This window comes from Agrobacterium sp. K11 (assembly GCF_059429395.1).
The window spans coordinates 390574-446342 of the sequence record NZ_JCAHRB010000004.1 but is presented as its reverse complement, the minus strand read 5'-3'; the positions used below and the strand labels follow the sequence as shown (position 1 = coordinate 446342).

The following is a 55769-nucleotide window of genomic DNA, read 5'->3' as shown; positions in this document are numbered from 1 at the left end:
TGGTCGTCCATGTCCAACACGGAAGAGCGCGAGAAGGTCATCGATTTCACCAACAAATATTACAACACGCCGAGCAAGCTGATCGGCGCCAAGGATGGCAAGCCGGGTGCGGCGCCGGAAGACGTCAAGGGCAAGACCATCGGTATTCAGGTCGCGACCATCCAGTCCGAATATTACAAGAAATATTTCGCTGCTGTCGCAGACGAAAAGACCTATCAGACGCTGGACGAGGCGTTTCAGGATCTCGCAGCCGGCCGTATCGACTACGTGTTCGGCGACTCGCTCGTTCTCGATGCCTTCGTGAAGAGCGATGCCGGCAAGGATTGCTGCGCCGACATGGGCAACGTTGCGGATGACAAGGAAATCCTCGGCCTTGGCGTTTCCGGCGGCCTGCGCAAGGACGACACCGAACTCAAGAACAAGCTGAACGCTGCTCTCGCTGCCGTTCGCGCCAGCGGGAAGTATGACGAGATCACCAAGAAATACTTCAGCTTCGATATCTACGGTAAGTAATTTCTCCTGACCGGTCACATAAATGGCAAGCCTTGAAACCACGCTGCAACTGCTGTCACCCTATCCTCCGGGATGGGGCGGCACCCTTTTGAAGGGTGCGGCGTCGACCCTTGCCATTTCCGCCGGTGCCTATCTGATCGGCATCGTCATCGGGCTTGCCGGTGCACTCGGCAAGCTCTCCGGCAACAGGCCGCTTGGCCTTCTGCTCAATCTCTACACGACGGCAATCCGCGCCGTTCCCGAACTGATCCTTATCGTCGGGCTTTATTACGCCGGTACTGATGGCCTGAACCGGCTGCTACAACTGGCAGGCCTGCCGCCTTTGGAAGTCAACGGTTTCGTTGCCGCTGTTGCGGTTCTGGGTTTCGTGCAGGGTGCCTATATGACCGAGGTGCTGCGCGGTGCGATCCTTGCCATTCCGAACGGGCAGATCGAGGCGGCGCGCGCCTTCGGCATGTCGCCGGCCTTGCGTTTCCGCCGTGTGGTCTTGCCTGCACTGTTGCCGAACGCCCTGCCGGGCCTTGCCAATCTCTGGCTTGCGGTAACGAAGGATAGCGCGCTGGTGGCGGTTGTCGGTTATCAGGAACTGGCGCTTGCGACACGGCTGGCGGGGGCCAGCACCAAGCAATATTTCCTGTTCTTTCTTGCCGCAGCCCTGCTTTATCTTGCCATTACGCTGGTTTCCAACCTCGTCTTTTCGCTGCTGGAGCGCCGTGTGCGGCGCGGCCAGCCGGCGTTGGCATAAAGGGGACGCGGCATGGATTTTTCATGGATCGCCAAATATTGGCCGCTGCTTCTGTCCGGTGCCTGGCAAACGCTGGCGCTGCTCGTCATCTCCGTCAGCATTGGTTTTCTTCTCGCTATAGGGCTTGCCTTCGCGCAGGTCAGCGGCGGGCGGGTGACAAAAATTCTGGCGCGCGCCTATTGCACCTTCTTTCGCGGCACACCGCTTCTGATCCAGCTCTGGCTGCTCTATTATGGCGTCGGCTCGTTTCTGCCGATGATCCCCGGCTTACGTCAGAGTTTCATGTGGCCGGTGCTGCGCGAGGGCTTCTTTTTCGCCGCCGTCAGCTTCACACTGAATTACGCGGCCTATGAGGCCGAGGTTCTGCGCGGCGCGTTGCTGGCTGTGCCAAAGGGTGAGCTGGAGGCGGGCCGGGCTTTCGGCATGGGCCGTTTCACCCTTATTCGCCGCATCTGGCTGCCGCGCGCCATCCGCATCGCGCTGCCGACAATTGCGGGCGAGGTGGTGATGCAGCTCAAATCCACGCCGCTTGCCTTTACCGTGACGGTGATGGACCTCTACGCCGTCGCCTACAAGGTGCGGCAGGACACGCTGCTCGTCTATGAGCCGCTGATCGTCGTCACCGTCTTTTATCTCATTCTCACCGCCATCATCGCCCGCTGTTTCGGTCTTATCGAACAGCAGGTGCCGGTCCGGCGGTAAACCGTTCAAGGAGCATGAACATGGGCACTATCCGTATTCTCGACGGCGGCATGAGCCGCGAATTGCAGCGGCTCGGCGCCGAGCTGAAACAGCCGGAATGGTCGGCGCTGGCGCTCATCAATTCACCTGATATCGTGCGGCAGGTGCATCAGGAATTCATCGAGGCCGGTGCCGATGTCGTCACCACCAATTCCTATGCGCTGGTGCCGTTCCATATCGGCGAGGAGCGTTTCCAGAAGGATGGCGCATCGCTGATCGCCCTTTCCGGCAGGCTGGCGCGCGAGGCTGCGGACGCCTCCGGCCGCGACGTGCTGGTGGCCGGTTCGCTGCCGCCGATCTTCGGCTCCTATGAGCCGCAGAATTTCGATGCAACGCGGGTACAGGACTATCTGAAGGTGCTGGTCGACAATCTCGGGCCCTTCGTCGATGTCTGGCTGGGTGAGACGCTGAGCCTGATCGCCGAAGGCGAAGCGGTGCGGGAAGCCGTGGCCGCAACCGGCAAACCGTTCTGGATTTCCTTCACGTTGAACGACGATGCGGCTGCGACAGGCGGCGGCGAGCCTGCGCTGCGCTCTGGTGAAACGGTAAAGGCGGCGGCCGAATGGGCCGCGCAATCTGGCGCTGCCGCCCTGCTGTTCAATTGCAGCAAGCCGGAAATCATGAAAGCCGCCGTGGAAACGGCATCCGCCGTCTTTGCGGAAAAGGGCGTTTCGCTTGAGATCGGCGTTTATGCCAATGCCTTCGAAGGTGAACAGGGCGATTCCGCCGCCAATGAAGGTCTGCATGGCACGCGCACCGACCTGACCGACGATGTCTATTCGCGGTTCGCCTGCTCCTGGGCGGATGCCGGCGCAACCATGATCGGCGGCTGCTGCGGCATTGGCGCTGCCCATATCCACACGGTTGCAACGGCACTGCGGCGCGCGGCCGCCTGAAGTCTTCGACAGGCTCCCAGCGACATTGAGTTGAAAGCGGCAGGCTCAACGCCTGCCGCTTTTTTTCGTTGCGGCCATTGACCTCAACTATAGTCGAGGAATTATCAGGGAGTGGAACATTACTGAAGGACGTTCCATGAGCGATAATACACTCTCCATCCGGATCATTTTTGGCAGTGCCCGCAATCCGCGGTTCTGCGATGTCATCGGCAAATGGCTGCAGGACCGGCTCGGCGCATTGCCGGGGATCGAGTTTGCGGTGCTCGACCCGCGCGAACTTGATCTGCCGCAGAGCCACACGCCCGACCGCGCCTCTGTGCGGCAACTTCGTGAAAGCCTTGATGCCGCCGATGCCTTCATCGTCGTCACACCGGAATATAATCGCAGCTACCCCGGCGCGCTGAAGGTCCTGATCGATTCCGCCTATGACGAATGGGGCGCCAAGCCGGTGGCCTTCGTTTCCTATGGCGGGATTTCCGGCGGCCTGCGCGCTGTCGAGCAGCTTCGCCCCGTGTTTGCGGAACTGCATGCCACGACGATCCGCGATGTCGTCAGCTTTGTAAATCCCTGGGACCGTGTCGATGCCGCCGGGCAGTTCGACCCCGGAGCGCCAGCGGCAAGCGCGCTGGAAACGATGATGGGCAAGCTGGGCTGGTGGGCGCATGCGTTGAATAAGGCGCGTTCCGCAACACCCTACAAAGGGGCTTGAGAATGACTGACAATTCCCCGTCGCTGAAACTCACGCTTCTGTTCGTCGCCACACTCACCATCATGGCCGGAACCACGGTTGCGCCCTCGCTGCCCGCCATCGAACAGAGCTTCCTGTCGACGCCGAATGTCGAGATCATGAGCCGCATGGTGCTGACGTTGCCATCGGTTTTCGTGGCTCTTTGCGCGCCGGTCGCCGGCGTGCTGGCGGATCGGTTCGGCCGCAAGCGGCTGCTGCTCGGCGCGATCCTGCTTTACAGCCTTTCCGGCATGTCCGGGCTTTTTGCCGATAGTCTTGCGGGCCTGCTCGTTGGCCGGGCCTTTCTGGGGTTTGCGATCGGCGGCATCATGACGATCGGCACGGCGCTGGTGGGCGAGTATTTCGAAGGCCCGGCGCGGGAGCGTTATCTCGGCCTGCAACAGGCCTTCACCCAGCTTGGCGGTGTCGTTTTCGTGGTGGCGGGCGGCTTGCTGGCGGATGTTCACTGGCGCGCGCCCTTCGCGGTCTATGCCGTGGCGCTGCTCATTCTGCCGGCGGCACTGTTGTTTTTGCAGGAGCCGGCAAGAAACAATAGCCACGTTAAAAACGGCGGCGAACAGGCTTTTGCGGTCAACTGGTTTCTGGTGGCCGTGCTGGCACTGGCGGTATTTCTCGTCAACGCCCTGTTTTACACCATCCCCTCGCAATTGCCGTTTTTCCTGCGGGAGCTTGGGCTGTTTTCCGGCAGCGTTGCCGGATACGCCATCGGCATCTTCAATCTGGCGGGCGCGCTGATGGCGCTCAACTTCGGTCGGTTGGGGGCGCGGATTGGCGTGACCGTTATTCTGGCGGTCGGGCTGGTGTTGATGGCAACGGGTTTTGCGCTGCTTGCCGCGGCAGACGGGTTGGTTTCCATGCTTTCGGCGCTTGCGGTGGTGGGCCTTGGCCTCGGTGCTGTGATGCCGGCTATTATGTCCACGACGATCATGCTTGCGCCGCTTCGGTTGCGCGGGCGTATTGCCGGCGTCGTTACGGCATCGATGTTTCTCGGGCATTTCATATCGCCGCTGGCAAGCCAGCCTTGGATCGCCCGGTTCGGTTTTGCCGTGACCTATCGCGATATTTCCACGGCGTTCACCGTCATGGCCGGTCTTGCCGTCATGGCTTCCATAATTCAGCGATGGGCGGCGGTGCGAAAGCCACGGTCTTTTGCCCGGGGTGGATGACACGCTCTCTTTGACGTTGTCACTGATCGATGGGGACGGGGGCAACAGCCCTCGTCAATGTTTTACCGACTGACATTTCCTGTAGCCGGCATGAATATTGTAAGAAAACCAACGAAGCGCGGCTGTGAGACGATCAGCCGTTTTCCGTTCTTTTCCCTCGAAATGTGGCCCGGGGCTTCCGCTTGCTGGCGGACGTGTGCCGCCCGCATAATGGTGACCTGTGTGCATTTGCGCGTTAAATGCGTAAAATGGCGCACCCGACAGGATTCGAACCTGTGACCTTTGGAATCGGAATCCAACACTCTATCCAGCTGAGCTACGGGTGCAGCGGTCACGCTTGAATCGCGTGCAGCGGTTGGTTCATACCCCAGCTTTCTTTCCGCATCAATGTCTAAAAATCAAAGATTTACGAAATGGGGCCTGTTTTCCGGTGTGGGGAGAGCGTGGGTTGCTGCGAGGGCTGCTGTCTGCATGTTCGCGATAGCAGGGCGGTATGTTGTTTGCGGTATTGCGTTTCTTCCTGATAAGACGTTTCCCTTTTAAGTAGTATTTTACGGCTGCATCCAGCGGCTGTCCTGGCACTTTTGTACACAGGCGGGTTGATTGTCGTATCGCCTTTCAAACAAGGTGGGGGAGGCGGTATTCGACCCTAAAAATCGGTGGGTAAATAATCATACTTTTCTTTTGCGCACGATGGTGATTACGAGACAGGGGTTGTCGCAATGGGTATTAACTGTCAAATTATTATACAATATTAGTATCATCTACATTTATTTGGGATACAGTTTAGTCCTGTTGTCGGTTATCATTCCGGCAGGGTTAAGGAACGAATCAGGCGGGGGATCGGATGGCTTTGCAATTGGCACATAGCAACGGGCCACGGGCGGAAAAGGCCGAAAGCGGCGGCACGCAGGCGGAACATTTAAACGCTATCGACTATGGATTGTTGACGACCGCGATCGGTTATCATTTGAGGCACTCGCAACTTGCCGTGGCAAACGGCTTTTCCGACGTGCTGGCGGAGATGGGATTGCGGCCGGCCGATTTTTCCGTTCTCGTCATCGTCGGCGGCAATCCGGGCCTCAAGCAGAGCGATGTGGCCGAGGCGCTTGGCATACAGCGCGCCAATTTCGTCGCGATCGTCGATAGCATGGAAGGCAAGGGATTGCTTGTCCGCCGCAGGTCGGAAGAGGACAGGCGCGTTCATTTCCTCGACATGACGGATGAGGGCAGCAGCCTTCTTGAGCGCCTTTCCGATGCATGGCGTGACCGCGAGGAAAAGCTGATCGACCGGATCGGCGGCAAAAAAGCCCGTGACCAGCTGCTGGCCCTGCTTGGACGCCTGCGGGACTGAGCGGTATCGGTCAAGCCGGTCGGCAATCCCCCTGCCTCTCCCTTTCACGAGGGTCTGATTGGTAGCGGGTGGATTTGCGTTGCAATTTTCCTGCGAAACGGCCAAGACGCCTTGGACGTGCCAACGCCTTTCGCGTCGCGTCATGCCGCAACTGCGCAATGTTCTGGAAAGGCTCGAAACGGGAACGCCATGCTAATTATCGATACGAGCCATCCGCTTTATCGCCGCTTGTGGGTCAGATTGCTCATCGTCGGCTTTTGCGCCGCCTGGTCCGTCATCGAATTCGTCAATCGCGAATTTTTCTGGGGAACGGTTGTCGGCGGCGTAGCGGTCTATGCGGCTTATGAGTTGTTGCTGAAGTTCAAGCCCGCCAGCGAGGAGAACGCTGGAGGCAAGGCTGACGCGGCCAGGGACGAATCAGACGAGCCAGTGGAAAGCGCACCCACGGATAGAAACGACGCCGGCTGAGGCGAGCTTTCCGGGCGTAAAACCGCTACCTGCCTCTACTGGAAATGTTCACGGGTTCGCAGCATCCGGATCGCCTGGTCAATCAGGAGATTTGCCGCTGTCATGCGCAGCGTCGCATTGTGCCGGAATTCCGGTCTCACTCCGTCGGGATGATTGAGCCTTGCGAAGGCGCGGCGCTTTTCCGCAAGCGTTGCGGCGGTGTCGGTTTCATGGATGGCCAGTTCTGCTGAAACATCCGCGAGCGAGGTCTTTTCGAGATGGGCCGGCATGGGTTCGGGTTGGGGTTCCGGCTGGGGCTCGGCAAGCGCAACGGGCTCCGGCAGAAAGGCCAGATAGGCGTCGAGACTGGCGTTTCCCGGTTGCGGTGCATCCGGATAGGTATCCACGACGAAGCCAGAGCTGAAACCCACAATACGATGACCGGTGGGCGGCGTCGGCTCCGCGCTCTCGTCTTCTTTTTCCTGTCTCAGTCTTTCAACGACCGACTCGAAGACGGATTGTCCGAAAAGCATGCGGCTATTCCCTGGGCAAGTCCCGATAAATCCGGCCTGTATATACAATGAAGTTGGCGTCTGGCTTGCCTTCCTCAAAAGCCCGTCAGTTTGCGGCTTTCATCCAGAACCAGATCGTAGAGAAGCCGGGCGCTGGGCGGCAAAACGCGGCCTTTGGTGGTGATGATGCTGTAGGGCTTGACGACAAGCTCGAAATCCGTGGGCAGGATGCGGGTGCGGCCGATATCGGCCTGCTGGCCGGCCACGAACTCGGCCATGTCCTGCGCGATTGGCGCAATTGCATCCGTGTTGCAGATAAGGGCAAGCGTCAGCACCACGGATGGCGTGTTGATAACGTTGCGCGGCATGGCGACGCCGTGAGTGAGGAACACGTCTTCCATCGTTCTGCGCAAAAGCGCGCCGGGCGGCTGGAAGACCCAGTCGTAACCGGACAGATCCTGCAATGTCACGGGCTCGCCGTGGAGCAGGGGGTGGCCCTCGCGAACCACCAGACAGGCGCGCTCGATGCCAATTTCATGGATGGAGAACAGGCCGGGATCGAAATCATCGGGGATGCGGCCGATGATGAAATCGTGACGTGCGGCCAGAAGTTCCCGCGCCAGCACGTTGCTACTTTCCACCTGCACGTTGATCTCGATACCGGGATAGGTGTCCATCGCCCGTCTTATGGCGGGCACGACCAGGCTGATGGCCGGCGCGGTGACGGCGCCGATATAAACCGATCCGCCGCTGCCGGATTTCATCTGGTTGAGTTCGCGGCTCGCCTCACGCAGCTCCAGCAATATGGTGCGGGCGCGCCGCGCCAGCGCCTCGCCGAACTTGGTCAGCACCACACCACGCGACGCTCTCTGACAGAGCGGGCTTTTGACGATTGCTTCCATTTCCGAGAGCATGCGCGATGCCGCCGGCTGCGTCATGTTCATGGCGGCGGCGGCGGCGCTGACCTGCCCGTGCTCCTCGATCATGACCAGCATGCGCAGGTGGCTCATCTTCAAGCCGGCGCGCAGCAAAGGGTTGTCTTCGAAGACGAAGAGCGCATCCGCTGTTTGCGTCTGCTCATACACTTTTTGGTTGCTCATTCGCCGGTTTATACCCCTCAATGGTTATTGTATCGATTTAATATATCATAATTGATATACGTAAACTGATTTATTCTATTTGACAGTTATATGGATTCAGAACAATTTGCGGAATGCCGGGGAGGAGCGGCATCTGTTCCATTTCGCAGTTGCGAGATCGGAACGGGCGCAATGCGGCTTCTTCCTCTGATGGCATGAATTTTATGGTGCAACGCAACAAGCGGGTACCAAAGAGGGTTCAAGGGAGAGAGTTAATGAAGTCCATTATTTCGCTGATGGCGGCTTGCGCCATCGGTGCTGCTTCCTTTGCAGCGCCGGCTTTCGCGCAGGACAAGGGTTCTGTCGGTATCGCCATGCCGACAAAGTCTTCCGCGCGCTGGATCGATGACGGCAACAATATCGTCAAGCAGCTGCAGGAAGCCGGTTACACGACCGATCTGCAATACGCCGACGACGATATTCCGAATCAGCTTTCCCAGATCGAAAACATGGTCACCAAGGGCGTTAAGGTCCTCGTGATTGCTTCGATCGACGGCACGACCCTGTCGGACGTTCTGAAGCAGGCTGGTCAGCAGGGCATCAAGGTCATCGCTTATGACCGTCTCATCCGCAACAGCGGCGACGTCAGCTACTACGCCACTTTCGACAACTTCCAGGTTGGCGTTCTGCAGGCAACTTCGATCGTCGACAAGCTTGGCCTGAAGGACGGCAAGGGCCCGTTCAACATCGAGCTGTTCGGCGGTTCTCCTGACGACAACAACGCCTTCTTCTTCTACGATGGCGCGATGTCGGTTCTGAAGCCTTACATCGACAGCGGCAAGCTGGTCGTAAAGTCGGGCCAGATGGGCATGGACAAGGTCGGTACGCTGCGTTGGGATCCGGCAACGGCCCAGGCTCGCATGGATAACCTCCTGTCGGCTTATTACACGGACGCAAAGGTTGACGCTGTTCTGTCGCCCTATGACGGTCTGTCCATCGGCATCATCTCCTCGCTGAAGGGCGTTGGTTATGGCACGAAGGACCAGCCGCTGCCGGTCGTTTCCGGTCAGGACGCTGAAGTTCCGTCGGTCAAGTCGATCATTGCTGGCGAACAGTATTCGACCATCTTCAAGGACACTCGCGAACTCGCGAAGGTTACTGTTGGCATGGTCAACGCCGTTCTGCAGGGCAAAGAGCCCGAGGTGAACGACACCAAGACCTATGAAAATGGCGTCAAGGTTGTTCCGTCCTACCTGCTCAAGCCGGTTGCCGTGACCAAGGACAACTACAAGCAGGTTCTCGTCGACGGTGGTTACTACACCGCAGACCAGCTGAAATAAGCCTGCAACACATGCGGGGATGGCTTGGCGCCGTCCCCGTTTTTCCATAAAAATAAAAACGCCTGAATTAATCGGGCGCTGGATTGCGATATGGCCAATACCATTCTCGAAATGCGGAACATCACCAAGACGTTTCCGGGCGTAAAAGCGCTTGAGAACGTCAACCTTAAGGTAAAGGAAGGTGAGATCCACGCGCTCGTTGGCGAGAACGGCGCTGGAAAGTCGACCTTGATGAAGGTCCTTTCCGGTGTTTATCCCGCTGGCACCTATGAGGGCGAGATCCACTATGAAGGTGCTGTGCGAAATTTTCGCGCCATCAACGACAGCGAAGATATTGGTATCATCATCATTCACCAGGAGCTTGCGCTTGTGCCGCTCCTGTCGATTGCCGAAAATATTTTCCTTGGCAACGAGGTCGCTTCGGGCGGCGTGATCAACTGGCAGCAGACCTTCAACCGTACCCGCGAACTTCTGAAGAAGGTGGGCCTGAAGGAATCGCCGGAGACGCTGATTACGGATATCGGCGTCGGCAAGCAGCAGCTGGTCGAAATCGCCAAGGCGTTGTCGAAGAGCGTGAAGCTTCTCATCCTTGATGAGCCGACCGCCTCGCTCAACGAGAGCGATTCCGAGGCTCTGCTCAACCTTTTGATCGAGTTCCGCAAGCAGGGCATGACGTCGATCATCATCACCCACAAGCTCAACGAAGTGCGCAAGGTGGCCGACCAGATCACCGTGCTGCGCGACGGCATGACAGTGAAGACGCTCGACTGTCATCAGGAAGAAATCAGCGAGGACGTCATCATTCGCAACATGGTGGGACGCGATCTAGAAGATCGTTATCCGCCGCGCGACGTGCCGATCGGCGAGACCATTCTCGAAGTGAAGAACTGGAACGCCTATCACCAGCAGCACCGCGACCGGAAGGTCCTGCACGACATCAACGTCACCGTGCGCAAGGGCGAAGTCGTCGGCATTGCCGGGCTGATGGGGGCAGGGCGCACGGAATTCGCCATGAGCGTGTTCGGCAAGTCCTACGGTCACAAGATCACCGGTGACGTTCTGATCGACGGCAAGCCCGTGGATGTCAGCACCGTGCGCAAGGCAATCGATGCCGGTCTTGCCTATGTGACCGAAGACCGCAAACATCTCGGTCTGGTGCTCAACGACAACATTCTGCACAACACCACGCTTGCCAATCTGGCCGGCGTGTCGAAGGCCAGCGTCATCGACGACATCAAGGAAATGAAGGTGGCGAGCGATTTCCGCACACGCCTTCGCATCCGCTCTTCGGGCATCTTTCAGGAAACGGTCAATCTTTCGGGCGGCAACCAGCAGAAGGTCGTGCTTTCCAAGTGGCTCTTCTCCAATCCTGATGTCCTGATCCTAGACGAGCCGACACGCGGTATCGACGTTGGCGCGAAATACGAAATCTACACCATCATCAACCAGCTCGCTGCCGACGGCAAAGGCGTTCTGATGATCTCATCGGAAATGCCTGAACTGCTCGGCAATTGCGACCGCATCTACGTCATGAACGAAGGCCGCATCGTCGCTGAATTGCCGAAGGGAGAGGCGAGCCAGGAAAGCATCATGCGCGCTATCATGCGCTCAGGGGAGAAGAACTCATGAGTTCGGCAAACACCACAAACGAAGAAAGCAACGTCATCTCGGTCGGGTCGTATATTCGCTCCAATATCCGCGAATACGGCATGCTGATCGCGCTCGTCGCTATCATGGTTTTCTTCCAGTTCTATACCGGCGGTATTCTGTTCCGGCCCGTTAACCTGACCAACCTCATCCTGCAGAACTCGTTCATCGTCATCATGGCGCTTGGCATGCTGCTGGTCATCGTGGCCGGACATATCGACCTTTCGGTCGGTTCCATCGTCGCCTTCGTCGGCGCGATTGCGGCCATATTGACCGTGCAGTGGGGCATGAACCCGTTTCTCGCGGCGCTGATTTGTCTTGTCATCGGCGGCATCATCGGTGCTGCCCAGGGTTACTGGATCGCCTATCACCGCATCCCGTCGTTCATCGTGACGCTGGCGGGCATGCTTGTGTTCCGCGGCCTCACGCTTTTTGTGCTCGGCGGCAAGAACATCGGCCCGTTCCCGACGGATTTCCAGATCATCAGCACCGGCTTCCTGCCTGATATCGGTGGCATCGAAGGTCTGAACACCACGTCGATGATCCTGACATTGGTGATTACGGTCGTGCTGTTCTATCTGGCGTGGCGCCGTCGCGTGGTGAACGTGAAGCACGGCATCGACGTGGAGCCGTTCGGTTTCTTCATTGTGCAGAACCTGCTCATCTCAGGCGCTATTCTGTTCCTTGGCTACCAGCTGTCCACCTATCGTGGCCTGCCGAACGTCCTGATCGTGATGCTGGTTCTGATTGCGCTTTACAGCTTCGTGACGCGTCGCACGACCATTGGCCGCCGCGTTTACGCCATGGGCGGCAACGAGAAGGCGACCAAGCTTTCCGGTATCAACACCGAACGCCTGAGCTTCCTAACCTTCGTCAACATGGGTGTACTGGCCGGTCTGGCCGGCATGATCATCGCGACACGCCTCAACTCGGCAACGCCGAAGGCAGGCGTTGGCTTCGAGCTTGATGTGATCGCGGCCTGCTTCATTGGCGGTGCTTCGGCCTCCGGCGGCGTTGGCAAGATCACCGGTGCTGTTATCGGTGCCTTCATCATGGGCGTCATGAACAACGGCATGTCGATCGTCGGCCTCGGCATCGACTTCCAGCAGATGGTCAAGGGCCTCGTGCTGCTCGCTGCCGTGTTCTTCGACGTCTACAACAAGAACAAGGGCTGATTGCCCAGCCAATATAGCAAGTCAAAAAAGTGGCCGGTTTCCGGCCACTTTCATAAGGTGAAGGCGCAACGCGCCGAAGAAGATAAGGCGCGTTGCGCCGCAGGAAGGAAATCCCGTGCTCATTTCACAGATCAAGGATGCCAGTGGCAAAATCACCGTCGCCGTTCGCGAAGAAGGCGGACAGGCGCACGCCGTCAACGGCGCTCAATCGGTTTACGCGCTGGCCATGGAAGCTGCCAATGGTGGCAAGAGCCTTGCCGATGTTGTGTCCGCCCATGGTCTCGGCGATGCCGTCGATCTTGAAAAGGCTTACGCTGAAGGTCGCTTTCTGCCGCCGATCACGCATCCCGATCCGGCGCATCTGCATCTGACAGGCACGGGCCTGACCCATCTCGGCTCTGCTGCTACCCGCGACAGCATGCACAAGAAGACCACGGAAGCCGCCGAGGAAAGCCTGACGGATTCTATGAAGATGTTCCGCATGGGTCTGGAAAATGGCAAGCCGAAGGCTGGCGAAAAGGGCGTTCAACCCGAGTGGTTCTACAAGGGCAACGGCTATGTCGCAGCGGCACCCGGTGCTGCTCTCACCTCTCCGTCCTTTGCGCTTGATGGCGGCGAAGAGCCGGAAATGGCCGGCATCTACGTGATCTCCGACAAGGGCGAACCCGTGCGCATCGGCTTTGCTGTGTCGAACGAATTTTCCGATCATGTCACCGAGCGGATCAACTATCTCTACCTCGCCCATTCGAAGTTGCGCCCGGCAAGCTTCGGCCCGGAAATCCGCGTCGGCGTTGCACCGTCGGATATTCGCGGCACCTCGCGCATCCGTCGTGGCGACAAGGTCATTTTCGAAAAGCCGTTTGTTTCGGGTGAGGACAACATGTCCCACACTTTCGCGAACCTCGAATATCACCACTTCAAATACGGCCTGTTCCGCGCACCTGGTGACGTCCATGTGCACATGTTCGGCACCGCGACGCTCTCTTTTGCGGAGGGCATCAAGCCGGAAGCGGGTGACGTGTTCGAGATCGAGGCCGCTGGTTTCGGCCTGCCGCTGAGGAACCCGCTTGCGGTTAATGCGGAAGAAGAAATCACGGTTCGGCAGATCTGATCTACCGGGGCTGCACGTTAAACGGTTGAGGGAGGGGGTCGCTCAGCGTCCCCCTCTCGACGTCATCCCCGGCTTGTCTTCAGGTGGGACACATCCGCCAAAGCGATAACGCCGCGGTTTTGCCAGTAATCGTCTTGTCTTAGGTGCGTAATGCTGCCGGAAGACGCGGGAAAGCTGACATAACCGACGCTGTCGATCGGCATTTTGATCCATGCCGCGATGACGAAGGTAAGAGCGAAGCCATGGGTAACGATGATCTGCGTGGGGCAAGGACGCGATATAATTGTGTCCACGGCGCGGTACACTCTTTCGGCCAACTCTCGTCTCGTTTCGCCATCAGCAATCCCGCCGCGATGATCCATCCGGTCGTGATGGGGGGCCGGTATCTGACGGGCGTCGAGCCATTCCTGCGGCATACCACCCGCCGAACCGTAGCTGATTTCCCGCAGGCCATCCGTGGTTTCAAAAGGGGACTCGAGGTGTTCAGCAATGATTGCCGCAGTCTGGGAGGCCCGCAGAAGATCGGAACTGAAGATTTCGACTGATGCGTTGCCGATCAAGGCCACAAGTTTCTCGGCCGTCGCCTGCGCATCGGCTCTTCCCTTGGGTGTCAGTTCGGTATCATACCAGCCACCAACCTTGTTCTCGACATGATGGACGGACTGGGTGTGTGTGACGACAAAAATGTTCTTCATGGCGTTCTTCCGGGTAGTTGGTGCTTACTCGAACCCCCACAGCCTGCCTTCGCCCACCTCCACGGAATTGTCGGCCGGGTCGCGGATGTAGACGGAATAGCTGTCATTCGGCCAGCGGTGATAGTGTTCGATGGGAATTCCAAGCTCCTCGAAGCGGGCTTTCCAGTCGTCCACTTCCGACTTGTCTTTCGCATAAAAACAGAAATGGCCTTGTCCGGTGGCGCCGTGGCGCGGGACCGGATTGTTGGAGGTGGCCGTGCGCGATTGTTGCGGATCGAAGACCAGCAGCATCTGCCGGCCACATTTGAAGAACACGAACTGGCCCGGCAGCCTGCGCACCACCTCCAGCCCGAAGACATCGCGATAAAAGGCCTCGGCGGCGTCGAGATCGTCGGCGTAGATCGCCGTTTCCATAAGGGCGGCTGGCGGTTTCATGGTTCCTCCCCGATGTCCGGCAACGGATATAGCGGACAGTCTATGTTTTCGTGCTGTAGGTCAGCACCGTCAGGTCGTGCTTACCAACACCACGTTCCAGAACGGTCCAGCCGCAGTTCGTATAATAGGTTTCGAGACGGCGCTGGCAGCACAGGTAGCTGATGTCGTGACCAAGTTCGGCGGCCCGTTGTGTTGCGGCCTGCATCAGCGCCCGGGCGACACCTGAGCGTCTGCTGTTTTCCTCCACCCAGAGTGCGGCAACCCATGGCAGATATTGTGGCCGCTCCTCCAGATCGCAGTGGATAAGGAAGGCGGAGCCGACGTAACCCTTGTCGTCATGGGCGACGAAGCCGGTCGGCAGGGCATGGGGGTTCACCATATCCTTCAGATGTTCAGCCACATCGCCGACCTGGAGGCCACTATCCTGCCACCATGCCGTCCAGACCCGTTCCGCAATGATGGGTCCATGGGACTGGCAATCGCGATAGTCGGAAATACTGTACAAAAAGCCCTCTCCCTGATCGGTTGCTGCGGCGATTTAACCGGTCACGGCGGGCTTTCGCAACCCACAGGTTGTTGAAAGCGGATCAGGGTTTCGTTGCCGTCACATGCAGCCAGTCGGTTGGCAGCTTGTCGTAACCGCTGCCGTGCCGTGCTTCTATTTCCACCCCTGCCCAGGCGAAATGCCCGTACAGGTCCTCAAGCCAGGTTTTCGAAGGATAGTTGTAATAGCGGCCGAACGTGTCGCGGCCTTCCGCTTCCCCGGCCTTGAAGCTGGCGTAAAAAACGCCGCCCTGTTTCAGCGCCGTATGGATGCGGCGGATGATGCCGGAAAGGGCAGGGCGCGGCACATGCAACAGGCAGGCATTTGCCCACACGCCGCCATAGGTCTCCACGTCGCCGATATCTTCGAACAGCAATGTCGCGACGGGAATGCCGAGCCGCGTTTCGGCCGCTTTGGCGATTTCGGGTGTGCCGTCCGTCGGGCGCACGTCGAAGCCTGCAGCGAGCATGAATTCACTGTCCTGCCCGCCACCGCACCCCAGTTCGAGGATGGTCGCGCCTTTGGGCAGGCGCGACAGGAATTTTTCCAGATGGGGAAGGTCCGCCGTCTGCCCTCTCGACGTATAGGACCCGGCATTATCCATATAAAAGCCGATCGTTTCGTCGTCTCTGCCGGCCATTGTCTCAGCTTTGCGATTGGCTCTGCGATTGCTGCACGGTCACCGAAACGTTCAGTGTTTCGCCGGCTGGGCCGATCCGCATGCCCGATATCGGCGCGCAGTCGCGGTAGCAGAGGCCAAGGGCAATGCGCACGTAGCGATCGTCAGGGCAGATATTGTTGGCGGCGTCAAAGCCAACCCAGCCGAGCCCCTGCAGATGCACCTCGGCCCAGGCATGGGTTGCCGTCTGCTCCGCCACGTCTTCCATCATCAGATAACCGGAAACATAGCGGGCGGGCAGGCCCATCAGCCGGGCGGCGGAAATGAGGATATGGGCATGGTCCTGGCAGACGCCCTTGCCGGCTTCGAGTGCCAGTTCGGCGGTGGTTTCGGTGTCGGTCGAACCCGGCACATATTCCACCTTGCTGTTGATCTTCTCCATCAGGTCGTGCAGGCGCTCTAGCTCGCTGTTGCCGGTGCTGGCCTTCGCCAGTTCGCGCACGAGTTTGCCAGGCTTCGTCAGCGGCGTCTCGCGCAGGAACAGCCATAGCGGCGCACTGCCGGTATGGGGGCCGACCATGCCGGCCCTGTCTTCGGTTATGACGAGGCCACCAGCCACGACCTTGACCCTGCGTTGCGGGCCTTCGGTCTCGACCAGTGCGACACGGTTGCCGAAATGGTCGTCATAGCTCACTTCGACGGTGGCGCCGTCGACCGATACATCCCAGTCCTCCACCGTCTGGCACGGGCCGGTCTGTGGCGTCAGGCGCAGCCGCTGCAATGCATAAGGCATCGGCTCGTCATAGACATATTCGGTCGTATGGGTGATTTTCAGACGCATAAGCTGTCCCCGTCCACGCGCTTACAGATAAAAGCGGTAGCCTTCCATGATTTCCTGCCCCAGCTGCCCGTTCCGGTTGACAAATCTCTCCAGAAACTCGTGCAGGCCTTCATCCATGACGCGATCGATCGTCGTCTTGCGCAGACTGTCGCGAATGCTTTCCGCCGTTTCATGCGCCTTGTGCTTTTCACCGTAATCCTCAGCTATGTAATTGAGGTTGCTGGTGATCTTCTCATAGCAATAGGCGAGCGAGCGCGGCATGCGGCCGTTGAGAATGAGGAAGTCGGCAATGTTGGCGGGCTTGTATTCCGCATCATAGACCCAACCATAGGAGCGGTGCGCCGAGACCGAGCGCAGGATGGATTCCCATTGGGCATTGTCCAGCGAGGAGCCGACATGCGCCACGGCCGGCAGCAGCACGTAATATTTTACGTCGAGAATGCGGGCGGTGTTGTCGGCGCGCTCGATGAAGGTGCCGATGCGGGAGAAATTATAGAGATCGTTGCGCAGCATCGAGCCGTGGAAGGCGCCGCGCACCAGACCGGCGCGATGCTTGATGACATCGATGGTCTGCGGCAGTTCGGCATGGCTGAGCTTGCGGCCGAGGATGTTCTTCAGCTCGATCCAGAATTCGTTGGTAGCTTCCCATGTCTCGCGCGTCAGCGCGGTGCGCACCATGCGGGCATTGTTGCGGCCTGCCTCGATGCAGGACATGACGCTCGAAGGGTTTGCCTTGTCCCGCAGGAGATAATCGATCGCGTTGGCCGCGGTCACCTTCTCGCGCGTTTCGAGAAAGGCTTCGTGCACGCCGGCACTCTGCAACACGCCGTCCCAGTCCTCATCGCCGCTGCCGCTGCGCGTCAGGGAAACGCGCAGGCCCGCATCGATAAGCCGGGCGATGTTTTCAGCGCGCTCAATATACCGGAACATCCAGTAGAGCCCGTTTGCCGTTCTGCCCAGCATGGCTTAGTCCTCCAGTACCCATGTATCCTTGGTGCCGCCGCCCTGGCTGGAATTCACCACCAGCGAGCCCTGCTTGAGGGCAACACGGGTCAGTCCGCCGGGAATGATCTTCACCTTGTCTGAAACCAGTACATAAGGACGCAGATCGACATGGCGCGGCGCTATGCCGTTTTTCACCATGATCGGCACGGTGGAAAGCGACAGCGTGGGCTGCGCGATGTAATTGGAGGGGCGGGCTTTCAGCTTTTCGGCAAAAAGCGCCCGTTCCTTTTTCGACGCGGTGGGACCGACCAGCATGCCGTAACCGCCCGAACCGTGAACTTCCTTGACGACCAGTTCGGCAAGGTTGTCGAGAACGTATTTCAGGCTGTCCGGCTCCGAACAGCGCCATGTCGGCACGTTTTCAAGAAGCGGCTTGCGGCCGGTGTAGAACTCGACGATCTCGGGCATGTAGGAATAGATTGCCTTGTCGTCGGAAATGCCGGTGCCCGGCGCATTGGCGATGGTGATGTTGCCGGCGCGGTAGACATCCATGATGCCGGGTACGCCGAGCGCCGAATCCGGCCGGAAGGTGAGCGGATCAAGGAAGTCGTCGTCGACGCGGCGGTAAAGCACGTCGATGGCCTCGTAGCCACGGGTAGTGCGCATCTTGACCTTGCCGTCCATGACGCGCAGGTCGGACCCTTCCACCAGCTCCACGCCCATCATGTCGGCCAGGAAGGAATGTTCGTAATAGGCGGAATTGTAGATGCCAGGGGTCAGCACCGCGACGCGCGGCTTGCCGGTGCAGCCGGGGGGTGCAAGCGAGGCGAGCGATTGGCGCAGCTGATAGGGGTAGTCCTCCACCCGCTGTACCCGGTTTTCATGGAAGAGTTCCGGGAACATCTGCATCATCGTTTCACGGTTTTCCAGCATGTAGCTGACACCTGAAGGCGTGCGGGCGTTGTCTTCCAGAACATAGAACTGGTCTTCGCCGGTGCGGACGATATCCGTGCCGACAATGTGGGTATAAACGCCGCCGGGTGGCGTGAAACCGATCATTTCCGGGAGGAATGCGACGTTCTTCTCAATGATTTCGCGTGGAATTCGCCCGGCGCGAATGATTTCCTGCTTGTGGTAGATATCGTCGAGGAAAGCGTTGAGAGCGAGAACGCGCTGTTCGATACCCTGGGCCAGTTTGCGCCACTCGCGCCCGGAAATGATGCGCGGAATGATATCGAAGGGGATCAGTTTTTCTGAACTGTCGGCGTGGCCGTAGACTGCGAAAGTAATGCCGGTTTTTCGAAAGATGTTTTCCGCGTCTTTAGACTTCTGGATCAGGTGTGCCCTGTCCTGCCGGCTGTACCACTCGTTATAGTTTTCATATGGGCTTCGCGGCGCGTTGTCCGCATTTATCATTTCGTCAAATGCCAACTTCGATGTCCCCTTTTTTGCCATATGAATACAACGACAAATGCAATGCAAGAACTATGCGGAGGCCTCCGTGAAGATTTTTTACCGCCCTAGAGTTTTAAAAAAGAAGCGTTTTTTTGCTTTCAGCCTATAAATGCGGCATTGGCAAATTGGTTGCAGGGCAAGGTGGGGCTGAACGGGGTGGCGGCACTGTGTGCGCCGTGGGCGAATGCACAAATTTTGTTCGTTCGCTTTCGGTTGATGGGTTTTGGGTGTGGCATCAGAAAATCTGAAAGATGCGATCACCAAAACACTTTTGACCTTTTGCGGGGATGGGGATACCGGCTAGCTTGGACGGCTGTGTTTCGCCAAGGGGTGCGCGCCGAGATCCGGCCGGGTAGTTCACCGGTTGCTTCAAGTCGTAAAAATGTCAATTCGCCGCATGCCTTATGTCCCGGGCCCATGTCCGGTTGCGGGGCATCACGCGGCACAGGGGAAGTTCCCATGTCGCTCGACCGTCTGGCTCCGGCCATCTTCGTCTTTCTCTGGTCGACCGGCTGGGTCACCGCGAAATATGCCGTTTATTATACCGGTCCGCTGACCTTCCTCTGTCTGCGTTACCTGTTGGCGGGTGCGATATTGTGGGCGATCTGCCGGTTTTCCTCCATTCAATGGCCTGAACGGCGCATCGATGTTTTCCGGGCAATCTTGTCCGGCGTGTTCCTGCACGGCCTTTACCTTGGCATGATCTGGTGGGCGATAGGGCAGGGCGTGCCGGCGGCGATCGGCGGCATTATTGCCGGTTTGCAGCCGTTGATGACGGCGGTTGCCGCCCGTTACATGATCGGCGAAAAGATCTCTCCGGTGCAGCGTGCCGGCTTGCTTCTCGGCTTTGTCGGCATTGCCATCGCCGTGCTGCCGAAGGTCATGGCGTCAGGCGCGCTCGGCCTTTCCGTGCCGTTTTATGCCGTGGCGGTGAATGTGCTGGGCATGACGTCCGTGACCTATGGCACCCTTTACCAGAAGAAATACGTCCATGGCGGAAACATCATGGCGGTCGCCACGCTGCAATATGTCGGCGCCCTCATCGTCACGGTTCCCTTCGCGCTGTTGCTGGAGGATGGTCATGTGGACTGGAGCCTCGGGCTTGCCGCTACGCTCGTCTGGTCGGTAGGCGCGATCTCCATCGGTGCGGTGGCTCTGCTGCTCTATCTCATCCGGCGCGGGCAGGTCTCGCGCGCTGCCTCGCTGATCTATCTCGTGCCGCCGCTTGCCGCCGTGGAAGCGGCCCTGCTTTTCGGGGAAACGCTGACGCCTGCCATGATTGCCGGCACGGTCCTGGCGGTAACGGGGGTGTATCTGGCCAACCGCCGGCCCGCAGCGCCGGTTGAGGCACGTTAATTCCTACAACCTCATATTAGAGATTTGTTAACCATAAAATTATACCTCTCGTTAATCTAGAGATTTGGCGGGGGTTACATGTCTATTTCACGTCGTGGTGTTCTGTTCGGATTGCCGCTGTTGCTGGCCGGCTGCGCAAGTTCCGGCATCGGGCAGCAAAGGCTTAATTATGCGGCGAAGCCGGACGAGAAGTTTCCGCTTCCGGAAATGCATCTCGACAAGGTGAAGCCCGAGTTGCGCCGGCAGGAAGTGGCATACGATACCGCGCATCCGGCTGGAACGGTGATTGTGGATACGCCCGCGCGGCGTCTTTACTACGTACTGGGCGATGGACGGGCAATGCGTTACGGCGTCGGCGTCGGTCGCCAGGGGCTTGCGCTGAAGGGTGACGCCTATATCGGCCGGAAGTCGGAATGGCCTTCCTGGACGCCGACCGCAAACATGATGCGCCGTGATCCGCGCAATCTGAAATACGCCGGCGGCATGGAGGGGGGGCCGAACAACCCGCTCGGCGCACGGGCGCTCTACCTCTATCGCGGCGGCAACGACACCATGTTCCGTCTGCACGGCACCAACCAGCCGCAATCCATCGGCCACGCCATGTCAAGCGGCTGTATCCGGATGCTGAACCACGACATCATCGATCTTTACAGCCGCGTGCCGGTTGGCTCCAGGGTCGTGGTGTTGCAGGCCTGACGGAGAGGCGGATTTTTCCGCCTTTGCCACTCGAAAAAATGCCTGTATCCTTGGGTTGATTTTTTCCACATGAGTCCAGTTTTATGGTGGAAAATCAACCATGTGTAGAATGACTCCCTTTATGTATTTAAGGGAGTTCTGCTATATCGGAAATGTGATTTTCGGTGTTCGAGACGTGTATCCATAAAGGCATGATTGCGCTGTATCGAGCGTCGCACCACTTCAACGGGGACACATGAACATGGCAATTTTCGACAATCTCTCCCGCTACCGCCCGCAGGCACTCGGGGCGCTGCGCATCATGACGGCGCTGCTTTTCATTTCGCATGGAACACAGAAGCTGTTCGGTTTTCCGGCATCGCAGATGGACGGCTCCCTGCCGACGATGCTGCTGGTGGCGGCGCTTCTGGAAGCCGTTGGCGGCATTCTCGTGCTGGTCGGCCTTTTCACGCGTCCGGTTGCCTTCATCCTGTCCGGCCAGATGGCTGTTGCCTATTTCATTGCGCACGGGCCTAAGAGCTTCTTCCCCGCTCTCAATGGGGGCGACGCCGCGATCCTGTTCTGCTTCATCTTCCTTTATCTCGTGTTTGCCGGTCCGGGTGCTTTCTCGGTGGATGAACGCCGGGCCTGATCGGCCGCTGCAATCACCGGTCTGTCATTGAAGCCCCGCATGGCTGGTACCGTGCGGGGCTTCATGCTTTTGAAGCGTTGGAAACTTCGGCCGTCACCGAAGCATAGATGCTTGTTTTCGGGTTAGGAACGGTTCATCCTGAACGCAGTTGGAAAATTGATCCGTGACCAGTCAAAACCCTATCGCCCGCGAATTGCTGCTGCTTGCCCTGTTGTCCACTCTGTGGGCCGCATCCTACACTTTCATCAAGATCGGGGTGGAAACCATACCACCGCTGACCTTCATTGCCGCAAGAACCCTGATTGCCGGTCTGTTGCTGCTGGCGGTCATTCGCCTGCGCGGGCTGCGGTTGCCGCGGGATTTCGCCACATGGCGGCTCTTCTTCGTTCAGGCCTGCATCAACAGCGTGTTGCCTTTCACGCTGATCGCGTGGGCGGAGCAGAGCATCGATGCCGGTCTCGCCGTCATCCTCAATGCGACGACGCCGATCTTCACCTTTCTTCTCACTGCGCTGATCATCCGGCATGAGCAGGTCAGCGGGCGCAAGCTGTTCGGCACTGTTGCGGGCATGACAGGTGTCTGTCTCATCATCGGTCTGGATGCGTTGAACGGGGCGGGTGAGGCGCTGTGGAGCCAGATTGCCGTGCTGACTGCAGCCTTTTCCTACGCCTGTGCCGCCATCTTCAGCAAAAACTTCAGGGGTCTCGATCCCGCTATGCCTGCCGCCGGCTCGCTGATCTGCGGCGCCGTGCTTCTGCTGCCGGTGAGCGTGATCGTTGACCGGCCCTGGACATTGTCGCCATCTCCGGCGTCGCTCACCGCACTTGTGTGCCTCAGCGTCTTTTCAACCGCGCTCGCCTTCATGGTCTATTTCCGGCTGATGCAGACGCTCGGTTCGGTCGGTACCACGTCGCAGGCGTATCTGCGGGTTCCGATCGGTGTCGCCATTGGCATGGTGTTTCTTGGAGAAGTGCCGACGCCTGCAATGTGGGTGGGTCTTGTCTGCGTGATTGCCGGGGTGCTGGCCATGACCCTGCCGTCGCGGCGCAGGTCTTTGGCGCAGGGCGGTTGAGAGCAAAAAGAAAACCCCGCAAGCCTGCGCTTGCGGGGTTTGAAGGTAAACACGCGATACCGGGGAATCGGCTCGCGCAGAGTTAAGTTACTTAGCGGTTACGGCCGCGATTGCCGTTTCCGTTGCCGGAAGCGCGCTTTTCCTGACCATTGCCGCCAGCAGGCGCGTGACGGTTGCCACCGCTGCCGCCGGGCTTGCGGGCAGGGCGGCGCTGCTTGCGAGGGCCGGCCGGGCGACCTGCGTCACCTTCCGCCGTCTTCACGCGCTTGAAGTCTGACGTGACTTCCAGATCGTTGTCCGCATCACGCGGGGCGTGGTGACGCGAGGGACGGGGCTCGCCATTGTGGCGTCCGCCTTCGCGGGGTCCACGCGGCTGGCCGCCATTGTTGTTGCGACCACGGTTGTTGTTGTTCGGGCGCGTCGGGCTGGCAAGACCGGCCGGACGTTCACCGGATGCAACCGGGATATCGATTTTCATCAGCTTTTCGATATCGTGCAGCAGACGTGTTTCGTCCGGTGCGCAGAACGCGATGGCAATGCCGTCGCGGCCGGCACGGGCGGTACGGCCGATGCGGTGGACATAGGCGTCGGGCACTTCCGGCAGGTCATAGTTGAAGACGTGCGTCACGGCCGGAATATCGATGCCGCGGGCAGCGACGTCGGTTGCGACCAGAACCTTGATCTCACCGTCTTTGAAGCCCTTCAGTGCCCGCTCGCGCTGGCCCTGGCTCTTGTTGCCGTGGATGGAAGCGACCTTGAAGCCGATATGTTCCAGATGCTTGTAGAGTTTTTCCGCGCCGTGCTTGGTGCGCAGGAAAACGATCGAGCGGCCATCCGGGTTTTCGTTGAGCGACTTCTTCAGAAGGTCGGTCTTGTCGTTCTTGCCGGCGACGAAATGCACGTACTGCTCGACCTTGTCGGCGGCCTTGCCCGGAGGTGTTACCTCGACCTTGATCGGGTCCGTCAGGAAGTTGCTGGCAAGCTCGGAAATCGCCTTCGGCATCGTTGCCGAAAACAGCAGGGTCTGGCGCTTGGCCGGAACCATCTTGGAAATCTTGCGCAGATCGTGAATGAAGCCCAGATCGAGCATCTGGTCGGCTTCATCAAGCACCAGATAGGTGACCTTGGAAAGCGAGATCGCGTTGCGGGCGATGAGGTCCAGCAGGCGGCCGGGTGTCGCCACCAGGACGTCCGTGCCTTTTTCGAGCTGAAGCTGCTGCTTGTTGATCGACGCGCCGCCGACAACCTGGTTGATGCGCAGCGGCGTCTTCTTCACGAAGGAGCGCAGGTTTTCGCCGATCTGGTTCACCAGTTCGCGGGTCGGTGCAAGGATAAGGGTGCGGGTGGTGCGGTTTGCCGGGCGGTCGGCTTGCTTCATCAGCATTTCGATGATGGGCAGGCCGAATGCTGCCGTCTTGCCCGTGCCGGTCTGTGCGAGGCCGATGAGATCACGGCCTTCAAGCAGCAGCGGAATGGCCTTTGCCTGAATGGGGGTGGGGGTTGTGTAGCCGAGCTGGGTAACGCTGGCCACAATCTTTTCAGAGAGGCCGAGTTCGCTAAAACTGGTCAATAGTAATGCCTTTCGGGGCGCCAAAAACCAATCGTCCGGAGCAGTTGCTGCTGTCCGGCGGTTTCGGCGTCAAGAACCCCGCGTGAATTGGGAACTTGTGGGTTGGAATAACTTTCTGCGCATCAGTGCGGCAAAACGCCGTCTTCTGTATTCGTTGCGCTTTTCCTTCATGCGGGCCAAGTCATCTTGGTCATGTGCTGCAGCTCACGCGGCTGCCGAAGGTGAAAGCTTGACCGGCATGTGGGCGTTTTATGGCGTAAAGTCAAGCAATAGTTTTGTAACGCTGCCGTCCCGCGGCGCATGGCTGCCATGCAGAAGGCAGGCTGGCGATTGCCGGCGAGGCGCGGAGGCTTGCGAATAATTATGGTTAAAAAAGGGTAAAGCGACCATTCCGCACATAGCAAATAGCGGTTTTCTCACATAACGTTTTTGCAACGACGTCTGGAAATATTTGATTCGACAAGGATGGAACTGCACGGTGTGGAGTATCGCTTGACCCAAGGATGCGGGTTGCTGGAAAAAGCTTACGGGGCCATCGCCGCCCTGGATTTGCCCGCGTGCATCAAGGACAGCGAGCTTCGCTACCTCATGGTCAATGCAGCCTATGGCCGGGTCATGGGGCGTCCGCCCGCCGCGTTCACGGGCCACACCAGCCTTGCCCTTTCCGCCGATATTCGCGATGCCGAGCGCGAGGACAGGGAGCGCCGCTCGCTGGTCTTTGCCACGGACGAAGTGATTTCATGCCATGGTGCAGCGTCTTCAGGGCCTTACAAGCTGCGTTGCGAACGTTTCACCGGCGATGACGGCAGTCTGTTCCTGTTTGAGGTGTTCGAAGAGGCGCCCTCTGTCGTGAAGGGTGTTTCGGACGGCGGCAGCGCCGACCTGCTGTTCGACAGCGGCGTTATCGACCTCATCGATGCCGGTATCGTAATTTATGACCGTGAAAACCGGCTCGTCTATTGCAATGCGCGTTTCGTGGAATTCTACAGTGATTTCAACCTCCAGCTAAAGCCCGGCACCCGGCTTGAGACGCTGATGGAGGCGGTCTATTTCTCGAGCGGCTACCGCAGCGTGAAATCGGACGATCCGGATTATCAGGCATGGCTGCAGAAGCAGTTGCGGGATTTTTCCCTGCCCTATCTCGAAAGGGTGGAGCAGTTTGCCGATGGCCGCTGGGTGCGTATGGTCAACAAGCGGCTGGAAAACGGCATGCTGGTGGGGCTTCGCGTCGATGTGACGGAGTTCAAGGCGCATGAGACCCTGCTTAGCAAGCAAATCCGCGAGACCTGGCTGCTGCGCGCCGCGCTTGAGCAATTGCCCGTGGGCGTGTTCCTGCGGGACCAGGACAGGCGGCTGACCTTTGCCAATGCGGCCTTTGAGAAATTCCGGGGCGGCAGCCTCGCCGACTATTTGGGCAAGACCGAATGCGAGATGTTTCCGCAGGAGGGCGCAGAGTTCCAGCGGGAAAACGAGCATATCCTGCAAACCGGAGAGGCGATTGAAAAGACGGGAACCATTCCGCTTTCGGATGGCGGCGCCGTTCCGGTCATAACCCGGCTCGGCCGGGTCACGACGCCCGATGACGAATATTATCTGGTGGGTTCAGTCACAGATGTCAGCCTGCTGAAGGAGCGGGAAAATGCGCTGATCGCGGCGCAGGCGCAGGCCGAAGCGCTGCATCGCCAGTTCGAAACGGTTCTTCATGCCCTGCCGGTTGGCGTACTGCTCCTCAACGCGGATCTCGTCATCGAATATGTCAATCCGTGCTTCGACACGTTATGGGGCGAAATCGGCGGCGAGAAGTCGCTTGTCGGTAAAAGCTATCGCGAATTCATGGAGGCGAATTTCGAAAGCGGCCTTTATGACTATGGCGATATACCCTTCGAGGAGCTCTACAACCAGCGCGCAGAACGGCTGCTCAACGACAAGGTCTTCACGCCGCGCGAGGTGCGCAGCAAAAGCGGCAAGGTCACCGTCATTTCCAAGACCCGCCTCGACGGCGGAAAAATCCTCAGCACCTATGCCGATGTGACCGACGTGCGCATGCGCGACGCCGAGATCAGTGAGGCAAAGGCCGAACTTGAGCGTGTCGGCGAATATATGCAGGGCGCCACGCGCGCCATGGCGCAGGGGCTGGTGCTGGTCGAGCAGGGAACCATCATCATGTCCAACGAGGCTGTGGCGCGAATGTTCGACGTGCCGCCGCAGCTGCTGGAAAAGGGCTGCAACTGGTCGGGGTTTTTTGCCCATTGTGCCGGGCGCGGAGATTTTGGCACCAAAGAGGAGGCGGCCGCGACGCTGACCGCCTGGAGAGAGCACATAGCCGCCAACAGGCCGTTCTCCTGGCTGATCCATATTGCCGGAAAGACGTGGCTTAATCTGGAAGCGACCAACAGTTCCGGCAATTACTGGCTCATCATCGTCACCGACGTCACCGAGATGAAGATGCGCGAGGAGGAGTTGCAGCGGCTGCTTTCCCGCGCGGAAGCGGCAGATCGCGCCAAATCTGAATTCCTTGCCAATATGAGCCATGAAATCCGCACGCCGATGAATGGCGTGCTCGGCATGGCGGAACTTCTGGCCAAATCCAATCTGGATACACGCCAGAAAACCTTCACCGATATCATCGTCAAATCCGGCAATGCGCTCCTGACGATCATCAACGACATTCTCGACTTCTCCAAGATCGAGGCCGGGCAGATGAAGCTGCGCAGCGTGCCTTTCGATCCGGCGGAAGCGGTGGAGGATGTCGTTTCCCTCCTGTCCTCAGCGGCGCTGGAAAAGAACATAGAACTTGTCGTCCGGATCGATCCATCGGTTTTCGGCAAGGTCATGGGGGACGCCGGGCGATTCCGCCAGGTCGTCACCAATCTTGTTGGAAACGCCGTCAAGTTCACGGAAATGGGGCATGTGCTGATCGAACTTTCGGCGCAGTCGGCGGAAGCGTCGGAGACCATTCTGTCGCTGCGCGTCGAAGATAGCGGCATCGGCATTCCTGCAGACAAGCTAGAAACCATCTTCGACAAATTCAGCCAGGTCGACGGTTCAGCGACGCGGCGGCACGAGGGAACGGGATTGGGACTGGCGATCACGGTCGGTCTTGTCGGTCTTTTCGACGGTACGATCAATGTGGTGAGCGAAGTCGGCAAGGGATCGACCTTCGAGGTCAATATTCCGTTTCACGTTACGGAAAAACGGCGCGACGCTCCGCTTCTTGCCATGGCGATCGAGGATATACGCGTACTCGTCATCGACGATAACGACGTCAATCGCCGCATATTGACGGAGCAACTGAAGACTTGGGGAATCGACGGCCATGCTGTGCAGGACGGGCCATCGGGCATTGCCGTGCTGCAGGAGGCTGCGTCCCTCGGTTTTGCCATCGACGCCATCATTCTCGATTATCACATGCCTGTCATGAACGGGCTGGATGTGGTCGAGCGGATCAGGGCGGATAGCCGTTTCGACGATATCGCCATCGTGTTCCTGACGTCTATGGATGTCGTGGGTGACGAGAGCCTGTTCACCGATCTCAGCGTGCAGGCACATCTGATGAAGCCGGCGCGGGCGCGTCTGTTGCGTTCCACCCTGTTCGATGTGGTGCGGGATGTGCGGCAGAAACGCGCCCGGCAGGATCCGCAGGGGCTGGGGTCAGGCGGCAGCGATGCGCCGGTGCGGCCAGACAATGGCCCGACGGACAAGAAGCGGCGGGTTGTGTCACCGCCGACGACGGTTCCAGACCGGCGCCGACCCTGCCTTGTGGATGTGCTGGTGGCCGAGGACAACGACGTCAACCAGATCGTCTTTACCCAGATCTTGCAGCAGGCGGGTTTGCGGTTCCTGATCGTCGGCAATGGCAAGAAGGCCGTTCAGGCGTGGGAGGAGCACAATCCCGCCGTCATCCTTATGGATGTGTCGATGCCGGTGATGAACGGGCATCAGGCGACAATGGCCATCCGCGCTGCCGAACAGGCGGCTGCCGACGGCCGGCATGTTCCGATCATCGGCGTTACCGCGCATACACAGGACGCGGACCGCGAGCTCTGCATCGCAGCAGGCATGGATGATTATCTGTCGAAGCCCATCAGCCCCGAAATTCTCGAGGACAAGATCGCGCAATGGCTGGGAGACGCGATGCCACGCCGCGACGTGCCGACCGCCTGACAGTGAAGGCCGGTTGCTGCTGTGGGAGCCGTCTCAGTGGGATGGCTTGGTGCCGCACAGCATCTCACGCTTTCCGGCAAACCCTTTGCGGCGCTCCAGTTCAAAACCGGCGGCGATGAGGTTGCGGCGGACGAAGCCAGCGGCGGCATAGGTGGCGAATGTGCCCCCCGGTACCGTTTTGCCGAACAGCGTCTGCATGATTTCCAGCGACCACATGTCGGGATTGCGGGCAGGGGCGAAACCGTCCAGAAACCAGGCGTCGAAGCCTTCGCTTCTGCCGGAAATGCCGGTGAGCGCTTCGCCGCACACCACTGTCAGGCGCGTCTGGTCGTCCAGTTCGATATCGACCTCGCCTTTCGGGTCCGCCGGCCAGCGGGCGACCAGTGCCTTGCGTTCGGTATCAACTTCCGGCCAGCGGGAAAGCGCCCGGTCAATCTCGTCCGCCTTCATCGGGTAGAGTTCGAAGGACATGAAATGCAGCTTGGAGTGGCCGTTGCGCACCTCTTTCCATTGACGCCAGGTCTCGCAGAGATTGAGACCGGTGCCGAAGCCAAGTTCGCCGATGCGGAAGATGCTCTCTCGCTCAAGCCAGCGCTGCGGCAGGCCGTTTCCGGACAAAAAGACATGGCCGCATTCCAGCCTGCCATCCGTCTGGCAATAAAAATGATCGTCAAAGGCTAGCGAATAGGGCATATCCCCCTCACGCCAGTCGAGCGCGGCGGGCGGATTGTCGGCTGCCGAACCGATATCTGCGGTGTTTTCCTTGGAATGTGTCATGACTAATGCCGATAGTCCCGCTTTCGAATCTGGTCAATCACCAAGATTGCGGGCACCAAGATTGCCTGGCTCGGTGCCGCTCCTCATCGTCGGTGGCGGCATTATGGGGCTGTGGGCTGCCGTCAAGGCAGAGAGGATGGGCATAAACGCCCTGCTGCTGGAAGCGGGCCGTCTTGGAGATGGTGCAAGCGGCGGGCTGTTGGGCGCACTGATGCCGCATATGCCGGACCGCTGGTCGGACAAGAAGCAATTCCAGTTCGACGCTCTCGTTGCGCTGGAAAAACAGATCGCGGAGTTGGAAGCCGAGACCGGGCTTTCCGCCGGTTATCGGCGCTGCGGCCGGATCATTCCCCTGCCGAAACCACATTTGCGCAGCATTGCCGAACGGCACGAGCGGGATGCCGGGGAAAACTGGGTTTCAGACGGGCGCCGGTTCCACTGGCATGTCGGTGACAGCCCTTCCGTTGCCGGATGGGTGGACGATGCGGCGGGACAAGCGGGCTTCGTGCTGGATACGCTGGCCGCACGGGTTTCTCCCCGGGCGATGATCGCCCTTCTGTCGGCTTTCCTCCGCAACGCCCGGCATGTGCGGGTGGCGGAACAGTGCCGCGTCGTCTCGCTCGATCCGGATAAGGGGCGTGCGGTGCTGTCGTCGGGCGACGAGGTCGCCTTCGATCATGTCATCGTCGCGAACGGCCATGGTTCCTTCGCGCTGATCCGCGATGCCATCGGTCTGAAACCCGGCATTGTGCTTGGACAGGCGGTGAAGGGGCAGGCCGCCCTTCTGGATGCTGCGGCCGATCCGGCCATGCCGGTCGTGTTTCTGAACGGCCTCTACATCGTGCCGCATGAGGATGGCACCGTCGCCATCGGCAGTACCAGCGAAGATTGTTTTTCCGATCCATTCAGCACCGACGAAAAGCTGGAAAAATTGCTCGCGGATGCATGCGCCGTGGTGCCGTCGCTTGGCCGTGCGCCGGTGATCGAACGCTGGGCCGGGTTGCGGCCGAAGGCGGTTGGACGGGACCCGATGGTTGGTGCACTTTCCGAATATCCGCGGCTCGTGGCGTTATCGGGCGGCTTCAAGGTCAGCTTCGGCCTTGCCCACTGTCTTGCAGATGCTGCGTTGCAGGCCGTGTGTGGCCACACGCCGGACGTGCCTTCCGGTTTTCGCCTTCAAGAACACGTGAGTATTGCCGTCCGGACTTTAGAAACTTCTGATTAGTTTGGTCCACGTCGTTAATCTGTCACGCAAATCGCTTACTTGCTGGCCTGCAAAGAGCCCCGTTTGGCCGCATTTGCGGCGAGGTGATAGCGCATGCGATACGCCATCCATTTCACGCCTTCCCCCAACGACCCGCTGACGCAGGCGGCTGCCGCGTGGCTGGGACGCGATGCCTATTCAGGCCATGCGGTGGAGCCGCCGGGCACGATCGATCTCGGCATGCAGGAGATTTCCTACCATACCGCCCTGCCGCGCCGTTATGGTTTCCACGGCACCATAAAAGCCCCGTTCCGTCTTGCCGAAGGTCATTCCGAGGCCGCGTTGTTGCGCGACCTGATGTATTTTTCCGGCAGGCAGGACCCCTTCACGCTGCCACAACTTATAGTAGCGCGGCATGACAATGTCTTCAGCCTCGTTCCCGAGCGCCCCTGCGAAGTGCTGAATTTTTTCGCAGCCCGTGTGGTGCAGGAATTCGACCGCTACCGCGCGCCGCTCTCCGAGGCGGAAATCGAGCGGGCGGATCCCGACCGGCTTTCGGCTTCGCAGCTGACCAATCTGCATCGCTGGGGCAGTCCGCATGTGATGGACGAGTTCCGTTTTCAGATGTCGCTGACGGGCGGTGTCGAGCCTTCCAGCAGCCAGAGGATCGAGCGTGCCGTGCGCAAGGTTTTCGAGCCGCTGCTCACCCGGCCTCTGTCATTTTCCAGCCTTGCGCTTTTCATCGAGGATGAACCCGGTGCGCCTTTCCGGGTGCACTCGCTGCACCCCATGGGTCGTGTTTCCGCCCGAAAGATCGCTTGAGAAGCGCCCCGCAGAAATCGTACACAAAAAAGCATCGGAATGTCGGCAAAATTGCTCTCGACATTCCGAATGCGGATGCTACCGTCCGTGCATCGCATGTCTGAAGCGTGTCGTGTTTACCCGTGTCGGGCAGACACCTTCGGATGGTTGTTTTGCTCATGTCTTCCAGAAGCGGGTTCCGCTTCGGGAGAGGTGTTTTGGGTGGCTGAATGATTTCCGAGAATTACTCCCGCAATCTGGTGGGCTACGGCCGCAATAGTCCCGATCCGAAATGGCCGGGCGGCGCACGCATCGCCGTGCAATTCGTCATCAATTACGAAGAGGGCGGCGAAAGCTGCATTCTCGACAATGACAAGGCGTCGGAATCGCTGCTGTCGGAAATCGTCGGCGCGCAGCCGTGGCCGGGCCAGCGCAACCTGAACATGGAATCGATCTACGAATATGGCTCACGCGCCGGTTTCTGGCGGCTGTGGCGCATGTTCACCGATCTCGGCGTCACCACAACTGTTTATGGCGTGACCGCTGCCATGGCGCGCAACCCGCAAGCCGTTGCGGCAATGAAGGAAGCGGGTTGGGAAATCGCCAGCCACGGTTATCGCTGGCTGGAATACAAGGATTTTTCCGAGGAGGAAGAGCGCAAGCATATTGCCGAAGCCGTGCGCCTGCATACCGAGCTGACGGGCGAGCGCCCCTTTGGCATGTATCAGGGCAAGCCTTCCGACAATACGTTGCGTCTCGTCATGGAAGAGGGTGGTTTTCTCTATTCGTCCGATTCCTATGCCGACGATCTGCCCTATTGGGTGAAGGGATTGCAGGATGAACCGTTCCTGATCATTCCCTACACGCTCGACACCAATGATATGCGTTTCGCCACGCCGCAGGGTTTCAATTCCGGCGACCAGTTCTTCGCCTATCTGAAAGACGCTTTCGACGTTCTTTATCAGGAAGGGCTTGAAGGCGCGCCGAAGATGATGAGCGTCGGCCTGCATTGCCGTCTCGTCGGCCGTCCCGGCCGCGCCGCAGCCCTTCGCCGTTTCATCGAATATGTGCTGGGCCATGAAAAGGTGTGGATCCCGCAGCGTATCGAGATCGCTCGTCACTGGCATGAAAACCACAAGCCGGGAACGCTCTGATGCTGACGCGGGATGAATTTGTCAGCCGTTTCGGCGGTGTGTTCGAACATTCGCCTTTTATTGCCGAACGGGCCTATGATGTCGGAGGCGCAGGTCTGGAGTTAACAGCGAAGGCGGTTCATGGCGCATTATGCGCGCAGTTTCGTGCCGCCTCCGAAGTGGAACGGCTGGGTGTTTTGCGCGCGCATCCTGATCTTGCCGGCAAGCTCGCAATAGCAGGTGAGTTGACCGCCGATAGCCGCAATGAACAGGCGGGCGCAGGGCTCGACCGGCTTTCGCCCGAGGAGCATGCGCGCTTCACCGAGCTGAACTCCGCCTATACGCAAAAATTCGGCTTTCCATTCATCATTGCAGTCAAGGGGCTGAACAGGCACGATATTCTCTCCGCCTTCGAGACGCGTATCGGCAATGATGCGGCGACAGAATTTGCGACGGCGACGGCGCAGGTGGAAAAGATCGCCTGGCTGCGCCTTTCCTCGATGCTGCCCGAGGGTTGAATTGGCGAGCGGCGGTCGTTCCGCTATACTCGTGCTATCTGGAGATTGAGGCCATGAGACCCTCCGAGGTGCTGGAAAAGAACAGGGAAGCGATCCGCGAAGCAACGAAGCGCTTCAACGCGGCAAACCCGCGCGTGTTCGGTTCCGTCGCCCGTGGCGAAGACAGGCCGGACAGTGATCTGGATATTCTGGTGGATGCGTTGCCGGGGACCACTCTGTTCGATCTTGGCGGATTGCTGGAGGAACTGAAGACTATCCTCGGTGTCGAGGTTGACGTCGTCACCTCAGGCGGCCTGCACTCGGATATCCGGGCGCGTGTTCTGATGGAAGCCAAAGCAGTATGAGTACGGATCGACTTCTGCTCTACCTGAAGGAGATGGATGTTGCCGCCTCCCGAATACGGGATTTCATTCAGGATATGGATGAGGCCACTTTTTCTTCCGATACGCGAACCCAGATGGCGGTGATGATGTGCCTTGCCCTGATTGGCGAGGCGGTCGCAAAACTGGACAAACATTACCCCGCGTTTTTACAGCAGCACCCGGAAATCCCCTGGATAAAGATGAAGGGTATGCGCAACTTGATAGTGCATGATTATTTCCGGGCGGAACTCTCGGTGGTCTGGAAAACGATAACGCAGAGCATTCCGGATTTGCAGGCGCGTCTCTCACTCCTCCGAAACTGGCATGCCCAAGGTGAATGACATTTGACTGATTTTCTCGAGATCAAGCCTCTCACCAAAGAGGCGTTCGCATCCTTCGGTGATGTGATCGAAATTACACCCTCTTCCATGCGCCACATCAATGGCGGCCAGACCGAGCGGCATCATGCGCTTGCGGCACCCGAGGCAGCGGGCGAGGGTGCGCGCATCATCCTCAATATTTTCCGCGGACAGCCGCGTACCTTTCCCCATACAATCGAGATGATGGAGCGGCATCCGCTCGGCAGCCAGAGTTTCTCGCCGCTGTCCGGCAGGCCTTTCCTTGTCGTCGTTGCCGAGGACGAGGGCGGCAAGCCTGGTCGGCCGCAGGTTTTTCTGGCGTGCGGGGATCAGGGCGTGAATTACCGCCGCAACGTATGGCATTACCCGTTGATGCCGTTGCAGGCGATTTCGGATTTTCTGGTTGCCGATCGCGAGGGGCCGGGCAACAATCTGGAAGAGCATTTTTTCGATGCGCCCTACATGATCGCGGAGCCCAGCCTATGACCGGTTTGACCACTCACGTCCTCGATGCCGCCCATGGCACGCCCGCCGAGGGGCTGACGATCGAGCTTTACCGGCTCTCGGGTGATCGTCGCGAGAAGATTAAGACGGTTAAGACCAATAGCGATGGCCGCGTTGATGGCGGGCCGCTACTTGTGGGCGACAGTTTCAAGGCCGGGGAATACGAGCTGGTTTTCCATGCGGGCGATTATCTGCGTGGCAAGGGCGTCACCCTGGCGGAACCCGCCTTTCTCGACATCATCCCCATCCGTTTCGGCATTGCCGACGAGAGCGGCCATTACCATGTGCCGCTTCTGCTTTCGCCCTATAGTTACTCCACCTATCGAGGAAGCTGACCGCCATGATCTTTGCCGCCATTGCCGATATTCATGGAAACTGCGCCGCACTGGAGGCCGTGCTTGAGGATATCGCGAGGCTGGGCATCAAGGACATCGTCAATCTCGGCGATTGCTTCAGTGGTCCGCTGGAAGCGGGTTTTACCGGCGATGTGCTGGTTGGCAACTGGATACCCAGCGTTCTCGGCAATCATGATCGCGAATTGATCGAGCGCGCGCCGGAAGAGATGGGCAGCTGGGAGAGGCCGGCGCATGCGCAGCTGACCGCCGCGCATCTGGACTGGCTGCACACCCTGCCGTTCAGCATGGTGTTCAAGGACGTCGCCTATTGCTGCCACGGCTCGCCGCGCGGTGATCTGGAGTACTGGCTGGAGACGCTTTCGACGGAAGGGGTGCTGAAATTGCGACCGCTTTCCGAAATCGAGGCCATGGCTGATGGCATCACCCAGCCGCTGATGCTTTGCGGCCACACACATATCGCCCGCACCGTGCAGCTCTCCGATGGCCGCCTGATCGTCAATCCCGGCAGCGTCGGCTGCCCCGGCTGGAAGGATGGCACGCCGTTCGACCATCATGTCGAAGTCGGTCATCCGCTTGCCAGCTATGCCGTGCTGGAAGAAACCGCACGCGGCTGGCAGGTCTATTTCCGGCAGATACGCTACGATAATCTTGCCATGGCCGAGATGGCGAAGGTCAACGGCATTCCGTATCTGGCCGATGCGTTGGAAAACGGTTGGCTCAAGCGGTAGAACTTACCCTTCGCTGTTCATGACAACGCAGGCATAAGACTGCGCCTTCAACTCCTTACAGGCGGAAACCGCCGAAGACTGGTCTTCAAAGCCGGTAAAGCGGGCGCGGTAGAGCGTTGCCGATCCGCTTTGCACCGCTTCGGTATAGGGCGCGATGCCGGAGTAGCTGCCGGCGATGTTGGAGCGCGCATTGGCGAGCAGCGAGCGGGCGGCAGCTTCGCTGTCGGTGGCGGCGATCTGTACTTCCCAGCGGCTGCGCTGGCCGGTCATTTGTGCAGCGGGTGCGGGTTTCGGAATGGCAGAGACCTGGATCATATCCGCCATCTGGCTGTTCGCCGTGGCGATCTGCATGGCGATCGGATCGGCGCGACGCTCGGCAAACATCGGTAGTGGTACTGCTGCCGGAGGGACGGCTGCGGGCGGCACATCGAAGGTGCGGCTGACATTGGTGCTTGCCACCAGCTGTTCGGTATTACGGTTTCTCGAGGCCTGCGGCATCGCCTTGTCCAGCAGAGCAGCCATCTGCGCATCGCGGCTGCGCGCGGTCTTGCCGCCCAGCACGACGCCAACGACACGGCGGCCATTGTGATTGATGGCGCTGACGAGGTTAAAGCCCGACGCATTGGTGTAACCGGTCTTGATGCCGTCCATGCCCTGATAGCGATACATCAGATTATTGTGGCCACGGATGCGCTTGCCCCGGAAGCTGAAGGATTCCATGGCAAAGAGGCCGTATTCTTTCGGAAAGTCGCGCTGCAGCGCAAGTCCGAGTTTCGCCATGTCGCGCGCCGTCGTCACCTGCGATTTGCTGGGCAGGCCGGAGGCGTTGCGGAAAACCGTCTTGGTCATGCCAAGCTGGCGGGCCTTACGGGTCATCATCTGCGCAAATTGTGCCTCGGACCCGCCGAGATGGTCGCCCATGCCTTCCGCCATGTCATTGGCGGATTTGACGATCATGCCGTAGACGGCTTCGCGCACCGTAAACGTCTGGCCCTCACGCACATAAAGCTTCGAGGGGATGACGGCTGCGCCGTTCCTGGACATCCTTATCTTCTGGTCCCAGCGAATCCGGCCGGCGTGCAACGCCTCGAAGGTCATATAGAGCGTCATCATCTTGGTCAGCGATGCCGGGTGGTTCAGCACATCGGCGTTCTGCGCGGCGAGGACCTTTCCGGTATTGGCATCCATGATGAAATGGGCATAACCGGCCTGCGCAGGCGATGCCTGCAATGAGAGGATCGCGCAAAAGAAGGCGAGTGCGAATACCCATGCGCCCGCCATTCCCCGTTTGATCGTTCCCGACATGGTCCACCCCTTTATGTTCGATCGCCGCGATGGGCGAAGTTTTACTGACACTTTCCGGCAACAAAACCGCTAAAACTTTAGAGATCGCTTTCATGCTTAATTAAGTATGAAATTCAAGTCGGCCGTCGCCCTCACAATTTCCTTGCAAAGAAACCAACCATCCGGTATGTTTTTGACCATGACAAATGCACATGAACGCAAAAAGCAGCCTGAGATCGTGCGCCGCAATCTTCTCGATTGCGCGGCGAAACTCGCTGCCGAGCAGGGGGTTGCGGCGCTTTCCGTGCAGGCAGTGGCCGATGCCGCCGGGGTGACGAAGGGTGGGTTGTTTCATCATTTTCCCTCCAAGCAGGTGCTGCTGGAAGCGGTGATGACTGACCTTCTGGCGGCTCTGGACACTGAGATCGACGACCTCATCTCACAGGATTGTGAAGCTTTTGGGAGCTTCACAAGGGCCTATGTGAACGCGGTTTTCTCGGATCGGGGCAGGGATTCGGGCAGGCAATGGGCAGCGATCTCGGTTTCCATGGTCGGTGAACCGTCGCTTCGGCGCATGTGGAACAGCTGGATTGAGGGGCGCCTTGCCCGTCATAAAGAAACGGATGACGGGGTGGTCCCGGAGATGGTGCGGCTTGCGGCTGACGGCATCTGGTTTGCCGATCTACTGGCCGACGACGGTAAAGCGGGTGGCGACAGGGCGGCTCTGAGGGCCCGGATGATCGCCCAGACGAAAAAGGAAGTGGAACGATGAACGCGGCTGTTTTGACTTATGGGGCGCTTGTCGCGGCTATCGTCTGCGAGGTCATCGCAACTTCCTTTCTGCAGCAATCGCAGCAATTCACCAAGCTGTTGCCGACGGTGCTGATGGCGCTGTTTTACGGTGCGGCCTTTTATCTCCTGTCGTTCACGCTCCGGGCGCTGCCGGTCGGCGTTGCCTATGCGATCTGGAGCGGGCTTGGCATCGTGCTCATTTCCGGCATTGGCTATTTCGTGTTCCGCCAGACGCTCGATATTGCTGCGGTGGTTGGTCTTGGGTTCATCGTGACCGGGGTGGTGATCGTCAATGTGTTTTCGAAGACGATTGGACATTGAGCGGACTTCTCCACCTCATTCCTGTTCTTGTCACAGGAATCCAGCCGGCGCGCGTCTGCGCGACGAGAATAGTCCGTTCAGCCCAAGGGCTTGGGCTCGCTGGATCCCTGTGACAAGCACAGGAATGAGGGAGGCGGCGTAAAGGCGATATTCTTACCGAAGCATCGGCTTCGATCTTTACGTTGTATGCTGTGTCGTCACCATCACGCCAGAATGCTGCGATCGACGTCCGTAATCAGCCGCTTCCCGCAAAGCGCCATGCTGATATCCATTTCCTTGCGGATGATCTCGAGCGCCGTCGTCACGCCCTGCTTGCCATCCGCGCCGAGGCCGTAGAGGAACGGGCGGCCGATGTAGGTTCCCTTGGCGCCGAGTGCTACTGCCTTCAGCACGTCCTGGCCGGAGCGAATGCCGCCGTCCATATGTACCTCCACCCTGTCGCCAACGGCATCGACGATCCTCGGCAGCATGGCGATCGAGGAATGCGCGCCGTCGAGCTGGCGACCGCCGTGGTTGGAGACGATGATGGCGTCCGCGCCAGTATCGAGCGAGGCGCGCGCATCTTCCTCGTCAAGGATACCCTTGAGTATGAGCTTGCCGCCCCAACGCTCCTTGATCCATTCGACATCCTTCCACGACAGGCGCGGATCGAATTGCTCGGCCGTCCAGGAGGAGAGCGACGAGAGGTCGGAGACGTTCTTGGCGTGGCCGACGATATTGCCGAAGCTGCGGCGTTGCGTGCGCAGCATGTCGAGGCACCATCTTGGCCGTGTCGCCATCTGCCAGATGTGTTTCGGGGTGAATTTCGGCGGGGCGGAGAGGCCGTTGCGCAGGTCCTTGTGGCGCTGGCCGAGAATTTGCAGGTCGAGCGTCAGCACCAGCGCCGAGCATCCGGCGGCTTTGGCGCGATCGATGAGATTATTGACGAAGTCGCGATCCTTCATCACGTAAAGCTGGAACCAGAAAGGTTTGGAGGTGACGGAGGCGACATCCTCGATGGAGCATATGCTCATGGTGGAAAGCGTGAAAGGCACGCCGAATTCTTCCGCCGCTTTCGCCGCCAGCATCTCGCCATCGGCATGCTGCATGCCGGTTAGTCCAGTGGGGGAGAGCGCCACCGGCATCGAAACCTTCTGGCCGATCATTTCGGTGGCGAGCGACCGGTCGGTCATATCCACCAGCACACGCTGGCGTAGCTTTATCTTCGAAAAATCCTCCTCATTGGCCCGGTAGGTGCCTTCCGTCCAGGCGCCGCTATCGGCATAGTCGAAAAACATCTTCGGCACACGGCGCTGAGCCTGTTTCTTCAGGTCCGCTATGGTGAGGATTTTGCCCATGGAAAAAGCCTTCACATTTGAATGATGGCTTCACATAACATGGTAATCGCGTTTACGCGATGGCAATCGTCTTTGCAGCAGTGCTTTTTGCACTCGCAAATGGCTAGGAATTATGCTTGAAATATACTGTATTTCGATAATAATTCAGATGGTTTCTCAAGTAATAGCGTATTTTAATATGTTAAATTATTTACTCAGATTATTTAGCGCAGTTCTTATTTCGCCCGCGATTGTTTTCGCCGCCGAGTGCCCCTCCGGTAAAAATGATGGAGATGAGTTTGTTCTTGCCCACGGTCAGGTGCGCAGCGAATTCAGGCGATCCGGACCGATCGTCTTGGTGGAGAATGATTTTCAAGGCGCAGGCAAACAGAGGCTTTTTCTCTTTCGGGGGTTAATCGAGCTGGCGCGTTCGGGCGATGACGGCAATTACAGCCAGCACTTTACGTCAAATCTGGAAGCGTTCTGGCCTCTGAAAGTTGGCGCTCGACGCACTTTTGAATTTCTGCCGCTCGAAACTACCAAAATCGAGGATAAGTGGTCACTGACCCTTGCAGTTACGAAGCGGCGCGCCTTTCCGATTAAATTCTGCAATTATGAGGTGTTTTATGTGACCTACGACATTCGTAAAAACGGCAAAGAGGAAGAACGATGGACAGCGGTTTATTCGCCGGATCTGCGCGCCACGGTGGCGAAGATTTACGATGAGGGGACGGAAGACGAAGAAATTGTCGCCTATAATTTGATTGCGCCTCTGAAGCGGTGACGGTTCGACTGCGCTTGAATCAGCTCCAGAATGCTCGCAAAAACAGCTCAGCCCCAAGCAATAGCAGGCAGATTAGGAACCAGCGCCTGAATGTCGCGGGAGTGACGATGCGGCGGATATTCTGACCAAGCCACATGCCGAGAAGCGCTGGCAGGACGGCGAGTGCGGAAAGCGACATGTGCTCGACGCGGAAGGCGTCCTGAGAGGCAAGGCCGGCGGCAAGCGCAACGGTGGAAACGGTGAAGGACAGGCCAAGCGCCTGCACGAGATCGTCGCGGCTGAAGCCAAGCGACTGGATATAGGGCACGGCGGGGACCACGAAAATTCCGGTGCCGCCGGTCAGAAGGCCGGTCGCCAGCCCGACGGCCGGGGAGAGTTTCGGTTCCAGCCTTGCGGGAACGGCGAAGGGCTTTGCAAGAAGGCTGTAGGCTGCGTAAGCCGCGAGGCACAATCCGAGCGCCGAGGTGGTCCAGACGCCGGTGCCTGATGTCATCAGCCGGATGCCGAGAAGCGTGCCGACGGCAATGGCGATCATCATCGGCCATAGTCGCGAGACGATCGCCTTGAAATCGGGTCCGGCCAGCAATTGCCAGATATTGGTGATGAAGGAGGGCAGAATGAGCAGGCCAGCGGCAACGACCGGCGGCATGAAAAGGCCGAGAACGCCCATGGCAACGGTAGGCAGGCCCATGCCGGTGACGCCCTTGACGACGCCCGCGACGATGAATGTGACGACAATCATGAGCGTTGTGGTTGTCTCAAAATCCGGCACGGCGCACTCCAGAGGTCATTCGCATTTCGGCTGACTTGGGCTGTCAGGCGATCATATGAAGCGGGCGAGTGCGGCCTGTTTCTTTTCCCGGCGGGGAGAGAAAAACAGGCGACGCCCGCTCGTTTCAATATGTACTGATATAGATGAGGCCACGACCTGATGTTTCGGCCTAAACCGAACTATGCAAGCGCGCTTTTCATCGCCTTGCCGGTGACGTAGGTCTCGACGACTGTGCGGTCGTCGCCCATGGTCAGCATCAGGAACAGTTCTTCGGTCAGGCTTTTCACCACTTCCATCTTAAGCGCCATGGCGGGCGTGGAAGAGGCGTTGAGAACCGTGATGTCGGCATCCGTGCCGGCGTCCAGCGTGCCGATGCGGTCGACCATGGAAAGCGCTTCGGCATTACCGCGCGTCATCAGATACCAGCTTTCCAGCGGGTTCAAACGCTCGCCCAGCAATTGCTGGATCTTGTAGGCCTCATCCATGGTGCGCAGCATGGAATAGCTCGATCCGCCGCCGATATCGGTAGCAACCGCAATACGAACAGGCTTTTCGCGCCGTTGCAGCTTTTTCATCGGGAAGAGGCCGGAGCCGATGAAGAGGTTCGATGTGGGGCAATGCACGGCGACTGCACCGGTTTCCGACAGCACGTCCGCCTCACGTTCCGAGAGGTGGATGGCGTGGCCGAGCAGGGTCTTGTTGCCCATCAGGCCGTAACGCACATAGATGTCGGTGTAATCGGTCGCTTCCGGGTAAAGCTCGCAGGTATATTTGATCTCGTCCAGATTTTCGGAAAGATGCGTCTGGATGAAGAGATCGGGAAATTCCCGCGCCAGCGCCTGGGCTGCTTCCATCTGTTTCGGCGTGGAGGTGATGGCGAAGCGAGGCGTGATGGCGACGTGGTTGCGGCCCTTGCCGTGCCAGTCGGCGATGACGGCCCGGGTCTCGTCATAGGAGGTTTCCGGCGTGTCCAGCAGGCCCTGCGGGGCGTTGCGATCCATCATCACCTTGCCGCCCACCATCAGCATGCCGCGCTTCAGGGCCTCAGTGAAAAACGCATCGGCTGAGGTCTTGTGCACGGAGCAATAGGCGACAGCCGTGGTGGTGCCGTGGCGCAGAAGCTCATCGTAAAAATGTGTGGCGATGCGCTGGGCATGCACGCTTTCGACGAAACGGCATTCTTCCGGGAAAGTATAGGTATTCAGCCATTCCAGAAGGTTCGCGGCATAGGAGCCGATGACCTGCATCTGCGGGAAATGCAGGTGCATGTCGATCAAGCCCGGCACGATGAGATGAGGGCGGTGGTCCTTCTCCTCGATGTCATCAGGTGCCTGCTTGCGAATATCGGCATAGTCGCCAATGGCGGCGATCTTGCCGTTTTCGATAAGCAGGCCGCCATCCTCGATGTAGAGATAGCTTTGCGTATCGTCGATTGCGAGCGGCGCGCGGCGGAAGCTTAACAGGCGGCCACGCAGCAGAACCATGCTCATTCGGTTTTTTCCTTGGCGTCTTTGCCCGCAGAAACGGCGCTTTCATACCATGCGGTCAGCACTTTGCGCTCCTGCGGGGTGATGGCGGTGATGTTGCCGGGAGGCATGGCATGGCTGCGGCCGGCTTGCAAATAGATTTCGCGGGCGTGTGCGGCGATCTGCGCGTCGGTTTCGAGCTTCACCGATTTCGGCGTGAAGGGCACGCCTTCCCACACCGGCTCGGCGGCGTGGCACATGGAACAGCGGCCCTGAACGACATCACGGGCGCTCGCGAAATGGGCGTCGCTGACGAATTGCTGCTGCATCGGCGAAAGCGTTGCCGCCTTCTGTTCTTCTTCGCCAGTCAGCACCTTCGGCACGGTGGAAAGCCACATGATGACGATGAAGATGAGCGCGGTCAGCAGCCAGGTCCATGTCGGCTTGCCCTTGCGGGCATGGGTGGTGTTGAACCAGTGGCGAATGGTGACGCCCATCAGGAAGACAAGTGCTGCGATGATCCAGTTGAACTCGGTCGCAAAGGCCAGCGGATAATGGTTCGACAGCATGAAGAAGATGACGGGCAGCGTCAGGTAGTTGTTGTGCAATGAGCGCTGTTTGGCGATGCGGCCATATTTCGGGTCCGGCGTGCGCCCGGCGATCAGGTCGGCAACCACGATCTTCTGATTGGGAATGATGATGAAGAACACATTCGCCGACATGATGGTGGCGGTAAAAGCGCCGAGATGCAGGAAGGCGGCGCGGCCGGTGAAGACCTGCGTATAGCCCCACGCCATCGCCACCAGCGCGACGTAAAGCACCACCATCAGGCCCCAGGTGTTGTTGCCAAGCGGCGATTTGCAGAGGAAATCGTAAAACAGCCAGCCAACAGCAAGCGATGCCAGCGACAGACAGATGGCCTGGAACTGGGTGAGCGCCAGCACCGAATGGTCGATGAGGAAAAGGTCGGCGCCGCCGTAATAAACGATGCACAGCATGGCGAAGCCGGACAGCCAGGTGATGTAGCTTTCCCATTTGAACCATGTCAGGTGTTCGGGCATCTGGGCCGGGGCGACCAGATATTTCTGGATGTGGTAAAAGCCGCCGCCATGCACCTGCCACTCCTCGCCATAGGCCCCCGGCGGCAGATGCGGCCGTTTGACCAGCCCAAGATCGAGCGCGATGAAATAGAAGGACGAGCCGATCCAGGCGATGGCGGTGATGACGTGGAGCCAGCGGACGGCAAAGGCCATCCATTCCCACGCAATGGCATATTCGTACATTCGGTTCCCCTGATCCTTGTGCAGCGCACCTTGCGAGAAATTTGACCGTTAGGAAAGGGAAAAGCAAACACCGCACCATGATTGTTCACAATCCCGTACGCTCGTGTCCACAACTTTGGCGCAGGCGCGGCGACGCCCCGCTTCCGGCCCCGTCCAATCGTCAAGGAGCCGTTCTGCCGCTGAGTTTGTGCTTAGCTGGCTAACGCGACTCAGCTATTATCCGCTGAGCAGTCTGCTGATGTGCAAAACTATTGGGCTGCGGGGCCTTGGAGCGACCTGCGTCCGAAAGGACGCTTCGAAGGGCACTCTGACACATTTATGTTGCGCATGTTCTTTCCGGTTTTCGGTCAGAGGCGCAGGGCTTCAATGACATGTTTTTCGCTGGCGGTTCATTCCGAAAGCGGGTGCTGCGAACCCTGGGGGCGGGGGGCAGATCAGGGGCAGGTGTTGCAGTTCCCGGTGCCGTTGCGTCCGGGTATGCGTTGATGCTTGGATTTTGAATGAAGTGACGCAATGACCTTCCGGCAGCCGCCGTTGTTTTCAACGGAGACCGTGCCGATGCGCCTTGTTCTGACAGTTCTTTTCCTGCTGATGGCGTTTAACGCCACGGCGCTTGCGCATGAATCCCACAAGGGGTTCAAATATGAAAGCTACTGCTGCAATGGCGACGCCGAAACCGGCGATTGCCAGATGATCCCTACGCGAAGTGTTCGTGTCACGCAGGATGGTTACGAGGTCTCGCTTGCGCCCGGCGATCATCGTCTGGTGACGCGGCGCCATGTCTTCAGCTGGTCGCAGCGTGAGGCAAGACGATCCGAGGATGGAGAATATCATCTCTGTCTGTTCCCGGACGAGGACACGCCGCGCTGCTTTTATGCGCCTGATATGGGGTATTGAGATGTTTGCGGCCGGTTTTCGTCGATCCGCTTCAGTATCCAGTCGCGAAACAGCCTTATCTTGCGAATGTTCCTGCGGTTTTCAGGGTAGACGAGCCAGTAGTTCTTACCTTCGTTGCTGAGGTGCTCGAAGGGCTGATAAAGGCGGCCGAGGGCAATCTCGTCCGCATAAAGTTCAGGGGTGAGCATGGCTACCCCCTGGCTGGCAATTGCCGCTGCGGCTTCGAAAGCCTGCACGCTGAGGCGGCTGCGCGGATAACGGTCGAGGCCCGGATTTTCGATGCCGACTTCCCGGAACCATTGGCTCCACCAGATGTCACCCGGATCGATGATGCGCAGGCGCAGAAGATCCTCCGGCTTTTTCAATCCACCGATGCTTTCGGCAAGGTTCGGATGCAGCATCGGCGTGTAAACGCCCCGCAGCAACTGATGATAGATCAGTCCTTTGCCATCGTCGCTGCTCCAGCGGATGGCGACATCGCAATCGGACTGCGTAAAATCGATCAATGCGCTTGATGTGTCGAGCCGCACGGCGATCGAGGGATGTTCAAGCTGGAAAGCTCCCAGATGCCGCGAAAGCCAGCGCGATGCGAAGGTCGCGGTGGAGTGAATTGTCAGGGTGGTGTCAGAGGTGTCACGGACATTGTCGACGGCCTCCCGTAAAGTGTTGAAGGCTTCCGCAACTTTCGGCGCCAGTTTCTGCCCGGCCTCGGTCAGCACAACCTGCCGCGCCTTTCTGATGAACAGCGGCTCGCCAACATTCTCTTCCAGCAGTTTCACCTGATAGCTGACCGCCGTCTGCGTCATGCCCAGTTCCTCACCGGCCTTGGTGAAGCTGAGATGCCGGGCGGCGGCTTCGAACACGCGCAGGGCATTCAGGGGGAACTGGCGGGACATTTTCATGGATAAGTTCTCTTTATGCCAACTGCCAAAGGTTTCATTGGTTTTTATCCGGAAAACAGAGCATTTTTAGCTCAATTCATCAACTGAGCTTCTGACATTTTTTAAATGGAGACGAACATGCGCACAGCACTCTTGCGCGCGTGGTCCCGCCTGCGCGCGGGTCTGCGGACCGCGGAACGGTTTTCCCTTGAAAGCCTTCGACCGGATAATCTGGTAGATGAAAGCCTGCCCGACGGGATCAGGCGTGATCTTGGTCTTGAGGATGGCCGCGCTGATTTTCGGTGCGACGGGTTTCGGCAGCGGAAAATGCTTGCAGCAACTCGGCTGCCACAAGGGCCGCTATGACGGCGGGGCGCTTGTCCCTGACGCTACTTCCACCGATCGGCAGGATGAGTTTTTGAAGGCGGGTAGCGGGTTCTCCCTCCCGCTCCAGCCAATGGGCGAAGGTGGCGCGTTTGGTTTTTGAGCCGATCATGCCAACATAAGCGAGATCGTCGCGGGCAAGCGCTTCCTTTGCAATCAGGAAATCGAGTGCGTGATCGTGGGTAACGATGATCGCAGCGCCGTTTGCGGGAATTTTCGCGATCAGCGCTTCCGGCATGGGGGTCAGCACGGATACGACACCGGCTGAAAGATCGCGCAACTCGTTTTCACGGGTTTCCACCACGGTCAGTGTCAAAGGCAGAAGCGACAGAGCATCTGTCAGCGCCTTGCCGACATGGCCCGCCCCGAAAATGAAGACGGCCGGCTGCTGCTCGGTTTCAGCCTTAAGCCTTGCCTCGAGTGCTGCCGCGATGGCCGGCGTTACCAGCCGGAAGCGGAGCAAGGTGCGGCCGCCGCAGCATTGACCGATTTCGGGGCCGAGCGGAATATCCATGCCGTCTTCGGTCGTACCGTTCTTCAACATGGCACGGGCATGGTCTATCGCCATATATTCGAACTGCCCGCCGCCGATGGTCTCCCACAGCGCCTTCCGGCTTACCAGCATGAAGGTTCCAGCCTCGCGCGGCGATGACCCTTTCACGGCCTCGATTTCCACGAGGATTGCAGGTCCGGAGCTGGCGAGGAAGCGGGAGAGGGACGTCATTATGTCTCCCCTCACACCTTCTTCAACCGTTCCACCGCCATCAGCACCCGCTCGGGCGTTGCCGGCGCATCGAGGCGTGGGCAGACCTTGTAGTCGGCGATGGACGCGACGGCCATGGAGAGTGCTTCGAGAACCGAGATCGCCAGCATGAAAGGCGGTTCGCCCACGGCCTTGGAGCGGCCGATGGTGGGCTCGGCGTTTTCCGACCATTCCGCCAGTTGAACGTTGAAAATCTTCGGCCGGTCGGAGGCAAGCGGGATCTTGTAGGTGGAGGGAGCGTGGGTGCGCAGCCGCCCCTTGCCGTCCCACCATAATTCCTCCGTCGTCAGCCAGCCCATGCCCTGCACGAAGGCGCCTTCCACCTGGCCGATATCGATGGCCGGGTTTAGCGACTTGCCGACATCGTGGAGAATATCGGTGCGGTCCATCATGTATTCGCCGGTCAGTGTATCGATCGACACTTCCGAACAGGCCGCGCCATAGGCGAAATAATAAAACGGCGTGCCGCGGCCTGCGGCGCGATCCCAATGGATTTTCGGCGTCTTGTAAAAACCGGCGGCGGAAAGCTGGACGCGGGCGAAATAGGCTCGTTTGATGAAATCGTTGAAGGCAATTTCCTCAAGCCCGATGCGCACCCGGTTTGGCAGGAAGACAACCTCTTCTTCCGGCACGTTCCAGTTCTCGGCAGCGAATTTGATAAGCCTTTCACGGATCTGGCGGGCAGCGTCATAGGCCGCCATGCCATTGAGGTCCGTACCGGACGAGGCGGCCGTGGCCGACGTATTGGGCACCTTGCCCGTGGTCGTGGCGGTGATTTTCACCCGGCCAATATCCACCTGGAAGGCATCGGCCACCACCTGCGCCACCTTGGTGTAGAGGCCCTGGCCCATTTCGGTGCCGCCATGGTTCAGGTGGATCGAACCGTCATTATAGATATGCACCAGCGCGCCCGCCTGATTGAAGGCGGTCATGGTGAAGGAGATGCCGAATTTTACCGGGGTGAGCGCAATGCCCTTGCGGATGATCGGCCTGGTCTTGTTGAACTCGACAATTGCCTGCCTGCGCGCGCGGTATTCGCTGGATGCTTCCAGTTCCTCGACGACGCGGGCGATGATGTTGTCCTCGACCTCCTGATGATAGGGCGTCGTGGTGCGGCCGGAACCGGTCTCGCCATAGAAATTGAGCTTGCGGACATCGAGTGGGTCCTTGCCGACAGCATAGGCGATTTCCTCGATGAAACGCTCAGCCCCGAGCATGCCCTGCGGGCCGCCGAAACCGCGAAAGGCGGTGTTGGAGACGGTATGGGTTTTGAGCGGCCGGGAGGTCAGATGCACATGCGGATAGAAATAGCTGGAATCGGCGTGAAACAGCGCGCGGTCGGTGACCGGGCCGGAAAGGTCAGAGGAAAAACCGCAGCGGGCGGCATAGGTGGCGTCAACGGCGTGGATGCGGCCTTCCTCATCAAAGCCGAGCTCGTAATCAACGCGGAAATCGTGGCGTTTGCCGGTGGCGGTCATGTCCTCGTCGCGGTCGGGGCGAATTTTCACGGCCCGGTTCAGCTTCTTGGCGGCGATGGCGCAGAGTGCGGCGAACTGGTTGCCTTGCGTTTCCTTGCCGCCGAAACCGCCGCCCATGCGCCGCACCTGCACCGTGACGGCATTGGATGGCACCTGAAGGATGTGGCTGACAATGTGCTGGATTTCGCTCGGATGCTGGGTGGAGCTCCACAGCGTCACCTCATCGTCCTCGCCCGGCACGGCCATGGCGATGTGGCTTTCAAGATAAAAATGCTCCTGCCCGCCGATCCGCATCGTGCCGGTCAGGCGGCGGGGTGCCACGTCCATTTCGAGCTTCGCATCGCCACGCTTCAGCGTCATCGGATCGATGACGAGCGCACCGCCGTTTTCAATCGCCGTGTCGATATCGGTGAAATGCGGCAGGTCCTTGTAGACGATTTTCGCCTTGCGGGCGGCCTTGCGGGCAATATCGCGGCTTTCAGCGAAGACCGCGAAGATCGGCTGGCCGTGAAATTCAACCTTCGTTTCGGCCAGCAGCGGCTCGTCATGACGCCCGCCGGAGGAGACGTCGTTTTCGCCGGGCACGTCTTTGCCTGTCATCACCCATAACACGCCCGGCGCAGCTTCCACTTCCGAAAGGTCCAACGAGACGATTTCGGCATGGGCCCGGTCGGAAAGGCCAAGCGCACCGTGAACGAGGCCGGCGGGTTCGGGAATATCGTCGATATATTCGGCGCTGCCCGTCACATGTTTATGGGCAGAATCGTGCCTGAGCGAGGCGTGTACAGGACCGTCGATTTCGGTCTTGGTCTTATCGAAGCTTGTCGTGTCCATGGTTCAAGCCTCCTCCAGCGAGAAGCGGGCAAGTTCCTGCTTTTCCCCTGATGTCTCGAGGAAAAACCGTGTCAGCAAATTCTTGGCTGTGAGTTGCCGATATTCGGCGGTCGCGCGCCAGTCGGTCAGCGGGGTGAAATCATCGTCCAGCGCATCACGCGCCGCATCGATCGTTTCCTGAGACCAGGGCTTGCCGAGAAGTGCTGCCTCCAGATGCGCGGCGCGTTTCGGCGTGCCGGCCATGCCGCCAAAGGCGACGCGGATGTCTTCAACCGTGCCGTCGGCCTCGAGCGTCAGATGGAAGGCGGCGCAGAGAGCGGAGATATCCTCGTCGCGCCGCTTTGAAATCTTGTAGACGGCATAGTGGCTTTCGGGTTTCTGGAACGGAATGAACAGCTTTTCGACGAATTCGCTGCTCAGCCGGTCCTGTTTGCCATAGTCGATGAAGTAGCTTTCCAGCGGCAAGGTGCGGCTGCCGGAAGACGAGCGCAAGGTGAGCGTGGCGCCGAGCGCGATCAGGGCCGGGGGCGTGTCGCCGATGGGCGAACCGTTGGCGATGTTGCCGCCGATGGTTCCCATATTGCGCACCTGTTCGCCGCCAAGACGATCGAACAGCCGGGCAAGCGGCGGGAAATGTTCTGCAATGGTCTTGAAGGCCTGGCTGTAGGTGACACCGGCACCGAGCGTCACGCCGTTCTCATCCACGGCAATACCCTGCAGATCGCCGAGGTTGTTGATGAAGATGACAGGGTTAAGCGCCCGCATCTGCTTTGTCACCCACAGGCCGACATCGGTGGAACCGGCAACGATGGTAGCCTTCGGCTCGGCGGCATAGATATCGGTCAATTCAGCAAGCGTTGCCGGGATGATGGTCCGATCTTCGCCGCGGGTGACCGTAATGGTCTCATTGGCGCGGATCGCCCAGAGCCTTGCCATGATATCGGTGCGGTCGCGTTGCAGCGGGTCGAACAGCGCACTCGGGCGGGCGGCTGCAATCTTTTCGGCAGCCCGCACAATCGGCTCGTAACCCGTGCATCGACAGAGATTGCCTTGCAGCGCCTTTTCAATATCGGCGCGGGACGGGTTTTCGCTGGCAAGCCACAGGCCGTAAAGCGACATGATGAAGCCCGGCGTGCAGAAACCGCATTGGGAACCGTGGAAATCCACCATTGCCTGCTGCACGGGGTGAAGCGTGCCATCGCGGCCGGCCAGATGCTCTACCGTCACGATATGGGTTGCATGCAGCGAGCCCAAAAAGCGGATGCAGGCATTGACGCTTTCATAGCGCAGCGAGCCATCAACAAGCCGCCCGACCAACACCGTGCAGGCGCCGCAGTCACCTTCAGCACAGCCTTCTTTCGTCCCGGTCAGCCGTCTTTGAAGGCGGAGATAATCGAGAAGCGTGTCTGTTGGTCCGAAACCCTTAAGCGAAATGGTTTCGCTGTTGAGGATGAAGCTGATCGCGTCGTTCATGCACTGCCTTGCTTTTTGTCCGGTTGAGCCGGTTCCCAATCTGCTATCTATGCACGCCCGCGCGCGCATATCGATTTCCGTTTTGGCAATTCATTGTTTCCAAAACGGAAAGAGATGTCATCGATTATTGCGCTGTCCAGCCGCCATCGACGGAAATATGCGTGCCGGTAATGTTGCTGGCGGCATCGCTTGCCAGAAACAGCGCCGCTGCCGCCACGTCATCGATGGTGACGAATTGCTTTGTCGCCTGCAATTCCAGCATCACGTCGTTCTTCACCGCCTCTTCGCTGATTCCGCGCACCTTGGCCATTTCCGGTATCTGCTTTTCGACGAGCGGCGTCAGCACATAACCGGGACAGATGGCGTTGACGGTGACGCCCGTCTGCGCAAGCTCGAGCGCCGCCGTCTTCGTCAGGCCCATGATGCCGTGCTTGGCTGCCACATAGGCCGATTTGAACGGCGAGGCGACGAGACCGTGGGCAGAGGCAATGTTGATGATACGGCCTTTGCCGGCCTTCTTCATCAGCGGTATCGCAACGCGCATCGTATGGAAGGAACTGGTCAGATTGATGGCGATGATCCAGTCCCACTTTTCCGTCGGAAACTCCTCGATCGGAGCGATGTGCTGAATGCCGGCATTGTTGACGAGCACATCGACCGAACCAAGCTTTTCATGCGCGGAATTGATGAGATCGGCAATCTCGTCCGGTTTCGTCATATCTGCCGGGTGGTAGAGCACACGCCCGCCACTTTCGGCTTCCAGCAGGAGGCGGAGTTTTTCAATTTCGTCTTCGTCGCCGAAGCCATTCAGCACGATATTCGCGCCCTCCCTCGCAAATCTCTGTGCGATGCCAAGGCCGATGCCACTTGTGGAGCCTGTCACGATAACTGTCCGATGCATGCTTTCCCCTTTTTGCATTACTTCGCACATATTTAAGCAGGTTATGCCCAAAGGGGGCGGGCTGGCAATCGCGATTTCGGGCGCGATTTCGGGGGAGGCCGGCACGGGGCATAATGCCCCAGCGCCCATCCACTTTTTCGAAGCTAAGCATCCAGATTTTACGCCAGATTTTGCATTTGTCTGAAGGGCCGTCCGTGCCTATCTCTCAGACAATCAAACAGAGGTATCGTCTATGGAACTCGGTCTTTACACTTTTGCGGATGTCAATCCCAACCCCGCCGATGGCCGTGGGCCGGAAGGTGCGCGCCGGCTGCGCGAACTGCTTGAGGAAATCGAGCTTGCCGATCAGGTCGGTCTGGATGTGTTTGGGCTGGGTGAACATCACCGCCCGGACTATGTCGCGTCCTCACCCTCCACCGTGCTCGCGGCGGCGGCGGTGAAGACGAAGAATATCCGCCTGACGAGCGCTGTCTCGGTTCTGAGTTCGGATGATCCGGTCCGGGTCTTCCAGCAATTCTCCACCGTCGATCTCCTGTCGAACGGCCGTGCCGAAATCATGGCCGGGCGCGGTTCCTTCATCGAATCCTACCCCCTGTTCGGTTACGACCTCGAAGACTATGACGTGCTGTTTGCGGAAAAGCTCGACCTGCTCTTGGCGCTGCGCGAGAACGAAATCGTCACCTGGTCCGGCACCAAGCACCCCGCCATCAATGGGCGCGGGGTCTATCCGCGTCCTCTTCAGGAGCGTCTGCCGGTCTGGATCGCGGTTGGCGGCACGCCGCAATCGGTGGCGCGGGCCGGCGCCATGGGGTTGCCGGTGGCGCTTGCCATCATCGGCGGCGAATATCGCCGCTTCGCGCCGCTGTTCGATCTCTATCACGAAGCTGCACGCCGGGCGGGGCAGGAAAAGACCAGGCTGCGCACCAGCATCAACGTGCACGGCTTCATTGCCGACACCACCGACAAGGCAGCGGACCAGTTTTACGGACCGCAGGCAGAGGTGATGAATCGCATCGGCCGCGAGCGCGGCTGGGGTCCGACAAACCGCGCGCATTTCGATGCGGCGCGTGGGCCGGAGGGCAACCTCTTCCTTGGCGAACCTGAGCTGGTGGCGGAAAAGATCATCAAGGCGCATGGCGTTTTCAAGAACGACCGTTTCCTGTTGCAGATGGCAATCGGCCTGATGCCGCATGACCAGATCATGCGCGGCATCGAGCTTTATGGTACGAAAGTCGCGCCTGTTGTCAGAAAAGAATTGACGGGGAGTGCCGATCCGGTGAAAGCCACGGCCTGATTATTACCAAGGCGGGCGTCTTCAGACCCGCCATTTAGAACGACGGACAGAAACATGGTCATCTCCACCGACGAAGAACTGGTTTTGCTAAAGGATATCGGTCGCATCTGCGCCGTGGCCATGCAGACCATGGCGGATGCGCTGGAACCCGGTATCACCACGGCCGAACTGGATGCGATCGGCCGAAAGGTACTGGAGGATAACGACGCGCAATCGGCGCCGGAGTTCTGCTACCAGTTTCCCGGCGCGACCTGCATCAGCGTCAACGAAGAGGTTGCGCATGGCATTCCCGGCCCGCGCATCATCAAGGCGGGCGATCTCGTCAATATCGATGTCTCGGCGGTGAAGAGCGGTTTCTTCGGCGATACGGGTTCGTCTTTCGCCGTGCCGCCGGTAAAAAAGGAGATCGAGCGGCTGTGCCGCGATGGCAAGCGCGCCATGTGGACGGGCTTGCAGCAGGTGAAAACCGGTCGGCCCTTTGCCGATATCGGCAATGCCATCGGCTCCTTTGCAAAAAAGAACCGCTACACGCTGATCACCAATCTGGCGAGCCACGGCATCGGCCGCTCCCTGCATGAGGAGCCGAAGGAACTGGCGACCTGGCCGGACAAGGGTGAGCGGCGCATCATGCAGGAGGGCATGGTCTTCACCGTTGAGCCCTTCCTGTCGACGGGTGCCTATTGGGCCGAAGATGGCGACGACGATCCGTGGACGCTCTATAGCGATCCGAGCGCGCCGACCGTGCAGTATGAACATACCGTGGTTGCTACGAAGAACGGCCCGCTGGTGCTGACGCTGGTTGAGTGAGGGGATGCGCAGGCGACGGGATCTCGCATCTCGTACCGATAAAGACGGCTTATGCTGCCGATCAAAATAACTCGCTTGTTCCGTGGCAGTGCGGTTGCGATAAGCCGTACATGAGCATCGACAAGCCACTTTCCCCCAAACATCTGACTGCACTCGGTTTCGCCGGCGCCTTGATGATGGCGTCCGCCATGGGCTTCGGCCGTTTTTCCTTCACCCCCATTCTTCCCGGTATGATGGCTGATGTTCCGCTATCGGCGGGGGATGCGGGGATTGTTGCGGCTGGAAATTTCGCCGGTTATCTCGCGGGGGCGGTTCTCGCCGCCTATTCCTGGGGCTCGGGGCGCGAACGGCTGGTCGCCCTCTGTGGCTTGTTTTCCACGGGCGCGTTGCTGCTTGCCATGGCAGCCTTCAACTCCGTTGCAGCCTTCACCCTGATCCGGTTTTTCGCCGGCGTTGCCAGTGCGATGACCATGATCTTCACGTCGCAGATCGTCATCGGCCACGCCATGAAAGCCGGCAAGGACCATATTCAGGCGCTGCATTATGGCGGCGTCGGTGCCGGCATCGCGATTTCCTCGCTTGTGGTCTATCTCATCGGCGTCGTTTTTGATGGCGGCGGTGCCTCCTGGCGGGAGGAGTGGATTGCCGGTGCCGTCTTTTCCTTCGCTACGTTTCTTCTCGTCTGGCGGGTGATGCCCGCCGGGCCACCCCGGCATGCCTCTGCGCTGTCGGAGCCGCCGCTCAAATGGACGAAGCCGCTCTTTCTGACGACGCTCGCCTATGGGCTGTTCGGCTTCGGTTACGTCATCACCGCCACCTTCATTGTTGCGATTGCCCGCATGGCTGCTGCCGGCGCTTTCGTGGAGTTTCTGGCCTGGTTCGTGACGGGATGTGCCGCCGCCATTTCGCTTTTCCTCTGGAAGCCAGTCTTGAAATCGCAGGGGCTGAAGCGCGCTTTCGTGATCGTGCTTGCTGTGGAAGCCGTCGGCGTCTTCGCTTCCGTCATGCTGCCACCCGTTCCGGGCGTGCTTGCCGGCGGTCTGCTTCTGGGGCTGACCTTCATGGTCATCACCGCCTATGGCCTTCAGCTCGGCCGGGAATTCGCAGGCCCAAGCCCACGCCGCGCCTTTGCCCTGATGACGGCAGCCTTCGGTACTGGACAGATCGTCGGACCACTCGCCGCCGGCTGGATTGCCGAGGTGACGGGAAGTTTTACTGCACCAAGTATTCTCGCCTCTGGCGTGCTTGTCGCCAGCATTCTCCTGATGCTGCCGGTTCTCGCCACGGAGCGGCGGCGCTAAATCCGCCCGGGCATATTGCGCCTCACAAGGGGCGATTTCAGGGGTTCCTTGCGGGATCGATCCGCCGTTTGCGCCTTACATCTTGTTAAGGTCGTCGCTTCTTCGTTGCTGTGCACAAATTTCTGCCCTAGGTTCGGGCCATCTAGTGCTTCGCCAATAATGGCTGACTTCAAACGCGCGTGAGTTCGAAACGTGTTTCATTCTTTCTTTCCCAAACCGAAATTGTTCTTCACCTCCGCCATCGTCTGGGCTTTTGTCGCCATTCTTGGATGGTACTTCATCGTTGAAGGGCTAGGCAGGTCTTGGGGCTACGTGATGCCCGAGCAAGAACCTTACGATCTCAGCTATTTTCTGGTTCCCGCCAATCTGTTCTTCTACGCCTATCTGGCATTGTGCCTGGTGTTGTTCGGGGCTGTCTGGACCGTTCTCGCCAAGGATCACCCCTGGAAGTTCTGGTCCATATGGGGATCGCTGCTGATTATCGCGGTGACCTATTTCGGCGTTCAGATTTCCGTCGTCATCAACAATTTCCGGCGGCCTTTCGGCGATCTCCTGCAAAATGCGCTGTCAAAACAGCCGGGTATCGAAGTCTGGGATTTTTACAGTCTTCAGATTGTCTTCGCCAAGATCGCCTTTCTCAGCATGGCTGTGTCGATCCTCACGGATTTCTTCACCAGCCATTATATCTTCCGCTGGCGCACCGCGATGAACGACTTCTACATGTCAAAATGGGAAAAGCTGCGCCACATTGAAGGTGCCTCGCAGCGCGTTCAGGAAGATACGATGCGGTTCTCCTCCACGCTGGAGGGGTTGGGTATTACCCTGATCAATTCGGTCATGACGCTTGTTGTGTTTCTGCCGATCCTGTTTGCGCTGTCGTCCTACGTCTCCGAATTGCCGATCCTTGGCGAAGTGCCGCACGCGCTGTTCTGGCTGGCGATTGTCTGGTCCGTGTTCGGCACCGTGCTTCTGGCGACGGTCGGCATCAAGCTGCCCGGCCTGAATTTCCGCAACCAGCGTGTGGAAGCGGCTTATCGCAAGGAACTGGTCTACGGTGAGGATCACGCCGACCGCGCCCAGCCGCCGACTGTCAAGGAGCTTTACTCCAATGTGCGGAAAAACTATTTCCGCATGTATTGGCACTACCTCTACTTCAACGTCGCGCGGTATTTCTACATTCAGGCCGATGCCGTGTTCTTGCTCCTGATGCTTGTTCCCACCATCGTGGCGGGCAAGATCACCTATGGTATCTACCAGCAGATCGCCACGGCCTTCGGTCAGGTCAGTAATTCGTTCCAGTATCTGGTCAATTCCTGGACCACGATCATCGAGCTGCTGTCCATCCACAAACGTCTTGTGGCTTTCGAGGCCGCGATCGATGACAAGCCCCTGCCTGAAATCGACGAGCGTTATCTTCAGCGGGAAGCGGAAGCCGGAGAGCTGGCGGCCAACAAGCCCTGACGGAAAACAAAAAGGGCGGCCGACTGGCCGCCCTTTTG

General features: G+C 59.0%; 55 protein-coding genes and 1 tRNA gene (1 of these 56 running past the window's edge). 34 read left to right on the top strand and 22 right to left on the bottom strand.

Annotation, left to right across the window (positions count from 1 at the left end):
• The 6 genes from AC5SEO_RS11825 to AC5SEO_RS11800 form a co-directional block, all read left to right on the top strand.
• Positions 1-513, top strand: partial view of a transporter substrate-binding domain-containing protein gene (locus AC5SEO_RS11825; RefSeq protein ID WP_003513835.1) — the 3' portion only. The gene continues 258 nt to the left of window position 1, outside the view; only the last 513 of its 771 coding nucleotides appear in the window; its start codon lies beyond the left edge, outside the window; the stop codon is at positions 511-513.
• 22 nt (positions 514-535) lie between these two features.
• Complete coding sequence (locus tag AC5SEO_RS11820) at positions 536-1258, top strand: ABC transporter permease (RefSeq protein WP_013636682.1); 723 nt, start codon at positions 536-538, stop codon at positions 1256-1258.
• Between the two features lie 12 nt (positions 1259-1270).
• Entirely contained in the window at positions 1271-1960 is a 690-nt protein-coding gene (locus AC5SEO_RS11815) for an ABC transporter permease (RefSeq protein ID WP_174068577.1), read from the top strand.
• 20 nt (positions 1961-1980) lie between these two features.
• Positions 1981-2895: a homocysteine S-methyltransferase family protein gene (locus tag AC5SEO_RS11810; RefSeq protein ID WP_025594292.1), complete on the top strand. Its 915-nt coding sequence runs from the start codon at positions 1981-1983 to the stop codon at positions 2893-2895.
• A 136-nt stretch (positions 2896-3031) separates the two neighbouring features.
• On the top strand, positions 3032-3604 hold the full coding sequence (locus AC5SEO_RS11805; protein ID WP_174068576.1) for an NADPH-dependent FMN reductase: 573 nt from the start codon (positions 3032-3034) through the stop codon (positions 3602-3604).
• A gap of 2 nt (positions 3605-3606) precedes the next feature.
• Entirely contained in the window at positions 3607-4809 is a 1203-nt protein-coding gene (locus AC5SEO_RS11800) for an MFS transporter (protein WP_174068575.1), read from the top strand.
• Between the two features lie 249 nt (positions 4810-5058).
• Here AC5SEO_RS11800 and AC5SEO_RS11795 read toward each other — a convergent pair.
• Positions 5059-5135: transfer RNA gene (locus AC5SEO_RS11795), tRNA-Arg, on the bottom strand.
• A 521-nt stretch (positions 5136-5656) separates the two neighbouring features.
• On the opposite strand from AC5SEO_RS11795, the gene AC5SEO_RS11790 reads away from it, so the two are divergent.
• Both AC5SEO_RS11790 and AC5SEO_RS11785 read left to right on the top strand, forming a co-directional pair.
• Positions 5657-6163: a MarR family winged helix-turn-helix transcriptional regulator gene (locus AC5SEO_RS11790; RefSeq protein WP_035198691.1), complete on the top strand. Its 507-nt coding sequence runs from the start codon at positions 5657-5659 to the stop codon at positions 6161-6163.
• Between the two features lie 189 nt (positions 6164-6352).
• Positions 6353-6631 (top strand): Rieske (2Fe-2S) protein, encoded by a 279-nt coding sequence (locus AC5SEO_RS11785; RefSeq protein WP_038491958.1) that lies wholly within the window; start codon positions 6353-6355, stop codon positions 6629-6631.
• A 35-nt stretch (positions 6632-6666) separates the two neighbouring features.
• Here the strand turns inward: AC5SEO_RS11785 and AC5SEO_RS11780 are convergent, their stop codons facing one another.
• Entirely contained in the window at positions 6667-7143 is a 477-nt protein-coding gene (locus tag AC5SEO_RS11780; protein WP_111798817.1) for a hypothetical protein, read from the bottom strand.
• 74 nt (positions 7144-7217) lie between these two features.
• Complete coding sequence (locus AC5SEO_RS11775; protein WP_003513718.1) at positions 7218-8222, bottom strand: LysR family transcriptional regulator; 1005 nt, start codon at positions 8220-8222, stop codon at positions 7218-7220.
• A gap of 254 nt (positions 8223-8476) precedes the next feature.
• Between AC5SEO_RS11775 and chvE the strand changes: the two genes are divergently transcribed.
• The 4 genes from chvE to araD1 all read left to right on the top strand — a co-directional run bounded on the left by chvE (position 8477) and on the right by araD1 (position 13474).
• Positions 8477-9541 carry a sugar ABC transporter substrate-binding protein ChvE gene (gene chvE / locus AC5SEO_RS11770; protein WP_003513717.1) on the top strand — a complete coding sequence of 355 codons (1065 nt, stop codon included), beginning with the start codon at positions 8477-8479 and terminating at the stop codon, positions 9539-9541.
• Positions 9542-9631: 90 nt separating this feature from the next.
• Positions 9632-11170, top strand: coding sequence for a sugar ABC transporter ATP-binding protein GguA (gene gguA, locus AC5SEO_RS11765; RefSeq protein WP_003513716.1), 1539 nt, complete (start codon positions 9632-9634; stop codon positions 11168-11170).
• A complete protein-coding gene (gguB, locus tag AC5SEO_RS11760) occupies positions 11167-12363 on the top strand; it encodes a sugar ABC transporter permease GguB (RefSeq protein ID WP_003513714.1) in 1197 nt (398 codons plus the stop codon). Before gguA ends, gguB begins: the two co-directional genes overlap by 4 nt.
• A 115-nt stretch (positions 12364-12478) precedes the next feature.
• Positions 12479-13474, top strand: coding sequence for a 2-keto-3-deoxy-L-arabinonate dehydratase AraD1 (gene araD1, locus AC5SEO_RS11755; protein WP_013636674.1), 996 nt, complete (start codon positions 12479-12481; stop codon positions 13472-13474).
• A gap of 62 nt (positions 13475-13536) precedes the next feature.
• Here araD1 and AC5SEO_RS11750 read toward each other — a convergent pair whose 3' ends face one another.
• From AC5SEO_RS11750 to AC5SEO_RS11720, 7 genes are all read right to left on the bottom strand, one after another.
• Positions 13537-14169, bottom strand: coding sequence for a histidine phosphatase family protein (locus AC5SEO_RS11750; RefSeq protein WP_141193348.1), 633 nt, complete (start codon positions 14167-14169; stop codon positions 13537-13539).
• Positions 14170-14193: 24 nt separating this feature from the next.
• A complete protein-coding gene (locus AC5SEO_RS11745; RefSeq protein WP_174068574.1) occupies positions 14194-14604 on the bottom strand; it encodes a VOC family protein in 411 nt (136 codons plus the stop codon).
• A gap of 40 nt (positions 14605-14644) precedes the next feature.
• Entirely contained in the window at positions 14645-15109 is a 465-nt protein-coding gene (locus AC5SEO_RS11740; protein ID WP_065702270.1) for a GNAT family N-acetyltransferase, read from the bottom strand.
• Between the two features lie 82 nt (positions 15110-15191).
• Positions 15192-15788, bottom strand: a complete 597-nt coding sequence (locus AC5SEO_RS11735) for a class I SAM-dependent methyltransferase (protein ID WP_174068573.1) — start codon at positions 15786-15788, stop codon at positions 15192-15194.
• Positions 15789-15792: 4 nt separating this feature from the next.
• Positions 15793-16608 carry a transglutaminase family protein gene (locus tag AC5SEO_RS11730; RefSeq protein WP_003513702.1) on the bottom strand — a complete coding sequence of 272 codons (816 nt, stop codon included), beginning with the start codon at positions 16606-16608 and terminating at the stop codon, positions 15793-15795.
• Between the two features lie 21 nt (positions 16609-16629).
• Complete coding sequence (locus tag AC5SEO_RS11725) at positions 16630-17571, bottom strand: alpha-E domain-containing protein (RefSeq protein WP_003513700.1); 942 nt, start codon at positions 17569-17571, stop codon at positions 16630-16632.
• A gap of 3 nt (positions 17572-17574) precedes the next feature.
• A complete protein-coding gene (locus AC5SEO_RS11720) occupies positions 17575-18984 on the bottom strand; it encodes a circularly permuted type 2 ATP-grasp protein (protein ID WP_003513699.1) in 1410 nt (469 codons plus the stop codon).
• Between the two features lie 483 nt (positions 18985-19467).
• Here AC5SEO_RS11720 and AC5SEO_RS11715 point away from each other — a divergent pair, with 483 nt between their 5' ends.
• The 4 genes from AC5SEO_RS11715 to AC5SEO_RS11700 all read left to right on the top strand — a co-directional run bounded on the left by AC5SEO_RS11715 (position 19468) and on the right by AC5SEO_RS11700 (position 22763).
• Complete coding sequence (locus AC5SEO_RS11715; protein WP_149909907.1) at positions 19468-20364, top strand: DMT family transporter; 897 nt, start codon at positions 19468-19470, stop codon at positions 20362-20364.
• 78 nt (positions 20365-20442) lie between these two features.
• Positions 20443-21060, top strand: coding sequence for a L,D-transpeptidase (locus AC5SEO_RS11710; protein ID WP_003513696.1), 618 nt, complete (start codon positions 20443-20445; stop codon positions 21058-21060).
• Between the two features lie 241 nt (positions 21061-21301).
• Positions 21302-21691: a DoxX family protein gene (locus AC5SEO_RS11705; RefSeq protein WP_025594242.1), complete on the top strand. Its 390-nt coding sequence runs from the start codon at positions 21302-21304 to the stop codon at positions 21689-21691.
• Positions 21692-21854: 163 nt separating this feature from the next.
• Positions 21855-22763: a DMT family transporter gene (locus tag AC5SEO_RS11700; RefSeq protein ID WP_003513692.1), complete on the top strand. Its 909-nt coding sequence runs from the start codon at positions 21855-21857 to the stop codon at positions 22761-22763.
• A gap of 91 nt (positions 22764-22854) precedes the next feature.
• Here the strand turns inward: AC5SEO_RS11700 and AC5SEO_RS11695 are convergent, their stop codons facing one another.
• Entirely contained in the window at positions 22855-24333 is a 1479-nt protein-coding gene (locus AC5SEO_RS11695; RefSeq protein ID WP_003513690.1) for a DEAD/DEAH box helicase, read from the bottom strand.
• A gap of 465 nt (positions 24334-24798) precedes the next feature.
• On the opposite strand from AC5SEO_RS11695, the gene AC5SEO_RS11690 reads away from it, so the two are divergent.
• Positions 24799-28497 (top strand): response regulator, encoded by a 3699-nt coding sequence (locus AC5SEO_RS11690; protein WP_174068572.1) that lies wholly within the window; start codon positions 24799-24801, stop codon positions 28495-28497.
• A gap of 33 nt (positions 28498-28530) precedes the next feature.
• Here AC5SEO_RS11690 and mnmC2 read toward each other — a convergent pair whose 3' ends face one another.
• On the bottom strand, positions 28531-29274 hold the full coding sequence (gene mnmC2, locus AC5SEO_RS11685; RefSeq protein WP_112752047.1) for a tRNA (5-methylaminomethyl-2-thiouridine)(34)-methyltransferase MnmC2: 744 nt from the start codon (positions 29272-29274) through the stop codon (positions 28531-28533).
• Between mnmC2 and AC5SEO_RS11680 the strand changes: the two genes are divergently transcribed.
• From AC5SEO_RS11680 to AC5SEO_RS11640, 9 genes are all read left to right on the top strand, one after another.
• Positions 29273-30499, top strand: a complete 1227-nt coding sequence (locus AC5SEO_RS11680) for an NAD(P)/FAD-dependent oxidoreductase (protein WP_174068571.1) — start codon at positions 29273-29275, stop codon at positions 30497-30499. The genes mnmC2 and AC5SEO_RS11680 overlap by 2 nt on opposite strands.
• Before the next feature lie 93 nt (positions 30500-30592).
• On the top strand, positions 30593-31300 hold the full coding sequence (locus AC5SEO_RS11675) for a DUF1045 domain-containing protein (RefSeq protein WP_003513684.1): 708 nt from the start codon (positions 30593-30595) through the stop codon (positions 31298-31300).
• A gap of 209 nt (positions 31301-31509) precedes the next feature.
• Positions 31510-32433: an allantoinase PuuE gene (gene puuE / locus AC5SEO_RS11670; RefSeq protein ID WP_003513682.1), complete on the top strand. Its 924-nt coding sequence runs from the start codon at positions 31510-31512 to the stop codon at positions 32431-32433.
• Positions 32433-32930, top strand: a complete 498-nt coding sequence (gene uraD / locus AC5SEO_RS11665) for a 2-oxo-4-hydroxy-4-carboxy-5-ureidoimidazoline decarboxylase (protein WP_065659114.1) — start codon at positions 32433-32435, stop codon at positions 32928-32930. Before puuE ends, uraD begins: the two co-directional genes overlap by 1 nt.
• A gap of 53 nt (positions 32931-32983) precedes the next feature.
• Positions 32984-33274, top strand: coding sequence for a nucleotidyltransferase family protein (locus AC5SEO_RS11660; protein ID WP_003513679.1), 291 nt, complete (start codon positions 32984-32986; stop codon positions 33272-33274).
• Positions 33271-33633, top strand: coding sequence for a HepT-like ribonuclease domain-containing protein (locus tag AC5SEO_RS11655; protein ID WP_003513677.1), 363 nt, complete (start codon positions 33271-33273; stop codon positions 33631-33633). Before AC5SEO_RS11660 ends, AC5SEO_RS11655 begins: the two co-directional genes overlap by 4 nt.
• 3 nt (positions 33634-33636) lie before the next feature.
• On the top strand, positions 33637-34137 hold the full coding sequence (locus tag AC5SEO_RS11650) for an ureidoglycolate lyase (protein WP_003513675.1): 501 nt from the start codon (positions 33637-33639) through the stop codon (positions 34135-34137).
• Positions 34134-34490, top strand: coding sequence for a hydroxyisourate hydrolase (gene uraH / locus AC5SEO_RS11645; protein WP_003513673.1), 357 nt, complete (start codon positions 34134-34136; stop codon positions 34488-34490). Before AC5SEO_RS11650 ends, uraH begins: the two co-directional genes overlap by 4 nt.
• 5 nt (positions 34491-34495) lie before the next feature.
• The gene (locus tag AC5SEO_RS11640) at positions 34496-35239 is read left to right on the top strand and encodes a metallophosphoesterase family protein (RefSeq protein WP_003513672.1); all 744 of its coding nucleotides are present in this window, start codon (positions 34496-34498) and stop codon (positions 35237-35239) included.
• 3 nt (positions 35240-35242) lie between these two features.
• On the opposite strand, the gene AC5SEO_RS11635 is transcribed toward AC5SEO_RS11640, so the two are convergent.
• Entirely contained in the window at positions 35243-36520 is a 1278-nt protein-coding gene (locus AC5SEO_RS11635) for a serine hydrolase (RefSeq protein WP_162632319.1), read from the bottom strand.
• Between the two features lie 190 nt (positions 36521-36710).
• On the opposite strand from AC5SEO_RS11635, the gene AC5SEO_RS11630 reads away from it, so the two are divergent.
• Positions 36711-37295, top strand: coding sequence for a TetR/AcrR family transcriptional regulator (locus tag AC5SEO_RS11630; RefSeq protein ID WP_080580904.1), 585 nt, complete (start codon positions 36711-36713; stop codon positions 37293-37295).
• Complete coding sequence (locus AC5SEO_RS11625) at positions 37292-37636, top strand: DMT family transporter (RefSeq protein ID WP_038491907.1); 345 nt, start codon at positions 37292-37294, stop codon at positions 37634-37636. Before AC5SEO_RS11630 ends, AC5SEO_RS11625 begins: the two co-directional genes overlap by 4 nt.
• A gap of 203 nt (positions 37637-37839) precedes the next feature.
• Here the strand turns inward: AC5SEO_RS11625 and AC5SEO_RS11620 are convergent, their stop codons facing one another.
• Positions 37840-38973: an alpha-hydroxy acid oxidase gene (locus AC5SEO_RS11620; RefSeq protein WP_003513664.1), complete on the bottom strand. Its 1134-nt coding sequence runs from the start codon at positions 38971-38973 to the stop codon at positions 37840-37842.
• A 148-nt stretch (positions 38974-39121) separates the two neighbouring features.
• Here AC5SEO_RS11620 and AC5SEO_RS11615 point away from each other — a divergent pair, with 148 nt between their 5' ends.
• Positions 39122-39736 carry a hypothetical protein gene (locus tag AC5SEO_RS11615; protein ID WP_236771234.1) on the top strand — a complete coding sequence of 205 codons (615 nt, stop codon included), beginning with the start codon at positions 39122-39124 and terminating at the stop codon, positions 39734-39736.
• A gap of 19 nt (positions 39737-39755) precedes the next feature.
• On the opposite strand, the gene AC5SEO_RS11610 is transcribed toward AC5SEO_RS11615, so the two are convergent.
• The 3 genes from AC5SEO_RS11610 to puuD all read right to left on the bottom strand — a co-directional run bounded on the left by AC5SEO_RS11610 (position 39756) and on the right by puuD (position 43257).
• Positions 39756-40478: a sulfite exporter TauE/SafE family protein gene (locus AC5SEO_RS11610; RefSeq protein WP_174068637.1), complete on the bottom strand. Its 723-nt coding sequence runs from the start codon at positions 40476-40478 to the stop codon at positions 39756-39758.
• A 209-nt stretch (positions 40479-40687) separates the two neighbouring features.
• Complete coding sequence (guaD, locus tag AC5SEO_RS11605) at positions 40688-41998, bottom strand: guanine deaminase (RefSeq protein WP_003513659.1); 1311 nt, start codon at positions 41996-41998, stop codon at positions 40688-40690.
• A complete protein-coding gene (puuD, locus tag AC5SEO_RS11600) occupies positions 41995-43257 on the bottom strand; it encodes a urate hydroxylase PuuD (RefSeq protein ID WP_003513658.1) in 1263 nt (420 codons plus the stop codon). Before puuD ends, guaD begins: the two co-directional genes overlap by 4 nt.
• A 558-nt stretch (positions 43258-43815) precedes the next feature.
• Here puuD and AC5SEO_RS11595 point away from each other — a divergent pair.
• Complete coding sequence (locus tag AC5SEO_RS11595; protein WP_003513656.1) at positions 43816-44154, top strand: hypothetical protein; 339 nt, start codon at positions 43816-43818, stop codon at positions 44152-44154.
• Here the strand turns inward: AC5SEO_RS11595 and AC5SEO_RS11590 are convergent.
• From AC5SEO_RS11590 to AC5SEO_RS11570, 5 genes are all read right to left on the bottom strand, one after another.
• The gene (locus AC5SEO_RS11590; protein ID WP_003513655.1) at positions 44130-45056 is read right to left on the bottom strand and encodes a LysR substrate-binding domain-containing protein; all 927 of its coding nucleotides are present in this window, start codon (positions 45054-45056) and stop codon (positions 44130-44132) included. The genes AC5SEO_RS11595 and AC5SEO_RS11590 overlap by 25 nt on opposite strands.
• Before the next feature lie 238 nt (positions 45057-45294).
• Complete coding sequence (xdhC, locus tag AC5SEO_RS11585; RefSeq protein WP_174061019.1) at positions 45295-46143, bottom strand: xanthine dehydrogenase accessory protein XdhC; 849 nt, start codon at positions 46141-46143, stop codon at positions 45295-45297.
• A gap of 11 nt (positions 46144-46154) precedes the next feature.
• Positions 46155-48494, bottom strand: a complete 2340-nt coding sequence (xdhB, locus tag AC5SEO_RS11580; RefSeq protein ID WP_174068569.1) for a xanthine dehydrogenase molybdopterin binding subunit — start codon at positions 48492-48494, stop codon at positions 46155-46157.
• 3 nt (positions 48495-48497) lie between these two features.
• Positions 48498-49967 carry a xanthine dehydrogenase small subunit gene (xdhA, locus tag AC5SEO_RS11575; protein WP_174068568.1) on the bottom strand — a complete coding sequence of 490 codons (1470 nt, stop codon included), beginning with the start codon at positions 49965-49967 and terminating at the stop codon, positions 48498-48500.
• A gap of 124 nt (positions 49968-50091) precedes the next feature.
• Positions 50092-50868 (bottom strand): 3-hydroxybutyrate dehydrogenase, encoded by a 777-nt coding sequence (locus AC5SEO_RS11570; RefSeq protein WP_025594214.1) that lies wholly within the window; start codon positions 50866-50868, stop codon positions 50092-50094.
• Between the two features lie 232 nt (positions 50869-51100).
• Between AC5SEO_RS11570 and AC5SEO_RS11565 the strand changes: the two genes are divergently transcribed.
• The 4 genes from AC5SEO_RS11565 (at position 51101) to sbmA (ending at position 55731) form a co-directional block, all read left to right on the top strand.
• On the top strand, positions 51101-52162 hold the full coding sequence (locus AC5SEO_RS11565) for an LLM class flavin-dependent oxidoreductase (protein WP_003513642.1): 1062 nt from the start codon (positions 51101-51103) through the stop codon (positions 52160-52162).
• A gap of 54 nt (positions 52163-52216) precedes the next feature.
• Positions 52217-52969, top strand: coding sequence for a type I methionyl aminopeptidase (gene map / locus AC5SEO_RS11560; RefSeq protein WP_003513640.1), 753 nt, complete (start codon positions 52217-52219; stop codon positions 52967-52969).
• 110 nt (positions 52970-53079) lie between these two features.
• Positions 53080-54270, top strand: a complete 1191-nt coding sequence (locus tag AC5SEO_RS11555; protein WP_112752055.1) for an MFS transporter — start codon at positions 53080-53082, stop codon at positions 54268-54270.
• A gap of 192 nt (positions 54271-54462) precedes the next feature.
• Complete coding sequence (sbmA, locus tag AC5SEO_RS11550) at positions 54463-55731, top strand: peptide antibiotic transporter SbmA (RefSeq protein ID WP_003513636.1); 1269 nt, start codon at positions 54463-54465, stop codon at positions 55729-55731.
• Positions 55732-55769: the final 38 nt, after the last annotated feature.

What these genes read in the sequence shown, in the direction of transcription:
- AC5SEO_RS11690 (WP_174068572.1), top strand. Translation starts at nt 24,799, where the DNA reads ATGGAACTGCACGGTGTGGAGTATCGCTTGACCCAAGGATGCGGGTTG.
- AC5SEO_RS11725 (WP_003513700.1), bottom strand. Translation starts at nt 17,571, where the DNA reads ATGCTGGGCAGAACGGCAAACGGGCTCTACTGGATGTTCCGGTATATT.
- gguB (WP_003513714.1), top strand. Translation starts at nt 11,167, where the DNA reads ATGAGTTCGGCAAACACCACAAACGAAGAAAGCAACGTCATCTCGGTC.
- uraD (WP_065659114.1), top strand. Translation starts at nt 32,433, where the DNA reads ATGCTGACGCGGGATGAATTTGTCAGCCGTTTCGGCGGTGTGTTCGAA.
- AC5SEO_RS11800 (WP_174068575.1), top strand. Translation starts at nt 3,607, where the DNA reads ATGACTGACAATTCCCCGTCGCTGAAACTCACGCTTCTGTTCGTCGCC.
- gguA (WP_003513716.1), top strand. Translation starts at nt 9,632, where the DNA reads ATGGCCAATACCATTCTCGAAATGCGGAACATCACCAAGACGTTTCCG.
- AC5SEO_RS11785 (WP_038491958.1), top strand. Translation starts at nt 6,353, where the DNA reads ATGCTAATTATCGATACGAGCCATCCGCTTTATCGCCGCTTGTGGGTC.
- AC5SEO_RS11730 (WP_003513702.1), bottom strand. Translation starts at nt 16,608, where the DNA reads ATGCGTCTGAAAATCACCCATACGACCGAATATGTCTATGACGAGCCG.
- AC5SEO_RS11815 (WP_174068577.1), top strand. Translation starts at nt 1,271, where the DNA reads ATGGATTTTTCATGGATCGCCAAATATTGGCCGCTGCTTCTGTCCGGT.
- AC5SEO_RS11610 (WP_174068637.1), bottom strand. Translation starts at nt 40,478, where the DNA reads ATGATTGTCGTCACATTCATCGTCGCGGGCGTCGTCAAGGGCGTCACC.
- AC5SEO_RS11660 (WP_003513679.1), top strand. Translation starts at nt 32,984, where the DNA reads ATGAGACCCTCCGAGGTGCTGGAAAAGAACAGGGAAGCGATCCGCGAA.
- map (WP_003513640.1), top strand. Translation starts at nt 52,217, where the DNA reads ATGGTCATCTCCACCGACGAAGAACTGGTTTTGCTAAAGGATATCGGT.
- AC5SEO_RS11625 (WP_038491907.1), top strand. Translation starts at nt 37,292, where the DNA reads ATGAACGCGGCTGTTTTGACTTATGGGGCGCTTGTCGCGGCTATCGTC.
- xdhB (WP_174068569.1), bottom strand. Translation starts at nt 48,494, where the DNA reads ATGGACACGACAAGCTTCGATAAGACCAAGACCGAAATCGACGGTCCT.
- AC5SEO_RS11570 (WP_025594214.1), bottom strand. Translation starts at nt 50,868, where the DNA reads ATGCATCGGACAGTTATCGTGACAGGCTCCACAAGTGGCATCGGCCTT.
- AC5SEO_RS11595 (WP_003513656.1), top strand. Translation starts at nt 43,816, where the DNA reads ATGCGCCTTGTTCTGACAGTTCTTTTCCTGCTGATGGCGTTTAACGCC.
- xdhA (WP_174068568.1), bottom strand. Translation starts at nt 49,967, where the DNA reads ATGAACGACGCGATCAGCTTCATCCTCAACAGCGAAACCATTTCGCTT.
- puuE (WP_003513682.1), top strand. Translation starts at nt 31,510, where the DNA reads ATGATTTCCGAGAATTACTCCCGCAATCTGGTGGGCTACGGCCGCAAT.
- AC5SEO_RS11675 (WP_003513684.1), top strand. Translation starts at nt 30,593, where the DNA reads ATGCGATACGCCATCCATTTCACGCCTTCCCCCAACGACCCGCTGACG.
- guaD (WP_003513659.1), bottom strand. Translation starts at nt 41,998, where the DNA reads ATGAGCATGGTTCTGCTGCGTGGCCGCCTGTTAAGCTTCCGCCGCGCG.
- AC5SEO_RS11705 (WP_025594242.1), top strand. Translation starts at nt 21,302, where the DNA reads ATGGCAATTTTCGACAATCTCTCCCGCTACCGCCCGCAGGCACTCGGG.
- AC5SEO_RS11630 (WP_080580904.1), top strand. Translation starts at nt 36,711, where the DNA reads ATGTTTTTGACCATGACAAATGCACATGAACGCAAAAAGCAGCCTGAG.
- AC5SEO_RS11565 (WP_003513642.1), top strand. Translation starts at nt 51,101, where the DNA reads ATGGAACTCGGTCTTTACACTTTTGCGGATGTCAATCCCAACCCCGCC.
- AC5SEO_RS11680 (WP_174068571.1), top strand. Translation starts at nt 29,273, where the DNA reads ATGACTAATGCCGATAGTCCCGCTTTCGAATCTGGTCAATCACCAAGA.
- AC5SEO_RS11710 (WP_003513696.1), top strand. Translation starts at nt 20,443, where the DNA reads ATGTCTATTTCACGTCGTGGTGTTCTGTTCGGATTGCCGCTGTTGCTG.
- AC5SEO_RS11790 (WP_035198691.1), top strand. Translation starts at nt 5,657, where the DNA reads ATGGCTTTGCAATTGGCACATAGCAACGGGCCACGGGCGGAAAAGGCC.
- AC5SEO_RS11750 (WP_141193348.1), bottom strand. Translation starts at nt 14,169, where the DNA reads ATGAAGAACATTTTTGTCGTCACACACACCCAGTCCGTCCATCATGTC.
- AC5SEO_RS11780 (WP_111798817.1), bottom strand. Translation starts at nt 7,143, where the DNA reads ATGCTTTTCGGACAATCCGTCTTCGAGTCGGTCGTTGAAAGACTGAGA.
- AC5SEO_RS11655 (WP_003513677.1), top strand. Translation starts at nt 33,271, where the DNA reads ATGAGTACGGATCGACTTCTGCTCTACCTGAAGGAGATGGATGTTGCC.
- AC5SEO_RS11820 (WP_013636682.1), top strand. Translation starts at nt 536, where the DNA reads ATGGCAAGCCTTGAAACCACGCTGCAACTGCTGTCACCCTATCCTCCG.
- AC5SEO_RS11640 (WP_003513672.1), top strand. Translation starts at nt 34,496, where the DNA reads ATGATCTTTGCCGCCATTGCCGATATTCATGGAAACTGCGCCGCACTG.
- uraH (WP_003513673.1), top strand. Translation starts at nt 34,134, where the DNA reads ATGACCGGTTTGACCACTCACGTCCTCGATGCCGCCCATGGCACGCCC.
- AC5SEO_RS11735 (WP_174068573.1), bottom strand. Translation starts at nt 15,788, where the DNA reads ATGGCCGGCAGAGACGACGAAACGATCGGCTTTTATATGGATAATGCC.
- puuD (WP_003513658.1), bottom strand. Translation starts at nt 43,257, where the DNA reads ATGTACGAATATGCCATTGCGTGGGAATGGATGGCCTTTGCCGTCCGC.
- AC5SEO_RS11635 (WP_162632319.1), bottom strand. Translation starts at nt 36,520, where the DNA reads ATGGCGGGCGCATGGGTATTCGCACTCGCCTTCTTTTGCGCGATCCTC.
- AC5SEO_RS11745 (WP_174068574.1), bottom strand. Translation starts at nt 14,604, where the DNA reads ATGAAACCGCCAGCCGCCCTTATGGAAACGGCGATCTACGCCGACGAT.
- AC5SEO_RS11590 (WP_003513655.1), bottom strand. Translation starts at nt 45,056, where the DNA reads ATGAAAATGTCCCGCCAGTTCCCCCTGAATGCCCTGCGCGTGTTCGAA.
- AC5SEO_RS11555 (WP_112752055.1), top strand. Translation starts at nt 53,080, where the DNA reads ATGAGCATCGACAAGCCACTTTCCCCCAAACATCTGACTGCACTCGGT.
- AC5SEO_RS11810 (WP_025594292.1), top strand. Translation starts at nt 1,981, where the DNA reads ATGGGCACTATCCGTATTCTCGACGGCGGCATGAGCCGCGAATTGCAG.
- chvE (WP_003513717.1), top strand. Translation starts at nt 8,477, where the DNA reads ATGAAGTCCATTATTTCGCTGATGGCGGCTTGCGCCATCGGTGCTGCT.
- xdhC (WP_174061019.1), bottom strand. Translation starts at nt 46,143, where the DNA reads ATGACGTCCCTCTCCCGCTTCCTCGCCAGCTCCGGACCTGCAATCCTC.
- AC5SEO_RS11615 (WP_236771234.1), top strand. Translation starts at nt 39,122, where the DNA reads ATGGTTTCTCAAGTAATAGCGTATTTTAATATGTTAAATTATTTACTC.
- AC5SEO_RS11775 (WP_003513718.1), bottom strand. Translation starts at nt 8,222, where the DNA reads ATGAGCAACCAAAAAGTGTATGAGCAGACGCAAACAGCGGATGCGCTC.
- mnmC2 (WP_112752047.1), bottom strand. Translation starts at nt 29,274, where the DNA reads ATGACACATTCCAAGGAAAACACCGCAGATATCGGTTCGGCAGCCGAC.
- AC5SEO_RS11805 (WP_174068576.1), top strand. Translation starts at nt 3,032, where the DNA reads ATGAGCGATAATACACTCTCCATCCGGATCATTTTTGGCAGTGCCCGC.
- AC5SEO_RS11715 (WP_149909907.1), top strand. Translation starts at nt 19,468, where the DNA reads ATGTCGCTCGACCGTCTGGCTCCGGCCATCTTCGTCTTTCTCTGGTCG.
- AC5SEO_RS11620 (WP_003513664.1), bottom strand. Translation starts at nt 38,973, where the DNA reads ATGGGCAAAATCCTCACCATAGCGGACCTGAAGAAACAGGCTCAGCGC.